General features: G+C 69.4%; 41 protein-coding genes (2 of these 41 only partly in view). 14 read left to right on the forward strand and 27 right to left on the reverse strand.

The features are described 5' to 3' along the window. Nucleotides 1-17, reverse strand: partial view of a protein-S-isoprenylcysteine O-methyltransferase gene (locus V5F61_RS00260; protein WP_393986870.1) — the start only. 574 nt of this gene lie to the left of the window's left edge; the window shows 17 of its 591 coding nt (coding positions 1-17); its start codon is at nucleotides 15-17; its stop codon lies beyond the left edge, outside the window. A gap of 7 nt (nucleotides 18-24) precedes the next feature. Then, the gene (locus tag V5F61_RS00265) at nucleotides 25-1,314 is read right to left on the reverse strand and encodes a hypothetical protein (protein ID WP_394103994.1); all 1,290 of its coding nucleotides are present in this window, start codon (nucleotides 1,312-1,314) and stop codon (nucleotides 25-27) included. Nucleotides 1,315-1,483: 169 nt separating this feature from the next. Here V5F61_RS00265 and V5F61_RS00270 point away from each other — a divergent pair, with 169 nt between their 5' ends. From V5F61_RS00270 to dxs, 4 genes are all read left to right on the forward strand, one after another. Next, nucleotides 1,484-2,371, forward strand: a complete 888-nt coding sequence (locus V5F61_RS00270; RefSeq protein WP_394103995.1) for a glycosyltransferase family 2 protein — start codon at nucleotides 1,484-1,486, stop codon at nucleotides 2,369-2,371. Beyond that, a complete protein-coding gene (locus V5F61_RS00275; protein ID WP_393986873.1) occupies nucleotides 2,368-3,378 on the forward strand; it encodes a hypothetical protein in 1,011 nt (336 codons plus the stop codon). Before V5F61_RS00270 ends, V5F61_RS00275 begins: the two co-directional genes overlap by 4 nt. Nucleotides 3,379-3,661: 283 nt before the next feature. Continuing rightward, complete coding sequence (locus V5F61_RS00280; protein WP_393986874.1) at nucleotides 3,662-5,176, forward strand: hypothetical protein; 1,515 nt, start codon at nucleotides 3,662-3,664, stop codon at nucleotides 5,174-5,176. A gap of 168 nt (nucleotides 5,177-5,344) precedes the next feature. Next, entirely contained in the window at nucleotides 5,345-7,276 is a 1,932-nt protein-coding gene (gene dxs / locus V5F61_RS00285) for a 1-deoxy-D-xylulose-5-phosphate synthase (protein WP_393986875.1), read from the forward strand. A 134-nt stretch (nucleotides 7,277-7,410) separates the two neighbouring features. Here dxs and V5F61_RS00290 read toward each other — a convergent pair whose 3' ends face one another. The 7 genes from V5F61_RS00290 to V5F61_RS00320 all read right to left on the reverse strand — a co-directional run bounded on the left by V5F61_RS00290 (nucleotide 7,411) and on the right by V5F61_RS00320 (nucleotide 18,144). Beyond that, nucleotides 7,411-8,301: an MBL fold metallo-hydrolase gene (locus tag V5F61_RS00290; protein WP_393987120.1), complete on the reverse strand. Its 891-nt coding sequence runs from the start codon at nucleotides 8,299-8,301 to the stop codon at nucleotides 7,411-7,413. A 53-nt stretch (nucleotides 8,302-8,354) separates the two neighbouring features. Continuing rightward, a complete protein-coding gene (gene scpA / locus V5F61_RS00295; RefSeq protein WP_393986876.1) occupies nucleotides 8,355-10,511 on the reverse strand; it encodes a methylmalonyl-CoA mutase in 2,157 nt (718 codons plus the stop codon). Nucleotides 10,512-10,622: 111 nt separating this feature from the next. Next, nucleotides 10,623-10,997 carry a hypothetical protein gene (locus V5F61_RS00300; protein WP_393986877.1) on the reverse strand — a complete coding sequence of 125 codons (375 nt, stop codon included), beginning with the start codon at nucleotides 10,995-10,997 and terminating at the stop codon, nucleotides 10,623-10,625. A gap of 20 nt (nucleotides 10,998-11,017) precedes the next feature. Beyond that, complete coding sequence (locus tag V5F61_RS00305) at nucleotides 11,018-12,850, reverse strand: methylmalonyl-CoA mutase family protein (RefSeq protein ID WP_393986878.1); 1,833 nt, start codon at nucleotides 12,848-12,850, stop codon at nucleotides 11,018-11,020. A gap of 157 nt (nucleotides 12,851-13,007) precedes the next feature. Beyond that, nucleotides 13,008-14,240, reverse strand: coding sequence for a class I SAM-dependent methyltransferase (locus V5F61_RS00310; RefSeq protein WP_393986879.1), 1,233 nt, complete (start codon nucleotides 14,238-14,240; stop codon nucleotides 13,008-13,010). Between the two features lie 159 nt (nucleotides 14,241-14,399). Continuing rightward, nucleotides 14,400-16,427 carry an acetyl-CoA carboxylase biotin carboxylase subunit gene (locus tag V5F61_RS00315; RefSeq protein ID WP_393986880.1) on the reverse strand — a complete coding sequence of 676 codons (2,028 nt, stop codon included), beginning with the start codon at nucleotides 16,425-16,427 and terminating at the stop codon, nucleotides 14,400-14,402. Nucleotides 16,428-16,611: 184 nt separating this feature from the next. Further along, a complete protein-coding gene (locus V5F61_RS00320) occupies nucleotides 16,612-18,144 on the reverse strand; it encodes an acyl-CoA carboxylase subunit beta (RefSeq protein ID WP_393986881.1) in 1,533 nt (510 codons plus the stop codon). Between the two features lie 223 nt (nucleotides 18,145-18,367). On the opposite strand from V5F61_RS00320, the gene V5F61_RS00325 reads away from it, so the two are divergent. The 3 genes from V5F61_RS00325 to V5F61_RS00335 all read left to right on the forward strand — a co-directional run bounded on the left by V5F61_RS00325 (nucleotide 18,368) and on the right by V5F61_RS00335 (nucleotide 22,950). Further along, a complete protein-coding gene (locus V5F61_RS00325; protein WP_393986882.1) occupies nucleotides 18,368-19,792 on the forward strand; it encodes a short-chain fatty acyl-CoA regulator family protein in 1,425 nt (474 codons plus the stop codon). Nucleotides 19,793-19,904: 112 nt separating this feature from the next. Further along, nucleotides 19,905-21,410: an SH3 domain-containing protein gene (locus V5F61_RS00330; RefSeq protein ID WP_393986883.1), complete on the forward strand. Its 1,506-nt coding sequence runs from the start codon at nucleotides 19,905-19,907 to the stop codon at nucleotides 21,408-21,410. Between the two features lie 130 nt (nucleotides 21,411-21,540). Then, the gene (locus tag V5F61_RS00335) at nucleotides 21,541-22,950 is read left to right on the forward strand and encodes a glutamate--tRNA ligase (RefSeq protein ID WP_393986884.1); all 1,410 of its coding nucleotides are present in this window, start codon (nucleotides 21,541-21,543) and stop codon (nucleotides 22,948-22,950) included. Nucleotides 22,951-22,977: 27 nt separating this feature from the next. Here V5F61_RS00335 and V5F61_RS00340 read toward each other — a convergent pair whose 3' ends face one another. Beyond that, nucleotides 22,978-24,090 carry a DUF2865 domain-containing protein gene (locus V5F61_RS00340; protein WP_393986885.1) on the reverse strand — a complete coding sequence of 371 codons (1,113 nt, stop codon included), beginning with the start codon at nucleotides 24,088-24,090 and terminating at the stop codon, nucleotides 22,978-22,980. A 194-nt stretch (nucleotides 24,091-24,284) separates the two neighbouring features. Further along, nucleotides 24,285-25,373, reverse strand: coding sequence for a TRAP transporter substrate-binding protein (locus tag V5F61_RS00345; RefSeq protein WP_393987121.1), 1,089 nt, complete (start codon nucleotides 25,371-25,373; stop codon nucleotides 24,285-24,287). A 244-nt stretch (nucleotides 25,374-25,617) separates the two neighbouring features. On the opposite strand from V5F61_RS00345, the gene V5F61_RS00350 reads away from it, so the two are divergent. Continuing rightward, nucleotides 25,618-26,124: a CreA family protein gene (locus V5F61_RS00350; RefSeq protein ID WP_393986886.1), complete on the forward strand. Its 507-nt coding sequence runs from the start codon at nucleotides 25,618-25,620 to the stop codon at nucleotides 26,122-26,124. An 18-nt stretch (nucleotides 26,125-26,142) separates the two neighbouring features. Here the strand turns inward: V5F61_RS00350 and V5F61_RS00355 are convergent, their stop codons facing one another. After that, complete coding sequence (locus V5F61_RS00355; protein ID WP_393986887.1) at nucleotides 26,143-26,451, reverse strand: hypothetical protein; 309 nt, start codon at nucleotides 26,449-26,451, stop codon at nucleotides 26,143-26,145. Between the two features lie 492 nt (nucleotides 26,452-26,943). Between V5F61_RS00355 and cysS the strand changes: the two genes are divergently transcribed. From cysS to V5F61_RS00375, 4 genes are all read left to right on the forward strand, one after another. After that, the gene (cysS, locus tag V5F61_RS00360; protein WP_393986888.1) at nucleotides 26,944-28,332 is read left to right on the forward strand and encodes a cysteine--tRNA ligase; all 1,389 of its coding nucleotides are present in this window, start codon (nucleotides 26,944-26,946) and stop codon (nucleotides 28,330-28,332) included. Next, nucleotides 28,329-28,823, forward strand: a complete 495-nt coding sequence (locus V5F61_RS00365) for a GNAT family N-acetyltransferase (RefSeq protein WP_393986889.1) — start codon at nucleotides 28,329-28,331, stop codon at nucleotides 28,821-28,823. The genes cysS and V5F61_RS00365 overlap by 4 nt, the downstream gene beginning before the upstream one ends. Further along, on the forward strand, nucleotides 28,820-30,415 hold the full coding sequence (gene cimA, locus V5F61_RS00370; protein ID WP_393986890.1) for a citramalate synthase: 1,596 nt from the start codon (nucleotides 28,820-28,822) through the stop codon (nucleotides 30,413-30,415). Before V5F61_RS00365 ends, cimA begins: the two co-directional genes overlap by 4 nt. 201 nt (nucleotides 30,416-30,616) lie before the next feature. After that, nucleotides 30,617-31,054, forward strand: a complete 438-nt coding sequence (locus V5F61_RS00375) for a DoxX family protein (protein ID WP_393986891.1) — start codon at nucleotides 30,617-30,619, stop codon at nucleotides 31,052-31,054. A gap of 70 nt (nucleotides 31,055-31,124) precedes the next feature. On the opposite strand, the gene V5F61_RS00380 is transcribed toward V5F61_RS00375, so the two are convergent. The 13 genes from V5F61_RS00380 to V5F61_RS00440 form a co-directional block, all read right to left on the reverse strand. Beyond that, nucleotides 31,125-33,188 carry a heavy metal translocating P-type ATPase gene (locus V5F61_RS00380; protein WP_393986892.1) on the reverse strand — a complete coding sequence of 688 codons (2,064 nt, stop codon included), beginning with the start codon at nucleotides 33,186-33,188 and terminating at the stop codon, nucleotides 31,125-31,127. Nucleotides 33,189-33,197: 9 nt separating this feature from the next. Next, nucleotides 33,198-33,740: a hypothetical protein gene (locus V5F61_RS00385; RefSeq protein ID WP_393986893.1), complete on the reverse strand. Its 543-nt coding sequence runs from the start codon at nucleotides 33,738-33,740 to the stop codon at nucleotides 33,198-33,200. Nucleotides 33,741-33,787: 47 nt separating this feature from the next. After that, the gene (locus V5F61_RS00390) at nucleotides 33,788-34,282 is read right to left on the reverse strand and encodes a hypothetical protein (protein WP_393986894.1); all 495 of its coding nucleotides are present in this window, start codon (nucleotides 34,280-34,282) and stop codon (nucleotides 33,788-33,790) included. Nucleotides 34,283-34,338: 56 nt separating this feature from the next. Continuing rightward, the gene (locus V5F61_RS00395) at nucleotides 34,339-34,644 is read right to left on the reverse strand and encodes a hypothetical protein (protein ID WP_393986895.1); all 306 of its coding nucleotides are present in this window, start codon (nucleotides 34,642-34,644) and stop codon (nucleotides 34,339-34,341) included. 356 nt (nucleotides 34,645-35,000) lie between these two features. Continuing rightward, complete coding sequence (locus V5F61_RS00400; RefSeq protein WP_393986896.1) at nucleotides 35,001-35,558, reverse strand: manganese efflux pump MntP; 558 nt, start codon at nucleotides 35,556-35,558, stop codon at nucleotides 35,001-35,003. 218 nt (nucleotides 35,559-35,776) lie between these two features. Beyond that, entirely contained in the window at nucleotides 35,777-36,310 is a 534-nt protein-coding gene (locus V5F61_RS00405; protein WP_393986897.1) for a response regulator, read from the reverse strand. A gap of 586 nt (nucleotides 36,311-36,896) precedes the next feature. Beyond that, nucleotides 36,897-37,478 carry a response regulator transcription factor gene (locus tag V5F61_RS00410; protein WP_393986898.1) on the reverse strand — a complete coding sequence of 194 codons (582 nt, stop codon included), beginning with the start codon at nucleotides 37,476-37,478 and terminating at the stop codon, nucleotides 36,897-36,899. A gap of 617 nt (nucleotides 37,479-38,095) precedes the next feature. Continuing rightward, nucleotides 38,096-39,460, reverse strand: coding sequence for an HlyD family type I secretion periplasmic adaptor subunit (locus V5F61_RS00415; RefSeq protein ID WP_393986899.1), 1,365 nt, complete (start codon nucleotides 39,458-39,460; stop codon nucleotides 38,096-38,098). 38 nt (nucleotides 39,461-39,498) lie between these two features. Then, nucleotides 39,499-41,280, reverse strand: a complete 1,782-nt coding sequence (locus V5F61_RS00420) for a type I secretion system permease/ATPase (RefSeq protein ID WP_393986900.1) — start codon at nucleotides 41,278-41,280, stop codon at nucleotides 39,499-39,501. 31 nt (nucleotides 41,281-41,311) lie between these two features. Then, nucleotides 41,312-44,275 carry a beta strand repeat-containing protein gene (locus tag V5F61_RS00425; protein ID WP_393986901.1) on the reverse strand — a complete coding sequence of 988 codons (2,964 nt, stop codon included), beginning with the start codon at nucleotides 44,273-44,275 and terminating at the stop codon, nucleotides 41,312-41,314. Nucleotides 44,276-44,624: 349 nt separating this feature from the next. Continuing rightward, complete coding sequence (locus V5F61_RS00430) at nucleotides 44,625-44,930, reverse strand: hypothetical protein (RefSeq protein WP_393986902.1); 306 nt, start codon at nucleotides 44,928-44,930, stop codon at nucleotides 44,625-44,627. A 203-nt stretch (nucleotides 44,931-45,133) separates the two neighbouring features. Next, a complete protein-coding gene (locus tag V5F61_RS00435) occupies nucleotides 45,134-45,817 on the reverse strand; it encodes a hypothetical protein (protein ID WP_393986903.1) in 684 nt (227 codons plus the stop codon). Nucleotides 45,818-46,202: 385 nt separating this feature from the next. Then, nucleotides 46,203-47,492 (reverse strand): hypothetical protein, encoded by a 1,290-nt coding sequence (locus V5F61_RS00440; RefSeq protein WP_393986904.1) that lies wholly within the window; start codon nucleotides 47,490-47,492, stop codon nucleotides 46,203-46,205. A 359-nt stretch (nucleotides 47,493-47,851) separates the two neighbouring features. Here V5F61_RS00440 and V5F61_RS00445 point away from each other — a divergent pair, with 359 nt between their 5' ends. Further along, nucleotides 47,852-49,261, forward strand: coding sequence for a glycosyltransferase (locus V5F61_RS00445; RefSeq protein WP_393986905.1), 1,410 nt, complete (start codon nucleotides 47,852-47,854; stop codon nucleotides 49,259-49,261). Beyond that, on the forward strand, nucleotides 49,258-50,448 hold the full coding sequence (locus tag V5F61_RS00450; protein ID WP_393986906.1) for a glycosyltransferase: 1,191 nt from the start codon (nucleotides 49,258-49,260) through the stop codon (nucleotides 50,446-50,448). The genes V5F61_RS00445 and V5F61_RS00450 overlap by 4 nt, the downstream gene beginning before the upstream one ends. A gap of 170 nt (nucleotides 50,449-50,618) precedes the next feature. Here the strand turns inward: V5F61_RS00450 and V5F61_RS00455 are convergent, their stop codons facing one another. Both V5F61_RS00455 and V5F61_RS00460 read right to left on the reverse strand, forming a co-directional pair. Next, on the reverse strand, nucleotides 50,619-51,965 hold the full coding sequence (locus V5F61_RS00455; protein WP_393986907.1) for an aminotransferase class I/II-fold pyridoxal phosphate-dependent enzyme: 1,347 nt from the start codon (nucleotides 51,963-51,965) through the stop codon (nucleotides 50,619-50,621). Continuing rightward, nucleotides 51,962-57,671, reverse strand: the 3' portion of a protein-coding gene (locus V5F61_RS00460; RefSeq protein ID WP_393986908.1) for an SDR family NAD(P)-dependent oxidoreductase. The gene runs 1,568 nt beyond the window's last position; only the last 5,710 of its 7,278 coding nucleotides appear in the window; the start codon falls outside the window, past its right edge; its stop codon occupies nucleotides 51,962-51,964. Before V5F61_RS00460 ends, V5F61_RS00455 begins: the two co-directional genes overlap by 4 nt.

Here is a 57,671-nt window from a genome sequence, read left to right on the forward strand (position 1 = left end):
AATGCGAGGAGGGTCATCACGCTCTCAGTCGTTGGAGGGGGCCTGTGCATCCGCGCCTGACGCGGGCGGGGCGAGCCGCCCGGTCTCGTCGAGGAACGGCAGCAGGCCGCCGGGAGTGGCCGCCAGCGCATCGAACGGCACGGGGCCGCACACATAGGCGTGGAAGTCGTGGTGGGCCCGCTTGTCGCCCGCCAGGAAGCACTGGCAGTGCAGGCGCATCATGTCGAAGCGGAAGCGATTGTAGGTCGCCGGGGTGATCATGTCGCGGATGGCCACGTGGCGTACCAGCGGGCGCAGGGCGTAATCACCGCGCCTCAGCTTGCCATCCACGATCTCCGCCGGGCCGAGGGTCACGGGGTTCACCTTGTAGAAGCTCACGATATCGTCGCGGGACTGGATCTCCAGCCAGCCGATGGCGGGCGTCGCCGCCACGCGGGCCGCTGCCTCGCGCAGCCGTTGGCCCGCCGGATGCAGCGCGAACTTGGCCGTGGTGCTGCCGAGGGTGAGCAGGCGCACCGGCACCGCCCGGCCGAAGGCGGGATCAGCCTCGGCCGCCCCGGCCAGCGCGCAGATGGCGTGCATGGCTCCGAGGCTGTGGCCGGCCACCACCACCTCGTCCAATTCTTCCGCTGCCCCCGGCGCCGCCACCTCGGCGATGCGCCGGGCGAAGGCTGCCACCCTGGCATCCACCTCGGGGTGCCGGCCATGGGCGAAATCCACCGAAAATTCCGAAAGGTCGAGGGATTGCTTGAGGTGCAGCGGCTCTCCCGGCCAGCGCATCAGGATGAGGCCGCAGGCCGCGGTGAGCGCCACTCCCGCCACCGCGGCGCCGAGCGGGCCGATAACGGGCGCGAGCGCGAGCCCAGCCGCGGCGCCGGCAAGCCCGGCCGTACTCCACATGACCGCCAGCGCCACGTAGGAGAGGATGAAGAAGATGCCATACCGCCGGCTGGCGCGGAAATAACGCGCCAGCGTGCCGCTCGCGACCATGTCGGCGATCGCCCTGAGCTGCCCCTTGAAGTGAGACCAGCCGGAGCGCGCCATGTCCGCGCGGGCGATGTCGTCCCAGGCGAGCACCTCGAACGTGGTGTGCGTCTGCCAGCCCTGGCCTTTCGCCTCAATCCGCCAGAGCGCGCCGGTGGGTGTGGGGCGGGGTGCCGCGTCGAGGAGGCGGGTTTCGATCGACCACACCGCGCCGAAGCGTTCGAGCTCGCGCTTGAACACCCGGAAATGGTCCTCGACGGTCATGGGGTGATACCCCGCCGAGAAGAAGACATGGCGACGCATCACGCGTCCGCTGGAGCCGTCCCGCATGGGCGCGCCTTCTAGAGGATTTTCAACTTTTGTTAAGCTGCAAACGTGTCCCGCCTGTCGGCTCCCGGCGGGCGGGAGGGCTTGTCTTCACTGTCCGGGAAGGGCAGGAAGAGCATGGCCGGCGCGTTCCGCGGTGGGGCAAATGCGCCGGCGGGAGCCGAGCCATCCTGTGTCCACCACATCCGCCCTTGCCGCGCCGCGGCTCACCGTGGTGTTCGTGACCTACAACAGCGGCGCCGTGATCGCCCGCGCTGTGGGAAGCGTGCCGGACGACTGCGCGGTCGTGATCGTGGACAACGCCAGCCCCGAGGGTACGCCCTGGCGCGAGAGCCTGCCGCGGCCTGTGGACTTCCTTCCCATGGGGCGCAATGCCGGCTTCGGCACCGCCTGCAACGCGGGTGCCCGGCGCGCGGCGACGCCCTATGTGATGTTCCTCAACCCCGATGCTGTGCTCGCGCCCGGCGCCGTGGACACGCTGCTCGACGCCGCCGGCGCCTATGGGGACAAATCCATCTTCATGCCCGCCATCGTCGGTGACGAGGGAAAGCTGATGCGCAAGGAGGGCACCATTTTCGAGAAGGTGCCGCGCAAGGATCGCCTGAAGGCGGCGGAGATCGCCGGAGATTATTGCACCCGCTTCATCCATGGTGCCGCCTTCATGGTGTCGCGGCAGGCGTTCCTCGATCTCGGCGGCTTCGACGAGGCGATCTTCCTGTATCATGAGGATGACGACCTCTCCCTGCGGGCGCTGGCGGGCGGCATGCCCATCGTGGTGGTGACGGGGGCGAAGGCGGTGCACGCCGGCGGGCGCTCCTCCAGCCCCAGCTTCGCGCAGACCTTCGCCATCAATCGCGCCAAGCAGCAGTCAGAGCGCTACGTGAGAGAGAAATATGCGCGCCCGCGTCCGCTCGCCGTCACGGCGTTGAAGCTCGCCGGGGGGTGTCTCCTGGCGGGGCTGCTGCTCGATTTCCACCGGGTGGCGGTGCGCGCCGGCAAGCTGCGCGGGCTATTCGATCCGCTGTCTAGCCCACGGCGGCAGCAAGGTGAACGCACATGACGCAGGAGAAGGCCGCCAGGCCGGCGCCCGTAAACCCCGCGGTCGATCGGCCGCGAGTGGCGCGCCACCTCGTGACCGCTGCGGGGAAGCTGCTGCTGGGGGGCGATCCGGCGCACAATCTGCGCAAGGCGCTGTCGCTGCTTCACGCCGGCTCTGAAACGGCGGTGGCAGGGCTGGGGCAGGACACGCCGGTGGAGGCGCAGCGCCTTGCGGTGGTGCGCCCCCTGCCGGAGGGCGGGGGGCCGGTGTGCCTGCTCGTGAGCTATACGGCGGATGGGCGCTTCTGGCCCCATGTGCTCTCCTATGCGGGCAGCCTGCGCGCGGCGGGCTGCCGGGTGGTGCTGATCGCGACCACCGACCGGGCCGACCTGCGCTGCCTTGATCCGGGAGCGGAGACAGCCGACGCGCTGGTGGTGCGCGAGAACCACGGCTACGATTTCGCCGCCTGGGCGAGCGTGCTGCGCCTGTGGCCACAGCTGTGGGATTGCGCGGCGCTGTGGTTCGCCAACGACAGCGTCTATCACGCGCCCGCGCGCTTTCCGGCTTTTGCCGCGCGCATCGCCGCCGCGCGCGCGGCGGTGGTGGCGGCCACGGCGTCCGATCTCTTCGCTCCCCATTTCCAGAGCTATTTCTTCGTGCTCAAGCGCGAGGCCTTAGCGCTCGCGGGCACGCGCGCATTCTTTTCCGGCGTGCGTGCGCTCGCGGACAAGAATGACGTGATCCGGGCCTATGAGGTGCCGTTGGAGGAGGCGCTTACGGCGGCGGGGGCGGAAGTCGAGGTGCTGTCGGGCGTCGGCGCAGCGGGAAATGCCACCCTCACCGGCTGGCGGGCCTTGGTGGAGGCGGGGCTTCCGTTCATCAAGGTCCAGCTTCTGCGGGAAAATCCCTACAAGGTGGACCTCGCCGGCTGGCGCCGCATCACCGCGGCGCTGGGCTTCGATGTTGCGGAAATGGAACTGCACCTGGGGTCGTACAGCCTTCCGGCCGCGGCGCTGCTGGTCGATTAAGAATCGCCCTTTACATTTTGATACACCAGATTTGTTCATAAGAATGGTGGCTGGCTGCCGGGCGCGTTTGCATTTGATCTTCCATCGGCTATTTTGTCCGGAGTACGACGGTAGGGTCCCGGTGCCGTCGAAGGTGGGCGGCGTCGCTCGGGATTCGTGGTGGTTCGGCGTGTGTCGCGGGCGGTAGGGGCTGGATGTTCGATCTCCCCGTCGCCAATGCGCGTGTGTCCGGTCCGCATGCCCGGTGCGCGCGCTGCGCCGGGTAGCTCGCAGGGATCAAGTTGTGCAGAACTTCTTCCAGTGGTTCGAGCGTTTCGACGAGCGTGCAGCCAAGCCGTGGCTCATCGTTGGCAAGGGCCGGACCTACGACTGCATCGAGGCCTATGGCCCGGATAATTATCATCTTTTTACGTTGAATCACGTGGTGCGTGACCGCCCGGTGACGCTGACCCATGCGGTGGATATAGAGGTCGTCATCTCATGCGCCGACGTGATCGACGCCAACGCGCGCTTCCTTGTCGTGCCCTGGGTTCCACACACCGACTTCCGGCCGCGTGAGAAGACGCTCGCTGATTACGTTAAGGAAGTGCCGATTCTGTCCAAGCTGGACAAGGAAGGCCGCCTTCTCACCTATGACGCCGAAACCGCGCCGGCCGCGCAGCGCCGTGGCGATGGGCGTGTGGTTCCACTGTCCTATTTCAGTGCCGAGGCCGCCCTCGGCCTGCTCGCCCTTTCGGGCGTGAAGGACATCTATACAATCGGTGTCGATGGTGGCACCGCTTATTCGAAGAATTTCAAGGATCTGGAGGAGAGCACCAAGCTCACCAACGCGCAGCAGAGCTTCGACATCCAGTTCGAGAAGTTCGCTCAGATCCTCTACCGCACCAAGGCGCGCCTGCATCCTCTCGGTATCCAGTCTCCGGTGAAGGTGTTCGTGGGCGCGGAGCCGGAACAGGAGCTCGCCGTCGCGGTGCTGGCCGATTCCATCCAGCGCCATGCTTCCATGGCGGTGGACGTGGTGTCGCTGGCGGATGCCGATATCCCGATTCCGCAGGCGCGGGACCCGAAGAACCGGGGCAAGACCCCCTTCTCCTTCCAGCGCTTCCTCATTCCTCAGCTGTGCGGTTATGAGGGGCTTGGCGTTTATGTCGATTCCGACATGCAGGTGTTCAAGGACATCCGCAGCTTCTGGACGACGGACGACGATGATTTCGACCTGCGCACCGTGAAGCTGCGCCCGGGTTCCAGCCGCCTGCCGCAGAACTCGGTCCTTCTGCTCAACTGCGGCCGGCTGAAGTGGGACATCGGCGACATCGTCGGCCGGCTCGACCGCGAGGAGATGACCTACAAGGCGCTGATGGAGCAGATGGTGGTGAGCAACCGCCCGCCCGAGCGTGTCATTCCCCATGTCTGGAACGATCTTGAGCATTACGAGCCCGGCGTCACCAGCCTCATCCACTACACGGACATGACCCACCAGCCGTGGGTGTCGCACCAGAACCCGCTCGGCTACCTCTGGTTCGAGGCGCTGTTCCGGGCGGTGGACGACGGCGTCATCTCGCCGGAGCTGGTGGAGCGCTCGGTGCGGCTCGGCCATGTCCGGCCCACGGTCGCCATCCAGCTCGAGCGCCGCATCGCGGACGGGCGCCGGCTCAAGGCGTCTGATCTTGCCGCCGACTCGGACTTCATAGCCCCCTGGCAGCATCTCACCGGCTACATGAAGCCTGGGGCCCATCTGCCGACCGGCATCCTCTGGCGGCTCCAGCGTCGCTTCGCGAAGCTCATGCCGGGCGCCTGAGCGTGGCGGCTAGCGCGGGGCGGAGTTTCCCCCGCCTTGAAGCCGCCCCAACGGGGCGCGAGAAGATGCGCACGCCACAGGTCTAATGGTTAAAGCGGTGCGTTGCGCCGTATCATTTCCCTGTGTAAGCCTCGCTTGTCGCCGGCAGGTCCGGCGCGGAGTGGTTCCGTGACGCCTTTGAAGACCCCGTTGCTCGATACCATCAAGGATGCCGCCGACGTGCGGCGCCTGCCCCAGGAAAAGCTGGCCCAGCTCGCCGCCGAACTGCGCGCGGAAACCATCGATGCGGTGTCCGTGACCGGCGGGCATCTGGGCGCCGGCCTCGGGGTGGTCGAGCTGACCGTGGCGCTGCACCACGTCTTCAACACCCCCCACGACCGGCTCATCTGGGACGTGGGGCACCAGTGCTATCCCCACAAGATCCTGACCGGGCGGCGCGACCGGATCCGCACCCTGCGCCAGGGGGGAGGGCTCTCGGGCTTCACCAGGCGTTCGGAGAGCATCTACGACCCCTTCGGCGCGGCCCATTCCTCCACCTCCATTTCCGCCGGCCTCGGCATGGCGGTGGCGCGGGACCTTTCGGGGGTGGACCGCAACGTGGTCTGCGTCATCGGCGACGGCGCCATGTCCGCCGGCATGGCCTACGAGGCCATGAACAACGCCGGGGCCATGGATTCGCGCCTCATCGTCATTCTTAACGACAACGACATGTCGATCGCCCCGCCCACGGGTGCCATGTCGGCCTATCTGGCGCGGCTTATCTCGGGGCAGACCTATCTGTCGCTGCGCGAGATCGGCAAGCAGCTCGCGGGCCGGCTCCCGAAGTTCGTGGAGCGCGGTGCGCAGCGGGCGGAGGAGTTCGCCCGCGGCTTCTGGACCGGCGGCACCCTGTTCGAGGAGCTGGGCTTCTATTACGTGGGCCCCATCGACGGGCACAATCTCGATCACCTGCTCCCCGTGCTCCGGAATGTCCGGGACGCCAAGAGCGGGCCGATCCTGGTGCATGTCGTCACCCAGAAGGGCAAGGGCTACGCCCCCGCCGAGGCGAGCGCCGACAAGTACCACGGCGTGGTCAAGTTCGACGTGCTCACCGGCACCCAGCAGAAGGCGAAGTCCAACGCCCCCTCCTACACCCGCGTGTTCGCCGAGAGCCTGATCGCCGAGGCGGGTCGCGACGAGAAGGTGGTGGCCGTCACCGCCGCCATGCCTTCGGGCACGGGGCTCGACCTGTTCGGGCAGGTCCACCCGGCCCGCACCTTCGATGTCGGCATCGCCGAGCAGCATGCGGTGACGTTTGCCGCCGGGCTCGCTGCGGAGGGCTTCAAGCCTTTCTGCGCCATCTATTCCACCTTCCTTCAGCGGGGCTACGACCAGGTGGTGCATGATGTGGCGCTGCAGGGGCTGCCGGTGCGCTTCATCCTCGATCGCGCCGGCCTCGTGGGGGCGGACGGCGCAACCCATGCCGGCGCGTTCGACATCGCTTTCCTCGCCTGCCTGCCCGGCATGGTGCTGATGGCACCTGCCGATGAGGCCGAGCTGACCCACATGATGGCCACCGCCGTGGCTTATAATGACGGTCCGCTCGCCATCCGCTTCCCGCGCGGCGAAGGCGTCGGCGTGGAGCGGCCGGACCACGGGCAGGTGCTGCCCATCGGCAAGGGGCGGCTGGTTTCGGGCACGGGGGAGGGCGATGTCGCCCTTGTCTCCCTGGGCACCCGCCTCGCCGATTGCCTGAAGGCGGCCGAGCGCCTGGAGGACAAGGGTTTCAAGGTCAGCGTCGCCGATGCACGCTTCGCCAAGCCGCTGGATCGTGATCTGCTCCTGAAGCTGGCCGCCGGGCACCGCGCCCTCATCACCGTGGAGGAGGGAGCCGTTGGCGGCTTCGGCAGCCATGTGCTCCAGCTCCTCACCGATGAAGGGATGCTGGACCGCGGCGGCCTGAAGGTGAGGTCCATGGCGCTGCCCGACCTCTACATCGACCAGGAAAGTCAGCCCCGCCAGCTTGCCCAGGCGGGGCTCGATGCCGACGCCATTCTGGCAAAGGCGGAGGAGTTGCTTGCAGCTGGGCAGGCGGGGCGAGGGCTCTCGAAGGCGGGCTGACGCCGCGCTGCGCGCGTGGCGCCGTATCCCCCGCGATGGATTGCCACACCGGTCCGCCCATCGGCGTTGGCGTTGCCGTAATCAGGCCGTTTCGCAAGCCGAGCCCGTTCTCGGGCAACAGGGCGCGTACGGCCTCAGTCCTGCGCCAGAACGGCGGCCACGTTGCGCTGGTGCACAGCCTCGTAGGGCTCGAAATAGGTGATGGCGCCGGTGGCGAAGGCATCCGCTGCAAAGGCGCGAAGGTCCTGCCGCGCGAGGTCGGGTTCCGCCTTCAGCCGCAGCAGCTTTTCCACATAAAGGCGCGTTGCCGCGATCAGCTCCGGCCCGTAGCCGCCAGCCGCAATCACCTCTTCCGCGCCATGGTTGGGCAGGATGCGGCAGGCGCCGAGGGCAGCGAGAAGGTCGAGGTTTCGCAGGTGGATGGAAAGCCGGCCGGGCTCGTCCACATAGGTGATGGGGTCTTCCAGCGTGTCGCCGGCGAGCAGGATGCCGCCGGGTAGCAGGGCCACCACCCCGTCGCGGCTGTGGATGTCCATAGGGTGGAGCTGCACCGCGAGGCGCCCCACCGTGAGGTCGAGCCGCCCGGCGAAGGCGTGGTTCGGCAGCACGAGGGGCCGGATGGGCGGGTCGCCGCCTTCGAGGCGCGCGCGGTTCTGTTCGAGCAGCGCCGCCGTCTCGGCGCTGGCGATGATCTCGCAATCCGCGAACACCGCATTCCCCGCCACGTGGTCGTCGTGCCAGTGGCTCAGCACCAGCCGCATGCGTCGCACGCCGCGCGCCTCCAGCGCAGCACGGAGGAGGCGGGCGTGGGCGAGGGAGATGTGGGGGTCGTAGACCAGCGCCTCATCGCCATCGAGCAAAGCGTAGGAGGCGATGCCGAGAGCGAAGGCGCCGTCATCCAGCCAGTTCTCGGCGGCGCTGTGGAGCCGCGTGCCGGGGATGCGCCCGTCATAGAAAGCGAGCAGCCGCCCGTGGGGCAGCTGCGTGCCCGGCTCCAGCACCCGCAGGGTGGAGCCGGGGGCTATGAAAGCCACGTGCCCGGCGGCGGATGGGACCTGTTCGCCGGGGGAAGTGCCTGTCACTCCGCCGCTTCCTGGGTGTGGCCGAGGCGCTGGGAGAGGGTGTGCAGCAACTCGGTGGCGGCATCGGCGATGACGGTGCCGGGCGGGAAGATGGCCTCGGCGCCGTCGGCCTTCAGCGCGTCGTAATCCTGCGGGGGGATCACGCCGCCCACCACCACCATGATGTCGCCGCGGCCTTCCGCCTCCAGCGCCTTCTTGAGCGCCGGGACCAGGGTGAGATGGCCGGCGGCGAGGGAGGAGATGCCCACCACGTGCACGTCGTTCTCCACCGCCTGGCGGGCGGCTTCCTCGGGCGTGGCGAACAGGGGGCCGATGTCCACGTCGAAGCCGAGATCGGCGAAGGCGGAGGCGATCACCTTCTGGCCGCGGTCGTGGCCGTCCTGGCCCACCTTGGCGACGAGGATGCGGGGCCGGCGGCCTTCCGCGGCCTCGAACGCTTCCACCTGCTTCTGCACCTTGCCGACCTTGTCCGTCATGGCGGAAGCCTCCCGCTTGTAGACGCCGGAAATGGCGCGGATCTCGGCGCGATGGCGGCCAAACACCTTCTCCAGTGCATCGGAGATCTCACCGACCGTTGCCTTCACGCGGGCGGCGTTGATGGAGAGCTCGAGCAGGTTGCCGTTGCCGGCAGCGCCGTTGGTGAGGGCGGTGAGGGCGGCCTCCACCTCGGCCGGGTTGCGCTCGGCGCGCAGGCGCTTCAGCTTGTCGATCTGGGCGGCGCGCACGGCGGAATTGTCCACCTTCAGCACGTCGATGATCTTGTCCTTCTCCGGCTTGAACTTGTTCACGCCCACCACGGTCTGGGCGCCACCGTCGATGCGGGCCTGTGTGGTGGCGGCCGCCTCCTCGATGCGCAGCTTGGGGATGCCGGCCTCAATGGCCTTGGCCATGCCGCCCAGCGCCTCCACCTCCTGGATATGGGCCCAGGCCTTGGCGGCGAGATCGGCCGTGAGCTTCTCCACGTAGAAGGAGCCGCCCCACAGGTCGATCTGCCGGGTGGTGCCGCTCTCCTGCTGGAGCATGATCTGGGTGTTACGGGCGATGCGGGCCGAGAAATCGGTGGGCAGGGCCAGCGCCTCGTCGAGGGCATTGGTGTGCAGCGACTGGGTCTGGCCCTGGGTCGCGGCCATGGCCTCGATGGCGGTGCGCATCACATTGTTGAACACGTCCTGCGCGGTGAGCGACCAGCCGGAGGTCTGCGAATGGGTGCGCAGCGGCAGCGACTTCGGGTTCTTGGCGCCGAGGTCGGTCATTAGGCGCGTCCACAGGAGGCGGGCGGCGCGCAGCTTGGCCACCTCCATGAAGAAGTTCATACCGATGGCCCAGAAGAAGGACAGGCGCGGGGCGAACTTGTCGATGCCGAGCCCGGCGGCGACACCGGCGCGGCCGTATTCGACACCGTCCGCCAGCGTATACGCCAGCTCCAGGTCCTGGGTCGCGCCGGCCTCCTGCATGTGGTAGCCGGAAATGGAAATGGAGTTGAAGCGCGGCATCTCCTTCGAGGTATAGGCGAAGATGTCCGAGATGATGCGCATGGAAGGCGTAGGCGGATAGATATAAGTGTTCCGCACCATGAATTCTTTGAGAATGTCGTTTTGGATGGTGCCGGAAAGCTGGTCGTGGCGCACGCCCTGCTCTTCCGCCGCCACCACATAGAGCGCGAGAACGGGCAGTACAGCGCCGTTCATGGTCATCGACACGCTCATCTGGTCCAGCGGAATGCCGGAGAACAGGGTGCGCATGTCGTAGATGCTGTCGATGGCGACGCCCGCCATGCCCACGTCGCCAGCGACGCGCGGATGGTCGCTGTCGTAGCCGCGGTGGGTGGCGAGGTCGAACGCCACCGAGAGGCCCTTCTGACCGGCCGCGAGGTTGCGCCGGTAGAAGGCGTTGGAATCCTCTGCCGTGGAGAAGCCGGCATACTGGCGGATGGTCCAGGGCTGGGTGGCGTACATGCCGGCATAGGGCCCGCGCAGGAACGGGGCGATGCCGGGATAGGTGTCGATATAGCCGAGGTCCGCGATATCCGTGGGACCGTAGAGGGGCTTCACGTCGATGCCCTCGGGCGTGGCCCAACTCGGGGCGGCGCTCGCAGGCTGCGCCACGTCGGGGGCGCGCCAGTCGAGGGCGGCGAAGTTCGGGATCTGGCTCATGGTTCTATCCCCTTGAATGCGTCGGCTTGTCCGTGGCCCGCGGCGGCAGCGCCCGGACCGGCCCTCTGATCTCGCTGGGCGCGCCCGGGCGCGCCGTGTTTCTTCCCGCGGTCACGCGCGTTTGGCGAACCACGCGCCGGAGCACTTGGGCTGCGGCGAGGTCCAGTCCCCGGACGCGGTGTCACCCTCCACCAGCCCCTTCGCGATCACGCGCTGGTGGCCGTGTGCGAGCGTCATGCGGATCACTCCGAGCTTGTTGATGCCGCCGGTGGCCTTCACCGGCCAGAAGCCCGCGTAGGTGACCTTGCCATCCCTCACCTTGAGCTTGAAGTCGAAATTGGTGTCGCAGGTTCCGGCTTCGGCGGCGGTGGTGATGCTCCAGGTGCCGTCGTGGCGCGAGGCCGCGGCAGCCGGAACTGCCGGCAGGGCGCCCGCGGCGAGCGCCGCGAGGACCAGAGCGAGCGGTGCCCGTGCAAGGGCCGGCATGGCGGATCTTCTCGCTTTCATTATTTCAGCCCCGCGGCGGCCTGGGCGGCGGCGAGGGTTTCCAGCGCATTGCAGCCGGCGAAAATGAAGCCGGAGACACCCGCCGCCTTCAGCTCCGCCTCGATGGCCGCCGGCTTGCCGGCGAGCCACACCGCGCCGGCGCCGGCAGCCTTGAGCGCCTTGGCGGCGGTGGCCGCATCGGTGCCATAGACCTCGTCGGAGGACACGAGGCAGGCGAAGGGCGTCCCGGCTGCCTTGAAGGCCGCAACCAGAGCGTCAAGGTCGGCGAAGCCGTCGGGCACGGCGGCAGCGATGCCGCCCGCCTCGAAGAAGTTCTTGGCGAAGGTGGCGCGGGCGGTGAAGGCCGCGACCGGGCCGAGGGTGGCGAGGAACGCCTTGGGCGCGGCGCCGGCCGCATCCGCCTTGTCGCGCAGCGCCTCGAAGGCTTCGGAAATGCGGTGGGGCTGCAACGCGCCGTCCGCGGCCGGGGCGGGCTCGGCTGCGAGGGGGGCGAGCACCTCGGGCGCCTCCTGCACCAGGATGGGGAATTCCGAGGTGCCGGTGATGGGCGCCTTGCGGGTGGCCACATCCTTGTCGCGTCGGGCCTTCACCTCCGCGATCTCGCCCTGGAGCCAGCGGTCGGAGAGCACATCCGCGAGGCCGCCGCGGCGCTCGATGGTGCGGAACAGGTCCCAGGCCTTTTCGGCGAGGCCGTCCGTGTGCGCCTCCACCGCGCCGGCCCCGGCGGAGGGATCGGCCACGCGGTGCACGTTGGATTCCTCGATCAGCATCACCTGGGTGTTGCGGGCGAGGCGGCGGGCGAAGGCATCCGGCAGGCCCAGCGCCTGGGTGAATGGCAGCACGGTGACGCTGTCCGCCCCGCCGACGCCGGCCGCGAATGCGGCCACGGTGGCGCGCAGCAGGTTCACATAGGGGTCACGGCGGGTCAGCGAGCGCCAGGCGGTTGTGGCGTGCACCTTCAGTGCCGTGGCGGGCAGGCCGCACTCGCGCAGCACCGCCCCCCAAAGCAGGCGGATGGCGCGGAACTTGGCAATGGTCGCGGTCTGGTTCACGTCCGCCACCAGCGCGGCCTCGATGCGGGTCGCGGCTTCTTCCAGCGGCACGCCGGCCTCGGCATAGGCCTTCAGGTAGGCCACCGCCCCGGCGAGCACCGCGGCCAGCTCCTGGGCATCCGAGGCGCCGGCGGCATGGAAGACGTTGCCGGTGGCGCGGGCGAGCGGGCCCTTGAAGCCCTTGGCCGCCAGGATGGCCGAGGTCTCGGTGAAGCGCTTGGCCAGCAGGCCCCAGGTGATGGGCATGGAGCCTTCCGCTGCGAAATCGCCCAGCGGGTCGAGGCCGAAGGAGACCGCGACGGCCTTGGGATCGTGCCCGCGCTTCTCCACCAGCGTCGCGAAGGCGAGCGCTTCCTCACGCCCTACGAAGCGGCCGCTTTCGATGCGGGTCTCGATGAGGTCCAGCATCACGCCCTTCAGCACGGCGTCGAGGTCGGCGCCCTCCGGCAGGCCGAAACCGCGGGCCTCCGGGGAGGAGGCGAACACCAGCGCGAGGCCGGAGGCGCCGCCGTCAAGATCCTCCAGCGCCTGGGCGTTGGCGGCAGCGGTGTCCGGCTGGTCCACGCGCATGGAGATGGCCCAGGGCGCCGCGGCGGCACGGCCGGCGAGGAGGGGGGCGGCGGGCTTGCGCGGCGGCAGGGCGTCGAGGGCGAGGCCCTCGTAGGTGGCCGTCACCATCCTCTTGTCATAGGGCGCGCCCTTGAGCACGCCGTCCACCAGCTTCAGCCAGTCCTCGCGGGTCACGGTCGGCAGGTCGGTGGCGAAGGGCAGGGTGGTCATGGCTGGGCCTCCGAAGGGCAGGAATGCGGTTTGGCGCGGCGCGCGGCGCGGGCCGCGGCGGCCTCGGGCCGGGCGGCGGGGCACTGTGCGCACCGTGCGTGAGGGCAGGCGCCCGGCCGGCGACGCCGGCGGGCGGGAAGGGCGGCGCACGAAGCGGTCATGCCCGCTCTTCCTGCGCCGCGAGCGCGCGCTCGGCATCGGTCATGTAGTCGCGCAGCACGGGCACGTCGTCGCGTTTTTCCGAGAGCAGGAGCTGGAACACCATGTTGGAGCCGTGCAGGAAGCCCAACTCCACCGCGGCGAGGTAGAATTCCCACATGCGGCCGAAGCGCTCGCCCATCATGGCGTCCGCTTCCGCGCGCCGCGCCATGAAGTTCCGGCGCCACGCGCGGATGGTCCAGTAATAGTGCAGGCGCAGCACCTCGCAATCGTTCACCCACAGGTGCGTGCGCTCGGTGGAGGCGAACACTTCTGAAAGCGCGGGCACGTAGCCGCCGGGGAAGATGTACTTGCGGATGAAGGGCGCTGTGGTGCCGGGCGGAGACATGCGGCCGATGGCGTGCACGAGCGCGAACCCGCCCTTGTCCAGAAGGTTGCGGATGGTTGTGAAGTATTCGTCGAAATGCGCCACGCCCACATGCTCCATCATGCCGATGGAGACCACGCGATCGAACTTGCCCTTCAGCTCGCGATAATCCACCTCGCGGAAATCGATGCTGTCCGCCACGCCCGCCACCTCCGCGAGGCGCCGGCTCTCGGCAAGCTGCTCCGGTGAGACGTTGATGGCGGTCACTTTCGCCCCGCACTCCCTGGCCATGTAGATGGCGAGCGCGCCCCAGCCCGAGCCGATCTCGGCCACGCGCATGCCGGGGGTGATCTTCAGCTTTGCCGCGATGTGGCGGAACTTGTTGCGCTGCGCCTCCGCCAGCGGCTCATCCGGCTCGCGGAAGTAGGCGCAGGAATAGGTCATGGTCTCGTCCAGCCACAGCCGGTAGAAGGCGGCCGGGTGGTCGTAGTGGGAGGAGACGTTCTCCTTGGCCTTGCCGACCGGGTTCGCCTGCTGGAAGCGCCGCACCGATCGCCACGCCTGCCTGAGCGCCTGCTGCACCGGGTGGGCGCCGAGGCCCTTGCGGTTGACGGAGAACAGGTAGAGCAGCTCGAAGGCGCCGGCCCCCTCCTCGAAGGTGAGGCGGCCGTCCATGTAGGCCTCGGCCGCCACCAGCTCCGGATTGAAGAAGAGTTCCTTCTCCAGCTTCCTGTCGTGCATGCGCACGGTGACGGAGGGCCCGCCCTCGCCCGAGCCGAAGACATGGCGTACGCCGTCGGCGGTGAGGACCGTCAGACGGCCCTTTTCCACGAAGCGCTTCAGCAGATGGGAAAGCAGGCGCATTCAGAGGCTCCGGCAGTCTTCCCCTCCCGCGGGCGGGAGGAGAACGGGGAGGGGAGGGACCCCTGAAGAGTTTCACACGCCGGGGCGGATGGCCAGAAGGCCCCCGCCCCGCTTGCCGGTCCTGCGGCGGTTCACCTCACCGGCGTCCCGCCACTGGCGTCAGGCGAATTCCAGGATCACCGCATCCACGGCGAGGCTGTCGCCGGGCTTGGCGTGGACCGCCTTCACGGTGCCGTCACGCTCGGCGCGCAGCACGTTCTCCATCTTCATGGCTTCCACGATCGCCAGAATCTCGCCGTTCTTCACCTCCTGGCCGGGGACCACGGCGATGGAGACCACGAGGCCGGGCATGGGGCACAAAAGCTCCTTGCCGCCGCCGGTCGCTTCCTTCTTCGGCATCAGCGCCGCGAGGGCCGCGGAGAACTCGGTGTAGACCCGCGCCTTGGTGGCCACGCCCCGGTGGGCGAGGGCGACGCCGTTGGAGATGGGCCGCACCTGCATGGTGGCCTGGTCGGCGTCGATGGTACCGGTCCACACGGGGTCGCCGGGCTTCCAATTGGAGCGCAGCACGTGGGCGTGGCCGGGGTTGCCGTCGGCGTCGAAGATCTGAACCTTGAAGCCGCCGTCCACGTCATCCACCTCGCAGGGGGTGGAGGTGACGTGCTCGCCGGTGGTGAGCGTGACGATGCGGTGCTTGGCGAAGCTCACCGGCACGCCGGAGGTCTGGCCCGAGATCTGCCGCTTGCGGGCGTTCTGGATGTGGTCGATCACCGCCGCCACCGCCGTGAGGGTGTGGACGATCTCGCCTTCCGGAACGCGCGGGAAGAAGCCCTCGGGATACTCCTCGGCGATGAAGCCGGTGGAGAGGCGGCCTTCCTGCCAGCGCTTATGCGCCATCAGGGCGGAGAGGAAGGGGATGTTGTGGCCGATGCCGTCGATGGCGAAGGCGTCGAGCGCATCGGCCTGGGCCTCGATGGCCATGGCGCGGGTGGGCGCGTGGGTGACCAGCTTGGCGATCATCGGATCGTAGAACAGCGAGATCTCGCCGCCTTCGTAGACGCCGGTGTCGTTGCGCACGGTGATGGGGCCGGTCTTGCCTTCCTCCGGGGGCCGGTAGCGCACGAGGCGGCCGGTGGAGGGCAGGAAGTTGCGGTAGGGATCTTCCGCGTAGATGCGGCTTTCCACTGCCCAGCCCGTCAGCTTCACGTCGTCCTGGGTGATGGAGAGGGGCTCGCCGGCGGCGACGCGGATCATCTGCTCCACAAGGTCGATGCCGGTGATGAGCTCGGTGACCGGATGCTCCACCTGAAGGCGGGTGTTCATCTCCAGGAAGTAGAAGCTCTTGTCCTGGCCGGCCACGAACTCCACCGTGCCGGCGCTGTCATAGCCCACGGCCTTGGCGAGGGCGACGGCCTGCTCGCCCATCTTCCTGCGGGTGGCCTCGTCCAGCAACGGGGAGGGGGCTTCCTCGACCACCTTCTGGTTGCGGCGCTGGATGGAGCACTCGCGCTCGCCCAGGTAGATCACGTTGCCGTGCTTGTCGCCCAGCACCTGGATCTCGATGTGGCGGGGATCGACGATGAACTTTTCCACGAACACGCGGTCGTCGCCGAAGGAGGACTTGGCCTCCGAGCGGGCGCGGTCGAAGCCGTCCTGCACTTCCGAGCGGGAATGGGCGATGCGCATGCCCTTGCCGCCGCCGCCGGCGGAGGCCTTGATCATCACGGGATAGCCGATCTCGTCGGCGATGCGGGCGGCTTCCTCGCCGTTCTCGATCACGCCGAGATAGCCGGGAACGGTGGAGACCTGGGCCGCCGCCGCTGCCTTCTTGGACTCGATCTTGTCACCCATGGCGTCGATGGCATGGGGATTGGGGCCGATGAAGACGATGCCGTGCTCGGCGAGCAGCTTGGGGAAGGAGGCGCGCTCGGAGAGGAAGCCGTAGCCGGGATGCACCGCCTCGGCGTGGGTGAGCATGCACGCTTCGACGATCTTCTCGGCGATGAGATAGGACTGCGCGGCCGGCGGCGGGCCGATGAAGACGGCCTCGTCGGCCATCTCCACATGCAGGGCGTCCTTGTCCGCCTCGGAATAGACGGCGACCGTCTTGATGCCCATCTTGCGCGCGGTCTTGATGACGCGGCAGGCGATCTCGCCCCGGTTCGCGATCAGGATTTTCGAGAACATAGCGTTCGGTTCCTTGAAGCGCCTGTGGCAACGGCGCTGAAAATCTAGGAGCGGGTTCCCCCTCCCGGTCCTCCCCCCGGCGGGGGAGGGAGCTTTCGCCGCCGGGCTCCGCTTGGCTTTTCCCGATTAAGGAAGAGGCGTGCGGACGGCCCGGCGGGAGGGGCCTTCTATCGTTCCCAGCCGCTCAGAGCGGCATGTTGTCGTGCTTGCGCGGGGGCTGCTCCAGCTTCTTGGTGCGCAGCATGGCGAGCGCGCGGGCAAGGCGCCGGCGGGTCGAGCGGGGCGTGATAACCTCGTCGATGAAGCCGCGCTCGGCCGCCACGAAGGGCGAGAGGAACCGCTGCTCGTAGTTCTTGGTCTGGGCCTGGATCTTCTCCGGGTCGTCCATGTCCTGGCGGAAGATGATCTCCACCGCGCCCTTGGCGCCCATCACCGCGATCTGTGCGGTGGGCCAGGCATAGTTGACGTCGGCACCCACGTGCTTGGAGGCCATCACGTCATAGGCGCCGCCGAAGGCCTTGCGGGTGATGACGGTGACCAGCGGCACGGTGGCCTGCGAATAGGCGAACAGGAGCTTGGCGCCGTGCTTGATGAGGCCGCCGTATTCCTGCGCGGTGCCGGGCAGGAAGCCGGGCACGTCCACGAAGGTCACGATCGGGATCTCGAACGCGTCGCAGAAGCGCACGAAGCGGGCCGCCTTGCGGGAGGCGTCGCTGTCGAGCACGCCGGCCAGCACCATCGGCTGGTTGGCGACGAAGCCCACCGTGCGCCCCTCGATACGGCCGAAGCCGGTGACCATGTTGCGGGCGTAGGCGGCCTGGATCTCGAAGAAATCGCCCTCGTCCACGACCTTCAGGATCAACTCCTTGATGTCGTAGGGCTTGTTCGGATTGTCCGGCACCAGGGTGTCGAGGCTCTCGTCATAGCGGCCGGGCTCGTCGAACGAGGGCCACTGCGGCACGCCTTCCTGGTTGTTGGAGGGCAGGAAGTCGATGAGCCGCCGGCACTCCAGCAGCATCTCCACGTCGTTCTCGAACGAGCCATCGGCAACGGAGGACTTGGTTGTGTGGACCTTGGCGCCGCCCAGCTCCTCGGAGGTGACGGTCTCGTTGGTGACGGTCTTCACCACGTCCGGGCCGGTCACGAACATGTAGCTCGTGTCGCGCACCATGAAGATGAAGTCGGTCATGGCAGGCGAATAGACGTCGCCGCCGGCGCAGGGGCCCATGATGAGCGAGATCTGTGGGATCACGCCCGAAGCCTGCACGTTGCGCTTGAACACCTCGCCATAGCCGCCCAGCGCCGCGACACCTTCCTGGATGCGGGCGCCGCCGGCGTCGAACAGGCCGATGATGGGGGCGCGGGTCTTCAGCGCCATGTCCTGGATCTTGGTGATCTTGCGGGCATGCTCCTCGGAGAGGGAGCCGCCGAACACCGTGAAGTCCTTGGCGAACACGAACACCTTGCGGCCGTTCACCGTGCCCCAGCCCGTCACCACGCCGTCGCCGGGAACCTTCTGGTCCTCCATGCCGAAATCGACGCAGCGGTGCTGCACGAAGGTGTCGTATTCCTCGAACGTCCCGCGGTCGAGAAGCAGCTCGATGCGCTCGCGGGCGGTGAGCTTGCCGCGGGCGTGCTGGGCCTTGATGCGGCGCTCGCCGCCGCCCAGGCGTGCGATTTCGCGCCGGCTCTCCAGCTCTTCGAGGATTTCCTTCATGCGACGCCCCCCAGTTGTGGGTTGTTTGGAGACGGAGTGTGGCTGCCGCAGGAACGAAGGAAAGCACGCTCGCGCGCACCTTCCCTCGAACCCCTGACCGGCATGTTGCCGGCTTGGTGGCTAACAGCACTCCCTAGGGATTTGAATGTGTAAAAGTTTTGTGTTGTAATTTGTGAAACCTTCACAAATCGGATGTGTCGAAGGTCGGGCCGGGGAGAATGGGTTGCGTCAGAAGGTCTATGCAGGCCATGCGGTGCGGCGCCTGCGCGAGAAGCTCGGCCTCAAGCAGGGCGAGCTCGCGCAGCGGCTCGGCGTCTCGCCTTCTTATGTGAACCAGATCGAGAGCAACCAGCGGCCGCTCACCGCCTCCGTGCTCATCGCCATTTCCCGCACCTTCGCCGTGGATATCACCAGCTTCGGAGCGGAGGATCTCGATCGCCTGGTGGCCGACCTGCGGGAGGTGACCGCCGATCCCCTGTTCTCCGATCTCGGCCTGGGCCTGCAGGATGTGAAGGCGGTGGCCAATCTCTCCCCCGCCTTCGCCCATGCCTTCCTGCGCATGCATGTGGCGCTGCGGCGCACGGCGGAATGGCGCGCTTCCCTCGACGACATGCTCGCCGCCGGCGTGCCGCCCCGCGCCGACGAGGCCAAGCTCATCCCCTACGAGGAGGTGCGCGACTTCTTCCATTACATCGACAATTACGTGGACAGCCTGGACAGGGCCGCTGAGACCACCGCCCTCGCCCTCGGCATCCTCGACCGGGCGGACCCGGCGAGCGCGTTCGCGGGGCATCTCGCCCATCGCCACGGGGTGACAGTGGAGGTGGGCCACGCCGATCCCGCCGCGCCGCTCTCCCAGTTCGATCCGCGCCTGCGCCGGCTCACCCTCTCGGGCGTCCTCTCGGCGCCGACGCGCGCGTTCCGCATGGCGGCCACCATCGCCCAGCTGGAGCATGCGGATCTGGTGGCCGAGACGGTGGCCTCCGCCCGCTTCCGCAGCCAGACGGCGGCGGAGATCTGCCGGCTCGCGCTGTTCAACTATTTCGCCGGCGCGGTGATGCTGCCCTACCGCCGCTTCCTCGATCTCGCCCGCACGCTCCGGCACGATCTCGACCGGATGGTGCTGGAGACGGGGGCGAGCCTGGAGCAGGTGTGCCACCGCCTCTCAACGCTGCAGCGGCCGGGCGCAAAGGGCGTGCCCTTCTATTTTTCCAAGGTGGATCGGGCGGGCAACATCACCAAGCGCCACTCGGCCGCCCGCTTCCAGTTCGCCCGCCACGGCGGCGCCTGCGCGGCCTGGAACGTCCACGAGGCGTTCGAGTTGCCGGGTCGCACCCTCGTGCAGCTGGGCGAGATGCCGGACGGCGTGCGCTACATCTGCCTCGCCCGCGCGGTCATGGCGCCGCCCCTGCGCCATGGCGGGCCGGTGCGGGCGTTCGCGCTCGGGCTCGGCTGCGAGGTCTCTTTCGCCCACGACATGGTCTATGCCGACGGGCTGGACCTGAAGGCCGCGCCCGTGGCGCGGCTCGGCGTCTCCTGCCGCATCTGCCCGCGACCGGATTGCGAGCTGCGCGCCTTCCCTCCGCTCGACCGGGACATCCGCATCGACGAGAACGTGCGCGACATCATTCCCTTCACCATATCGTGACGCATTTCGGCCGTGCTCTCGCTCGTGAATGGCCTTGCCTTCGCACATGAAACGCCACGCGGGGCCGTTTAGATTGCCCGCTCGACTCGCCTGAGTCGAAAGGGAGTGGTCCATGAAGATGCTGAGACTGGCCGGCCTTGCAGCCGGCCTGGCGGTGGCGGGCATCGGCGGGGCGGCGCACGCGCAGGCGCCGGGTTTCTCCACCGCGAATGTGAACATCCGCACCGGGCCCGATACGCAATTTCCCTCGCTGGGCATCATCCCCGAGGGCTCGCCGCTCGACATCGACGGCTGCCTGCAGGACGAGTCTTGGTGCGACGTCACCTGGGACGGCTATCGCGGCTGGGTCTACAGCGAATATCTCGGATATGAGACGCCCCAGCGCCGGGTCGAGGTGGTGCCCGATCTTGGGCTCGCCGCTATCGGCATTCCGGTGGTCGCCTTCGCGGCGTCCGACTACTGGAACCGCTATTACGTCAATCGCCCGTGGTATGTGAACCAGCCGTGGTACGCCGACCGTGGCCGCTGGATCGGCTACGCGCCGCCGCCCCGTCCGGGCTGGCGCCCGCCCCCGCCCGGGCCGCGCGTGCCCGGCTGGTGGCGCAGCGATTACGCGCCACCGCCGAACATGCCCCCCCCGCCGCCGCCCGGCGGCTGGCATCGTCCGCCGGCCCCGCCGCAGCCCGCCCCCGGGCCGGGCTTCGTGGGCCCCGGCGGACCGGGTGGTCCCGGCTGGCAGGGTGGACCAGATGGCCCCGGCCGGCCGGTTGGGCCCGGCCATGTGATGCCTCCGGGTGGGCCGGTGGGTCCTGGCGGCGATGGTGGTCCCGGCGGGCCGGGGCGACCGCTGCCCCCCGGCCCGGCGGCAGTGCCTTCTGGGCTTGGTCCGGCAGGCAATGCTGTGGTGCCCGGCGCGCCAGCGCGGCCGGCGCCGCTCGGGCCGCCGGTCATCCCGCCCGGCATGCCCGGCGGCACCGCTCCGGCTGCGCGCCCGGTGCCGCCTCCCGGTGCGCCCGCGATGGCGCCGGGCGTACCCGCCGGCGCGCCTCTGCGCTCCGTGACGCCCGCCGCGCCGCCTGCTGGCGCGCCGCTGCGGGCGGTGACACCGGCCGCGCCTGGGGCTCCGCCTCCCGGCGCCCCCAATCGGGCGGCGCCGCCTCCGGGGGCGCCCAACCGGGCAGTGCCGCCCGGTGGGTCCGGCGCTCCGGCGCGCCCCGGCGGGCCCACCGGCATCTCACCCCAGCAGCAGATGCAGATGCAACAGCAGCAGCGCCAGCAGGATCTTCAAAGGGCGCAGCAGCAGAGACAGCAGCAGCTCCAGCAACACCAGATGCAGGATCAGCAGCGGCTCCAGCAGATGCAGCAGCAGCGCCAGCAGGACCTGATGCAGGGGCAGCAGCAGAGGCAGCAGCAGCTTCAGCAACGCCAGATGCAGGAGCAGCAACGCCTTCAGCAGATGCAGCAGAACCGCCAGCAGGAGATGATGCGCATGCAGCAGCAGCGCCAGCCTCCGCAGCAGGGGCAGCCGCAAGGCCAGCCCCAGGGGCAGCCCCAGGGCAGGAAGCCGCCGCAGCAATGCAACGGCCCCAACTGCCCGCCGCCGCAACAGCCGCGCTGATCTCCGGAACGGGCCGGGCGGAGCCATCCGCCCGGCTCTTTTCTCTTCCAGCCTTTCGGTGGCGCCGCGCGCCCGTTGAAATCGCGAGGGGGCCATCGACGCGCCGCGCGCGGCGGTCTATGCCCCTGCCATGTCCGAACCCGCCCCTTCAGACCGCGCCGCTTCCGAGGCGGCCTCGCCCTCTTCCGCCACGCCCGCCCGGCCGGTGCTGCGCTTCGCGCCCTCGCCCACGGGGCTTTTGCACGTGGGCAACGCCCGCACCGCCCTGCTCAACGCCCTGCTGGCGCGGCGTGGCGGCGGCACCTTCATTCTGCGCTTCGACGATACGGACACCGCCCGCTCGCGCCTGGAATATGCGGAGGCCATTGCGGCGGATCTCGCCTGGCTCGGCATCGCCCCCGATGCGGTCTACCGCCAGTCGGAGCGCCTCGCGCTCTACGCGGATGCGGCCGACCGGCTGCGAGAGTCCGGCCGCCTCTATCCCGCCTACGAGACCGAGGAGGAGCTGGAACTGAAGCGCCGCATGCAGCGCGCGCGCGGCCTGCCGCCGGTCTACGATCGCACGGCGCTCGCCCTCACCGATGGCCAGCGCGCGGCGCTTGAAGCGGAGGGCCGGCGGCCCCACTGGCGCTTCCGCCTCGACCATCGCGTCGTGGCCTGGGACGACGGCGTGCGCGGGCCGCAGCAGGTGGACACGCAGAGCCTTTCCGATCCGGTTCTGGTGCGGGCCGACGGCTCTTTCCTCTACACCCTGCCCTCGGTGGTGGACGACCTCGCTCTGGGGGTGACGCAGGTGGTGCGCGGCGAGGACCACGTGACCAACACGGCGGTGCAGATCGAGATCATGGAGGCGCTGGGCGGCGCTCCACCGCGCTTCGCCCACCACAACCTGCTGACCCTGCCGAGCGGAGAGGGCCTTTCCAAGCGGCTCGGCCACCTCTCCCTGAGTGAGCTGCGGGAGGCGGGCGAGGAGCCGCTGGCGGTGGCCGCCGCCGCCGTTTTGGTGGGCACCGCCCATCCGCTGCAGGCGGTGGAAAGCCTCGATGCCCTCGCCGCGCTGGTGGACCTCGCCCACATCTCGCGCGCGCCGGCGCGGTTCGATCCGAAGGAGGTAACGGGGCTCACTGCCCGCACCCTCCATGGGCTGCCGTTCGCGGCGGTGGCGGCGCGGCTGTCGGCGGCGGGCGTCGTCGGCGGCGAGCCGTTCTGGCTCGCGGTGCGGGGCAATCTCGCCACCTTTGCCGATGCCTCCGCCTGGTGGGCGGCGTGCACGCAGCCGCGGCAGGGCGACGTGGCAGAGGCGGACCGTGCCTTCCTCGCGGAGGCTGCAGCGCTGCTGCCGGTGGAGCCGTGGGATGCCGCCACCTATGGCGACTGGATCAAGGCGGTTAAGGTCGCGAGCGGCCGCGCGGGCAAGGCGCTGTTCCATCCCGTCCGCCGGGCGCTTACGGGCCGCGAGACGGGGCCTGAGCTGGCGAGCCTGCTGCCGCTGATGGGCCGGGCGCGCGTCGCATCGCGCCTGCTTGGCGAGGTGGGATGAGAGGGGCGCGGCCAAGGCCGCGCCGCGTCACTGCTGCTGCGGCGCGTTCTGCGAGCGGGGCAGGGGGATGATGCGCACCGTGCGCTGGCCCGGCTGCTCCGAAGCCGGTGCCAGGGGTGCCGAGAGGTTGGCGGCCGGGCTGCCCGCGGGCGCCGCGGCACTGGCGCCCTTGCCCTTGGCTCCGGCGGCATCGGCCGGCTTCGGCTGGGACATCTCGCGCGCCTGCTCCTCGGTCACGAGGATGTCGCCCTTCTGCAGGGTGGTCTCGTCCTCGACGCCGGCGAGCGCCTGCGCCCACGACTGCCCCGCCGCGCGGCAGGTGCAGGAGGAGACGAACTCCTTGCGGTAGCGCAGCGCATTGGGCGTGGACATGTAGGACTGGCCGGAGACGCTGTAGGCGTTGCGGATGTCCTCGCCCGACATGGTGAACAGCTGGGCGTCCGTGTTGGGGCACAGCTTCTTGCAGAGCTGGTCCTCGCTCACGAGGCGACTGGAGTTGGACGAGCGCGACAGCGGGAAGTAATAGCCGTCGCACATGCGCACGCACACGGTACGCGAGCCGCCGCCCGAGGGCTTGCTCGGCGCCACCGCGTTCACGTCCACGTCGGGCGCCGCCTCCTCGGTGTCGCTCTGAACCGGCCCGCCGAAGATGGATTCGAGGAAGTTGCGCGGACGCTGCGGCTGGGCCGGCGCGTTGGTGGCACGTACCGCGGCCGTGTACTGGGCGCCGCAATTGTTCTGCGCCAGCGCGAGGATGAGCGCCCGGCGCTGGCCCACCTGGTCGGATCCGCCGCCACGCTCCAGCCCGGCGATGGAGGAGCGCAGGCGCGAGATCTGGTCGTCGATCTGGTCGCACTGGGGCGGGCGCGAGGGATTCTGGAAGATGAGGAAGCCGCGTGGCGCGTCGCAGCCCATGGTGCGGGCCTGGGCGGAATAGCGGTCGAGGTCACCCTTCAGCTTCGCAGCCTGCGCCTGGCGGGAGGCCCAGGAATCCGAGCCCCGGTCCAGGGAGCCGAGGGAGGCTTCGAGCTGGGCGCAGGTGGAGTTCTGCTGGGCGAGCGCACCCGCCGCGCCGGCCGGCAGGGCCGCCGCCACCAGGAGCCCGCGGGCGAGGGTGCCGAAGCGTCGCGAAAATCCCATCCTCAGCCTTCTCAAGGTCAGTCGAAGCCGCAGGCAAGCGCCGGTTGGTCGTCTATAGCCCGGCGGGGCTTTCAAATGGTGACCAAAGTGTGGAATCCCGCTCGGCGGTGACGCAAGGGATGCGGCCCGCCGGGCGTTGCCGGGCCTTGCGTCATTGCCGGCGCGATCACGCGGGTTTGAGCGTGCCGCCTGCCTCAGCTCTTGCCGCGGTTGCGGATGTTGAAGCTGTCGAAGGCATATTCGGCGATCTGCCACCACACCAGCTGGTCGGTGCGCACGGCATTCATCGAATCGAGCCCTTCCTTGAAGGCGGGGTTGGTGGCGGCGAGCTCCTTGTAGAGCTCCAGCGCCGCCTTGTGCCCGGCTTCCATGATGGCGGGTGGGAACGGGCGCAGCTCCGCGCCCTGCTGCACCAGCCGGCGCAGGGCGGGCGGGTTCACGTAGTCGTATTTCGCGAGCATCCAGGCGTTGGCCGCCTCGCAGGCGAGCTTCACGATCGACTGGTAGTGCTTCGGCAGGGCCGCCCAGCGCTGGTTGTTGACGATGAGGTGGAGCATGGCGCCCCCCTCCCACCAGCCGGGGTAGTAGTAATATTTCGCCACCTTCACGAGGCCGAGCTTCTCGTCGTCATAGGGGCCGACGAACTCGGTGGCGTCGATGGAGCCGCGCTCTAGCGCCGGGTAGACGTCGCCGGGGGCGATCTGCTGCGGCACCACGCCCAGCTTCGCCAGCACCTGCCCGCCCAGTCCGCCGATGCGGAACTTGAGGCCCTTCAGGTCGTCGAGGGAGGTCAGCTCCTTGCGGAAGAAGCCGCCCATCTGGCAGCCGGAATTGCCGGCCGCGAAGGCGGTGACGTTGTAATCCGCCAGGATGCGGTTGGTGAATTCGGCGCCGCCGCCGAAGTGCCACCAGGAATGCTGCTGGCGCGAATTGAAGCCGAACGGCACGCCGGTGCCGAAGGCGAGGGCGGTGTTCTTGCCGGTGTAGAAATAGGTTGCCGTGTGGGCGCAGTCCACCGAACCGGTGGAGGCGGCATCGAGCGCCTGCATGCCGGGCACGATCTCGCCGGCGGGGAAGGTCTGGATCTGGAACTTGCCGTCGGTGGCCTCGGCCACGTACTGCGCGAGGATCTGGGCGGTGCCGTAGATGGTGTCGAGCGAGCGCGGGAAGGAGGAGGTCAGGCGCCATTTCACTTCGGGCGCGCTCTGGGCCAGGGCCGGCGCGGCGACCGCGGTGCCGGCCGCCACGGCGGCCGAGGCGCCCATGAATTGGCGGCGCTTGATGTCCATCAACGATCTCCTTCGGCCTTCGGGCGCCGTTTCGCCGTGAGTGCGAAGCCGGCGCCGGCCCTCGGGCCGGCGGTGCGGCCCGGTGTTCCCGGTGGGTCCTGCGGTGGCGGGGAACGCAGGGGTGTCACGGGCGGCGCCCGGCGTCAATTGGAATGCGCCGCTTCCGCTCGCGGGCGCGGCGCCCCATATGGGGGGCATCCGTTCCCGAGGGGGCTTTATGATGGCAAAGGCGACTTTCATGCGGCGCGCGGCGATGGCGGCTCTGGTGGGCCTTGCGCTTTCGTCCGGCGCGGCGGCGGCGCAGGAGCCGGACCTCATCTTCAAGAAGTCCACGGTGTGGAAATTCCTGACCCCCGACGACAAGCTCGCGGTCTACGGCATCGACGACCCGCTGGTGGGGGGCGTCGCCTGCCATTACACCACTCCGGAGAAGGGCGGCGTCTCCGGCATGCTGGGCGTGGCCGAACAGGTCTCCGACATCTCCCTGGCCTGCCGGCAGGTGGGGCCCATCTCGTTCAAGGGCAAGTTCGAGCAGGGCGATGTGGTGTTCCGCGAGGGCCGCTCGCTCTTCTTCAAGAAGATGCAGATCGTGCGCGGCTGCGATACCAAGCGCAATGTTCTGGTCTACCTCGTCTATTCAGACAAGCTGATCGACGGCAGCCCGAAGAACTCCACTTCCACCGTGCCCATCATGCCCTGGGGTGGCAATGGCGAGGTGCCGCGCTGCGCCGATTACCTCAAGTAAGGCGGCGCGCCGGCCCTGTCAGCGCGTACAGGTGATGGCCACCGCGCTTTCGCACAGGGGGCTGGAGCAGGCCGTCCGCGCCCCGCCGGCGGTGGAGACCTTCGGCTCGTTCTCCACGCGGCCGAAATCCAGCGCGCGGGAATAGTTGTGGGAGCGGCACCAGGCGGTCGCCACCTGCTCGCCGCAGGGCGCGCCGGAGGCGAGGCAGCCATCCACGCCGTAGCTGTCGGATGCGTCGATAACGAAGATGCGCGTGTCGCCGGAGGCGAGCGCGGCGGTGGACAGAAGGGCGGCGCCGGCCACGGCCAGCGCACGGAAAATCGGCATGGACAGGAGCTTTGCTTCCGGTTGGCGCCGTGCCCGATGCCGGCGGCGCGGCACATGCGCGGGGGCGGCGGCGGGGCAGGATACGGCGACGTGAACGGGCGGTGGCATAGCCGCGCCGCCCGCGGCGGGTCAACCCGCGCCATCCGCGCCGCAGCCTCCCGCTTTCGGCAGGGCCGGGTGTCTTCCACACGGCATTCGGCCGCGCGAAAATCCTTGACGGATGCCTGCCGGCGAACCATTGTCCCGCGCCATGAACGGCCCTTTTTCCATCTTCGGCACCTGCCTGCCGATTATTTGCGGTTAGCCCGAGAAGCTCGCCGCGGCCGTCCCTTGCTGCACCCTTAAAGCCCTTAAGGACCTGGACGCCCCGGCTGGCGGACCGGCATGCGCGCACCTTGTGCGTGCGCTTCACGGTCATGCGCGCACTTCCGTGCGCGTTCCACGGGACATGCGCGCGGTCCTGCGCGCTCTACGAGGGAAGCGGAGCGATCCATGGAGCTGCGGCTTCACAACACCCTGACCCGGTCGAAGGACGGCTTGCGTCCCCTCGATCCCCAGAACGTGCGCATGTATGTGTGCGGCCCCACGGTCTACGACCACGCCCACATCGGCAACGCACGGCCGGTGATCGTGTTCGATGTGCTGTTCCGCCTGCTGCGCCGCCTCTACGGGGTGGAGCACGTGAAGTATGTGCGCAACATCACCGACGTGGACGACAAGATCAACGCGCGCGCGGCCGACCGCGGCATCTCCATCCGCGAGCTGACGGAGGAGACCTACCGCTGGTTCCGGGAGGATACGGCGGCCCTCGGATGCCTGCGGCCCACCGTGGAGCCCCGCGCCACCGAGCACATCACGGAGATGCGCGCGCTCATCGAGCGCCTCGTGGCCTCGGGCCACGCCTACGTGGCGCAGGAGCACGTGCTGTTCAACGTGCCCTCCATGCCCGACTACGGCGAGCTCTCCCGCCGCCCGCTCGACGAGATGATCGCCGGCGCGCGGGTGGATGTCGCCCCCTACAAGCGCGACGCCATGGACTTCGTGCTGTGGAAGCCCTCCGACGCCGGGGTGCCGGGGTGGGAATCGCCGTGCGGCATCAAGACCCCCGGCCGTCCGGGCTGGCACATCGAGTGCTCGGCCATGAGCTGGAAGCACCTGGGCGAGACCTTCGACATCCATGGCGGCGGCATCGACCTGGTGTTCCCCCACCATGAGAACGAGATCGCCCAGTCGCGCTGCGCCTTCCACACCGGCGTGATGGCCCAGATGTGGCTCCACAACGGCTTCCTGATGCTGGAAGGCGAGAAGATGTCGAAGTCGCTCGGCAACTTCGTCACCATCCGCGAGCTGCTGGAGGAGTGGCCGGGGGAGGTGCTGCGCCTCGCCATGCTCTCCACCCACTATCGCCAGCCCATCAACTGGACCCGCCAGGGCCTGGGCTTCGCCGCCAAGACGCTCGACAAATGGTACCGCGTCATCGGCGAGGTGGAGGCCGAGGGCGGCGAAGGCAACCCCTTCGAGCACGAGATCGCCGAGCGGCTGGCCGATGACCTCAACACGCCCTCCGCCATCGCCCACCTGCACCATCTGGCGGAAGTGGCGGACCACGAGGAGGCTTCCTCCGCCCTGCGCCGGCGCTTCAAGGGCGCGGCCAACCTGCTCGGCCTCCTCGGCGAGGCCGAAAGCGGGTGGCGCGCGCGCGCCAAGGCGTCCATCACCCTCGACGAGGGGGTGGTCTCCGGCCTCATCGCGGAGCGCCTCGCCGCCCGCAAGGCCAGGGACTTCAAGCGCGCCGACCAGATCCGCGAGGAACTGGCGGCGAAGGGCATCGTGCTCATGGACAACAAGGACGGCACCACGAGCTGGGAGGTGGCGCGATGAGCGCGCGCGTCTCCCTGCGTCCCTTCCTGCCGGCCGATGCTCCCGCTTTGGCGGCCTTGTTCCGGTCCTCCATCGCGGAGCTGACCGGCGAGGACTACGACACCGACCAGCAGGAGGCCTGGGCCGCCGCCGCCGATGACGAGGAGGCGTTCGCGGCCCGGCTCGGCGCGCTGCTGACCCTGGTGGCGCTGCGCGGTGGCGCGCCGGTGGGCTTCGTGGGGCTGAAGGACGACAGCCATATCGACCTGCTTTATGTGCATCCAGAGGCGGTGGAAAGCGGGGTCGCCGCCGCTCTGTGCGCGGCCGTCGAAACGCTGGCCCGCGGCCGCGGCGCCAAGGCGGTGACGGTGGACGCCAGCGACACCGCGCTCGGCTTCTTCCAGCATCGCGGCTACCAGCCCGAGCGCCGCAACACCGTGTCGCTCGGCGGCGAATGGCTGAGCAACACCACCCTGCGCAAAGTGCTCGGCGAGGGAGGCCGGCTGCAATGACCCGTGAGCGCCTCTACCTCTTCGACACCACCCTCCGCGACGGCGCGCAGACCAACGGGGTGGATTTCACCGTCGCCGACAAGCTGAAGGTGCTCGGGCTCCTCGACCGGCTGGGCGTGGACTATGTGGAGGCCGGCTACCCCGGCGCCAACCCCACCGATACCCAGCTGTTCTCGCAGGAACACCCGGCGAAGGCCCGCATCACCGCCTTCGGCATGACCAAGCGGCCGGGCCGCTCCGCCTCCAACGATCCCGGTATCGCCGCGCTGCTGGAGGCGTGCGCGGATGCCATATGCTTCGTCGCCAAGTCCTCCGCCTATCAGGTGCGGGTGGCGCTGGGCACCACTCCGGAGGAGAACCTCGCTTCCATCCGCGAGAGCGTCGCGGCGGCGGTCGGCGCCGGGCGCGAGGCGCTGGTGGATTGCGAGCACTTCTTCGACGGCTACAAGGAGGACCCCGCCTTCGCCCTCGCCTGCGCCCGCGCGGCTTTCGAGGCCGGCGCGCGCTGGGTGGTGCTGTGCGACACCAACGGCGGCACGCTGCCCCACGAGGTGGAGGCCATTGTCCGCGAGGTGGTGAAGGTGGTGCCGGGCGATCACCTGGGCATCCACGCCCACAACGACACCGAGCAGGCGGTGGCGAACTCGCTGGCGGCGGTGCGGGCCGGCGTGCGGCAGGTGCAGGGCACGCTCAACGGCCTGGGCGAGCGCTGCGGCAACGCCAACCTCTGCTCCATCATCCCGACCCTGCTCCTGAAGCCGGACTATGCGGAGCGGTTCGAGATCGGCGTGTCGCCGCAGGGCCTCGCCGATATTTCCTCCGTCTCCCGCGCCCTGGACGAGATGCTGAACCGGGCCCCGAACCGCCACGCGCCCTATGTGGGCGAGAGCGCGTTCGCCACCAAGGCCGGCATCCACGCCTCCGCCATCCTGAAGGACCCGGCCACCTACGAGCACGTCCCGCCCGAGGCGGTGGGCAACCGGCGCAAGCTGCTGGTGTCTGACCAGGCGGGCAAGTCCAATGTCATCGCCGAGCTGGAGCGGCTCGGGGTTTCCGTGGACAAGGCGGACCCGCGCCTCTCCCGCCTGCTGGACGAGGTGAAGACCCGCGAGGCGCTGGGCTATTCCTACGAGGCGGCGGACGCCTCCTTCGCGCTGCTGGCGCGCCGCGCGCTTGGCTCGGTGCCGGATTTCTTCACGGTGGAGCGCTTCAGCGTGAACGTGGAGCGCCGCTACAACGCCAGGGGCGAGCTTTCTACCGTGGCCGAGGCGATCGTTAAGGTGCACGTGGGCGAAGAAGTGCTCATCTCCGCCGCCGAGGGCAACGGCCCGGTGAACGCGCTGGATGTCGCCCTGCGCAAGGATCTCGGCAAGTACCAGCCGCTGATCGCCGGCCTTCACCTCACCGACTACCGGGTGCGCGTGCTGAACGGCGGTACCGAGGCGGTCACCCGCGTGCTGGTGGAGTGCGCGGACGAGAAAGGCGAGCGCTGGACCACGGTGGGCGTCTCCCCCAACATCATCGACGCCTCGTTCGAGGCTTTGCTCGATTCCATCATCTGGAAGCTGCTGCAGGAAGGCGCCACCGCCTGACCGCACCGCGCGCTTCGGGCTGGGGTCTCCCGGGCCCTGCCCGTCCGGCGCGCGGATGGGAGCGGGGCCGCGGACAGAGAAAGTCAGCGGCCTTGTCCGAAATCAATGCCTACCCTGGTGCCCGGAATGACCATATGGTCATAAAGGCGGCTTTCAGATGTTTGAAAGCCACCGAGCGTGCGTATCGGGAAAGGTGCTGCCATGTCCCAAATCAACTCACGGTTTGATCTGACCAACCCTATGGTTGTGACGCGCATTCTTTGCGGCGTCTTCTACTTCCCACACTCCATCTCCAAGATCATCGGCTTTACGGCCTCGGTCGGTTTCTTCACACGCGCCGGATTTTATCCACCGGAGCTTTTTGTGGTGATGTCCATCACGATGGAGTTGATCTGCGGCATCGGCCTCACGCTGGGCATTGGCACCAAGTATCTGGGTGTGGTTTCAGCGGGGATGATGGCGGTCGCCGCCTATGCCATCATCGCCATCTACGGCCTCGGCTGGTTCTGGGGCGGGCACGGCATCGAATATCTTGTGTTCTGGGCGGTCGCCTCGCTCGCGGTGGCGCTCAATGCCTGGAACGAGAACCCCGGCATCTTCGGCTATTTCGCCTTCCGCCTGCGGCCCGCGAAGGGCTGAGGCGGCGCCGGACAGCAAAAAGGCCCCCGGGCGTCTGCTCGGGGGCCTTTTTCGTGTTTATGGAGCCGGTTCAGGCGTGGCCGTGCCGGCCGCGGCCCGCGAGCAGCGAGCGAATGAGCACGGCGATGGTGGTGCCATTGTGCAGCGCCGCCGTGGCGATGGGCGAGAGATAGCCCAGCACCGCACCCGCCAGGATGGCCGAGTTCGCCCCCACCGCCACGTTGAAGTTGGAGCGGATGAGCCGCATGGTGGACTGCGAGATGTCCACCATGGCGGCGAGCGAATCGAGCCGGTCGTCGGTGAGCACGATATCGGCGGTGGCGCGGGCGATGTCCGCCGCCCGCGGCATGGCGATGCCCACATGGGCGGTCATCAGCGCCGGGCCGTCATTCACCCCGTCGCCCACGAACGCCACCTTGGCGCCGGCGGCCTTCAGGTCCGCGATGATGCGGGCCTTGTCCTCCGGCTGCTTCTCGTAGAACACCTCGTCGAGCCCCAGCGCCTCCCCGAGGGCGAGCGCCTTCACGCGGTCGTCGCCGGTGATCATCACGATGCGCTTGACGCCGAGCGCGCGCAGCCGCGCGAGGGTGGCCGGCGTCTCCTCCCGCAGCCGGTCGCGCAGGGCGAACATGGCGAGCGGCTTGTGGTTGCGCGCCGCGTAGAGCAGCGACTTGCCCTCCGCCTGGAAGGCCGCCACCTGCGCCCGCTGCCGGGCGAAGGAGATGTTCTCGTCATCCTCCAGGTAGTGGCGGCTGCCGAAGCGGATGATGTCGTCGCCCACCTCCGCCTCCACCCCGTGGCCGACGATGAAGTTCACCTCCTCGTGCGGCACGTGGGCGAGGCGGCGCTGGCGGGCCAACTTCACCACCGCGCGGGCGATGGGGTGGTTGGTGTGCTCGCCGAGCGACGCCACCAGCGCCAGCGCGTCTTCCTCGTCCACATGGGGATTGAGGGGGCACACGTCCGTCACCTGGAGCGTGTTGTGGGTGAGGGTGCCGGTCTTGTCGAAGACGACGGTGTCCACGTCGGCCAGAAGCTCTATGGCCTGCCCGCTCTTGACAAGGCAGCCCTGCTTGGCGGCCTGGAACATGGCGGTCTTGAGCGCGATGGGGGTGCCGAGTTTCACGGTGCAGGAATAGTCCACCATGAAGACGGATTCCATGCGCCGCCAGTCCCGTGTCAGCGCGAACACGCCCGCCGCCGAGCCGAGCGTGATGCCCACCCGCTTGTCGGCCAGCGCGTCGGAGACGCATTCGATCTCCGCCGGCCGCTCCAGGGCGTCCTGGATGTAGCGGGCGATGCGCCCCGTGGTGGTGGCCTCGCCCACCCGCTCGGCGCGGATGACGAGGCGGCCCTCGGTGATGATGCCGCCCGCGAGCGCGGTGCCGCCCGGCGCGCGGGGGATGGGCAGGCTCTCGCCGGTCACTGCCGACTGGTCCACATAGGCGTCGCCGCCCACCACGGTGCCATCCACCGGAATGGTCTCGCCGATGCCCACCACCACGTGTTCGCCGCCCTTGAGGCTGTTGAAGGGCACCTGCACCATCTCGCCCGCGGCGGTCTCCACCCACACGTCCTCGGGCGCGCGGTGGAGCAGGGAGCGCAGGAGCTCGTCGGAGCGCTCGATGGTGGTGGATTCGATGTATTCCGCCAGCTCCACCAGCAGGCGGGTGAAGTTGGCGGTGGTGTATTCGCCGCGCGCCGCGGGCAGGCCCATGGCGATGGCGTCGAGCACCTCCACCTTCAGCCCGTGCTGGATGGCGGCGGTGATGCCCCGGGCGAGGGTGGGAGCGATGTTGGCAAAGGTGAGCGCCGCCGCCGCCGGCCGCGGCAGCAGGCGGGCCGCCGCCAGCGTTGCCGCCGAGAGCACCAGCGGCGCGGCGTCGGAGCCCTCCGCCTGCACCATGGGCGGGGCGCTCGCGGGCGGGTTGGCCGCACGGGCGAGGATGTGCGCGCGGACATCCTCGCCGCCGTCGTAGCCGACCACCAGCGCACGGCAGCCGGGATTCATGCGCACCGCGGAGACGCCGCGCACATCGCGCACGGCGGTGGCCGCGCGCGCCAGGGTGTCGGGGTCGGAGCCGAGCCGCAGGCGCAGCCGGCCCGGCACCTCGTGAACGATGCGGACGCTCACAAAACCTCCTCAGCTACCAGTGAAGGGCGCGAGGGGGGCCTCGGCCTCGGGCTCCACCGGCGCGGGCGCCGCGGCGGCGGCCACCTCGGCCTCCGCGTCGTGCAGGCGCTCCTTCAGTTCCTCGACGCCGCCCTGGAGGAAGCTCCAGATCTGCACCGCAGTGCGCAGGATGGTGCGCTGGGCGGTCTCGTTGGTGAGCAGGTAGGCCGCGCCGGCGCCCACCGCGAGGCCCTTGATGAGGGAATCCGCGGCCGGGTGCTGGTGCCAGTTGAGGCCGGAGCCCTGCTGGGCCTGGGCGCCCTGGGGGCCCGCGGCGCCGGGCGCCGCACCGGGGCCGAACGGGAAGCCGGGCGGGGGGAAGCCGGGCGGGAAGGCGCCGGCCGGGCCCTGCTGGGCACTCGCGCCGTAGCCGCCCGCCTGTGCGCCGCCCTGCGGCGCGGGCGCCGCCTCGGGGGCGCCCTGTGGGGCGTAGCCCCCGGCCGCTTCCGGGCCGTAGCCGTAGAAGTGGTAGTGATAGTGCACGCCCTGGCTGGTGCCGTTCTCGTCGGACATGGTTCAGCTCCTGGATTCTGTTTTCGGTGGGAAGGCGCGGCGCCCGGTCAGGGCTTCGGCGGCGTATCGCTCGCGCCGGCCTTGCTGAAGACGGAGGAGAAGACGGCCCGCACGTCCGGGCGGTTCAGAAGAACCACCACGCCGGCGCCGATGGCCGTGCCGATCCAGAAGTTGGAGCCGCTCGCCCGCGCGATGCGGGTGAGGTTGGAAAGGCTGAAGCCGTCTTTCAGCACGCCTTCGAGCACGTCCAGGGCGTCGATGCGCGGCCCACCCTGCTGGGGGCCACCGGGCTGGGGCCCCTGCGGCCCATATCCCGGCTGCGGGCCGAACCCGGCCTGGGGACCATAGCCCGCCTGCTGTCCGTAGCCCTGCTGCCCGTAACCTTGCGCGCCGTAGGACCCCTGGGGTCCATAGCCGCCCTGTGCGCCGCCCGCCGGGCCGGCGTTCCAGCCGGCATAGGAAGACCACTGGCCGCCGGGCTGCGGGCCGCCCTGGGTCGGACCGGATTGCGAACCAGGCCACTGTTGGGACTTCTTCGACATCGGTTCTTCCTCGGATCAAGATTGCGGAAAACGTTGGGTTCTCGCCGGCTGCAGCGTCACCGCACGTGTGCGGCGAGCACGCGCTCGACCTCGGCGGCATCGGCCACCAGCAGCCGCGGCCAGAGCGCGGCGGGGATGAGATGGGGGTCGTACTCCACCACGACCGTGAGGGCGGCGGCATTCGTCCGCGTGGACGTCACGCCGCGGATGCGGCCCACGAGATCGACGAACGGAGTGGGGTCCACCTTCGGCAGGTGCATGAGGGCCGCGAGGTCCAGCTTCAGCCGGATACGGCCGGGCACGTGGTGAGCGATGGAAACGAACCGGCGCAGGTGCAGGAAGGGCGAAAGATCCGGGATCATGCAGCAGTCCCGCCCGCACCGCGCGCCTGGGCGGCTATGTCAGCCGCGTCCTGTCCACATTGCCGTGCGGGGGCATCAGCCGCCGTCACGCCCGGCACTTTCGCATGCGCCATCGACCCGTGTCTCCGTCGAACGTTCGCCTGGGTGCCGGGACATGCCGGCTTCCATACGGCGTTACTACCATCCTAGCCATGATGGTAGAACATAGACTTTGACATAGGTCACGCGAAGTGTTTTCGGCCCAATGGGCCGCTCAACACCGCAATATTGGAAATTGTCTAATCAGAAAATTGGAATTGATCTAATAAAGCGCGTGCACCGACGGATGCCGGCGCGCTGGACGCTTTGACGAGGCCTCAGCCCTGCAGGTGGCGGACGAGGATCGAGGCGCCGATACCGATCAGCGTGACGCCGGCCAGCACTTCGGCGATGCGGCCCCATCGCTCGCTGATGAGCCGGCCCATCAGCATGCCGCCCGAGGACATGAGGAAGGTGGCGAGCCCGATGGCGAGGGCGATGACCAGGATGTTCACATCGAAGAAGGCGAGCGAGACGCCCACCGCCATGGCGTCGAGGCTGGTGCCAACAGCCGTGGCGATGAGCACCGGCAGGGAGGCCCTGGGCGGCTCCGCCTCATCCGAGCGGCGCAGCGCCGCCCACATCATGTGCAGGCCCACGGCGCCCAGCAGGCCGAAGGCAATCCAATGGTCCACCGCTTCCACATAGCGGCTGGCGGCGACGCCGGCGGCCCAGCCGAGAAGCGGCGTCAGCGCCTCCACGAAGCCGAACACGGCGCCGGTGCGCAGCGCCTCCGAATAGCGCGGGCGGCCGAGGGCGGCGCCGCGGCCCACCGAGACGACGAAGGCATCCACGGACATGCTGAAGGCAAGCGCGGCAATAGCGAAAGGAGACATGAATCGAGATCCGGCGGACGTTCTTGACCGCGTGCCGACACACCCCGTCCGGGAGGATGCGCGGTTCACGACGGTCTTGCCGGGCCGAGGGATTTCGGCTGGACGCGCCACGCTCCGGTGCTTCCATTCAGCACCGGTGCGAGTGTGTTGACGCGACCCCGCTCAAGGGCGGTGGCTACTCCCCGATGGCGGGCACATAGCGGTAAGGAAGGCGGGTGTCAAACCTTGCGGCGCTGAAGCTGCCGCGGTGCGGCACCCCCGTGGTGCGGGCCCGGCGCCGCCGCGCAGCGGGTGCCGGGGAGGGCGAGGCTCTCGACCGAACCCTTCGTGCGCGGCCGCCGCCGACCGAACAGCCGCCCCGAGATGCCGGTGCGGCGGGACTGCGCGATGAGCGCACCCGGCGGGAAGAAAGTGCCGCCCCCCATGATGAAGGACAGGGCGTTCATGGCCACCTCGGGCGCGGTACCCGTGTGGATGAAGCCCCGCGCGCCCATCCGCAGGGCGCGCACGGCCTCCCCGTCGTCGTCCCGGTCAGACAGCACCACCAGCGGCGTGTCGGGAAAACGGGAGAGGAGGCTGTTGATCCAGCGCGTCGCGGTGCGCTCATCCATCGCCAGGCCGCCCAGGTTGAGAATGCCCAGGGCCCACCGCTGGCCGGCTCCGGCGCTCATGTCGTGGTCCCCCGTCGCGGCGGGATCGAAGGGGTGAAGCGTCACCCCGCGCGCATCCGCCCATTCGCGCAGGAGACGCAATGTCCCCTCGCGTCTGAGGCAGAGGGCGTCTGCCACGAGGACCGATCTGGGCTCCGCTGGGACGAGAATGGACAAGGCGGCACCTGAGCATTGGATCCTCCTCGCCGCAGCCCCGACATCGCGCGGGGCGCGATGTTCTTCGAGAGTTCCTCTCAAGGGCCGAAGAGAGTTATTGGAATGATATTCAGGGTCTGCCTAATCAACAATTTGGCCTGACGAATGACTCACCTTTACGCGTAGGAAGGTCGAGCCATTCGCGAATTATACTATCAGTGGCCTTGCCGGGCTTACGCACGCCCGCGGGGCCGGGCACAGCGGGCGTGCGACTGTACGGCGCCGCGCGTCAACATCCCGACGGCACGGCAGTGGGTGGCGGATGGCCGATGATCTGGGGAGGGCACCGCATTTGCGGTGGGGCGGGGCGTCGGCCGTGGCGCTCGGGAGTGGCCTGTGCGCGTGCCGGGTGTGCCGGCTCGTGGAGGTTCCGGAAGGTGTCGTTGAGCTTTCGCGGGCCCCGCACGCCCCCGCGCGTGCCGGCATCTGCTTCGCCCAAGGGTGGTTCGGACCCGTGGCGCCCGAGCGGCGCCTAGAGAAGGAGGGGGGAGTGGGCGGCCTCCGCGGCGAGGCGGGTGTCGGTCTGGGCCTCGCCGGTGCTGCTCTGCTCGATGCCGCAGAGGGCGGCCTGGGTGCGGTTGGAGGCCCCGAGCTTCCGCATGATCTGGCGGACATGGACCTTCACCGTGGACTCGCACATGGAGAGCTCCCGTGCGATGTGCTTGTTGGAATAGCCCTTCTGGAGCAGGCGCAGCACCGAATTCTGCCGCGCGGTGAGGTTGGCGCAGTAATTGGGATCGCGCGGGCCACGGGCGCGGGACCAGTCCTCGCCGCGATCGATGTCGTTGGCCCGCAGCAGTGCATTGGCGGGGAAGTAGACGCCGCCGCCCATGATGAAGCGGAGCGCCTGGAACACCACCGGCGGGGCGATGCGGGCGCAGATGAAGCCGCTGGCGCCCGCCTTGAGCACGTCCACCACCTCGTTCACGTCGTCATTGTCGCAGATGACCACGAGGGGCACCTGCGGCAGCACCTGGCGGAGGGTGTCGACCCGCGCCTTGAGCGCCGGGGCCGCGAGGGAGGCGCCGCCGATGTTGAAGACGATGAGCTGCACGTCCGTGTCGGAGAGGTCGGCGCCGACGCTGTCGGGCTCGATGGTCTCCAGCTGCAGCTCGTCCTCCGCAGCCCAGTCTTCCAGAAGTCTCCTGATGCTGGCTCACCGCAAGGGGAGATCATCAATCAGCATCAAACACATGTTCCCCTGATGTTTCCCGATACCCGTGTGCATGACGACCTCCGCCTCATGGGCTCGCGGGTGGTCCGACAGCCTGCGGGACACTCCCCCCGAGGCTCCCATCGCCCACCGAATGTCCATCTTGAGCACTTTGCGCAGAGCCTTCGAAAACTGCCCCCCTCGGCACCGGAAGGTACTTATGTCGCACTAGGCCGGGAAGGCTGGTCTCTAGCTCTTTTTGCTATTATTTGTACTAATACATTCACAAATTCAGTATTCATAAGCATGAAGTTGATTTTTGTGACTGTTTTGGGGGCCTTGCGCGCTACTCAGATACGCGGTATCGCGATGGCGTCGAAGGGCTTACGTTTCGGTATATACGCCATATGTGGCCCACTTTGATGGCAAATACAACCGAATTTTGCGACGTTTGATGAACGTAAGTGGAACTTAGCTATCTATATTTGTCGTCATCGGTTGTATCTGAAAATCTACATTCATACCTCCCTGAAGCTTCTCCTCAGGGTGTCGCGGATCGGCTCGAGGAGGTAATCCACGAATGTCCGCTCCTGGGTCACGATCAGCACTTCCGCCGGCATGCCCGGTTGAAGCTCCACCACGCTCTTCAGCCGGTCGAGCTCTCCGCGATCCACCTCCACGCGGGCGAGGAAGTAGGCCTGGCCGGTGCCCTGGTCCACCAGCCGGTCGGCGGAGACCGAGGTGACGACGCCGTCGATGCGGGGCAGGGCGTAGCGGGAGAATGCGGTGAGGTGAACCTGGGCTGGCAGCCCCTGGTGCACGACGTCGATGTCCACGGGCGAGACGCGGGCCTCGATCAGCAGGCGCTCGCTGTCCGGCACGATGTCGAGGATGGCCTCGCCGGGGCGGATGACGCCGCTGAGGGTCTTGAAGCGCAGGTTCACGATGGTGCCGCTGATGGGCGCGGTGACCACGGTGCGGGCCAGCACGTCGCGGCTCGCCTGCAGGCGCTCCATCACGCCCGCCAGCTCAACGCGCACCTTGTCGAGCTGCTCGGAAACCTCGTTGCCGCGCTCCGCGTCGAGGGAGAGGAGCTGGACCTGGGTTTCGCCGATCTGCTGGCGGGCGCGGGCGATCATGCCGATATATTCTCCCCGCCGGCCCTCAATGTCGGCCCGCGCGCGCTCCAGGGCCAGCAGCTCGGGCTTGCGGATGAGGTTCTTCTCCAGCAGCACGCGCTTGCCCTCCAGTTCCTCGGAGATGAGCAGCAGCTGGACCTGCGCGCTCGCAGCCTGGGCCTCCAGCGCCTTGATCTGCTGCAGGGATTGCTCGATCCGCTGCTGCAGGATCTCCCGCTGCCTCTGGAGCGAGACGCGCCGGGTTTCGAACACCACGCGCTGCCCGCGCACGATGGAGGCGAGGTCGGCGCCTGCCCGCGCGTTCATCAGCTCGTCGGGGAAGGCGACTTCCGGCTGGTCGGCCAGCTCGGCGCGCAGGCGCGCCTGCATGGCGATCAACGTGTAATATTGGTTGAGCAGGGCGTTCAGCGTGGTTTCCGCCTGCACGCGCTCCAGCAGCACCAGGGGCTGACCCGCGTGGACCTGATCGCCGTCGCGCACCTTCAGGTCGGCGATGATGCCCCCTTCGAGATGCTGGATGGTGCGGCGGCTGCCGTCCGGGCTGATGACGCCGGAGGCTACCGCGCCGCCGGCGAGTGGGGCCGACAACCCCCACAGCAGGAACCCGCCCAGGAAGACGATGATCAGAACAACGCCGACCACGGTAGGCGCGTGCAGGGCCTCCCGCAGGGCGCCTTCCGCGCCAGGCGGGGGAGAGGTCCGGCCCTGTTTCGGTTCGTCGAGCACGGTCAGGGACTGGGACATGGGATGTCTCCTCGTGATGCGTGGACGGCGCCGGCGGTTCACGACGCCGGCCCCATGGCCGGCATGTCCGCCTGCGCGATGCGTTCGGCCGGGCTCGGGGCGGGGGCCGCAGCCGGGGCGGGGCCCGATGCCACGAACCGCAGGCGCTTCAGCACTTCGTCGCGGGCCCCGAATGCCTCCACGCGGCCGTCGCGCAGCAGCAGGATCTTGTCCGCCTGCACGATGGTGGAGGGGCGGTGGCCGACGATGAGCAGGGTGGAGCCGCGGCGCTTCATCTCCTCGATGGCGGCCGAGAGCGCGGCTTCGCCCTGCTGGTCCAGGTTGGCGTTGGGCTCGTCCAGCACGATGAGGGGCGGCACGCCGTACACCGCGCGGGCGAGGCCGATGCGCTGGCGCTGGCCGCCGGAGAGGCGGTGCCCGCCGTCGCCCACCGGCGTGTCGTAGCCGTTGGGCAGGCGCTGGATCATCTCGTGGGCGTGGGCGAGCATGGCGGCCTCGATCACCGCCGTCTCGTCGCCGCCCTTCATGCGGGCGATGTTCTCGCGCACCGTGCCCGGGAACAGCTCGGTGTCCTGCGGGAGGTAGCCGAGATAGCGCCCGAGCTGCTCGGGGTCCCAATGGGTGAGGTCGGACCCGTCGAGGCGCACCTCGCCGCCCGAGGGCCGCGCCACGCCCACCAGCAGTCGGCACAGGGTGCTCTTGCCGCTGGCCGAGGGGCCGACGATGGCGATGGCCTCGCCCGGCCGCGCCTGGAAGGAGACCTGGTGGAGCACAGGGCGTCCGCCCGGCGGCGTGTAGGTGACCGCGTTCACCGCGACGATGCCGGTGGGCGTGGGCAGGGCCAGGCGCCGGCGTTCCTGGGGCGTCGTGTGCAGGCGCGACTTCAGCCGGTGGAAGGCCAGCCGCGCGATGGTGAAGTTGCGCCAGCTGCTCATGGCCATCTCCACCGGTGCCAGCGCCCGGCCGAGCAGGATGGAGCAGGCGATCATGGCGCCGCCGGAAAGCTCGCCCTTCAGCACCAGATAGGCGCCGAGGCCGAGCGCCGCCGACTGCATGAACAGCCGCGCGAACTTGGTGATGCCGATGATGAAGCTCGACCGCTCACCCGCCGCCTGGGAGGCGCTCACGCTCGCGTCGTTGGCGGCGCGCCAGCGATCGGTGAGCGCGGGCAGCATGCCCATGGCTCGCACCACCTCGGCGTTGCGGATCACGGTCTCGGCCTGGAGGGTAGCGTTGATCTGGGCCTGGTTCGCCGCCGCCGTAGCGCCGCGGGTGGTCGCCTCGTTGGCGAGGCCGAGCGCCAGCAGGATCACGGCCGACGACACTGCCAGCACCCCCAGTGCCGGATGCAGGATCCAGATGAGCGCCAGGAACACCGGCGACCACGGTGCATCGAAGAAGACGGTGAGGGCGGGCGAGGCGATGAAGTTCTGGATCTGCGTGATGTCACGCAGGGGCTGCGCTCCGCCGCCGTCGCCCATCAGCCGGGCGCGGACGCAGTGGGACAGGTAGACCGGCCCGAGCCGGTCGGAGAGCCAGGAGCTCATGCGCACCGCGAGCACGGAGCGCAGGGCATCCAGCAGCCCCATCAGCAGCATCGCCGCCGCGGTGAGGATGGTGAGCAGCACCAGCGTGTTGACGCTGCCCGTGACCATCACCCGGTCGTAGATCTGGAGCATGTAGAGGGGCGAGGCCAGCATCAGCATATTGATGGCCAGGCTGAAGAGGAGGAGCGTGCCGGCCGAGCGCCGGCACTGCTCCATGGCGAAGTCGAGCTCGGTGGCGCGTCCACCCGGCCCGCTGCGATCCCGTCGCGACATGACCTGTCCTCCCTCTTGCGCAGGCCTTGCTTCAGGCGATGAGGCCGGAGTCCACGAACAGGTCGTTCTGGACGAAGGTATTGGCTGCCGCCTGGGCAGCCGCGAGATCGGTGAGGGAGCCCACCACCACGTAGGTGGTGTGGGTGCTCCCCACGAGGCGCACCGCCAGTGTCGGGTCGGAGCTGCCGTACACCTGGACCAGGCTGGGTGCCTGGGTGAGGCTGTTCACGTAGACGTCCTCGCCCGTCTGGTACCCGGCGATGAGGTTGGTGCCGCCGAGGATCTTGAAGGTGTCCACCCCCGCCGATCCACCGTCGCTGACGCCCTCGCCATAGAGGGTCTTCGAGCCGGCGCCGTTAGCCACCAGCACGTCGGCGCCGCTGCCGCCGCGCAGCACGTCGTTGCCCGCGCCGGAGACCAGCTTGTTGTCGCCGGTGCTGCCGACGAGGGTGTCGTTGAAGGCGGAGCCGATGATGTTCTCGATGGTGTTGAGCTGGTCGCCCTGGGCATCGCCGCCGCTGCCGATGGTGGCCTGGGCGGCGTTGGCCGTGAGCGTGACCGTCACGGCGGCGGAGGAGGTGGAGTAGTCGGCGGTGTCGATGCCGTCGCCGCCCACCAGCACGTCCGCCCCGGCGCCGCCGCGCAGCGTGTCGTTGCCGCCGCCGCCTTCCAGTCGGTTGGCGGCGGTGCTGCCGATAAGGGTGTCGTTGTAGGCCGAGCCGGTGAGGTTCTCGATGCCGGTGAGCTGGTCGCCCTCGGCATCGCCGCCGGCGCCCACGGTGGTGGCCGTGGCGCTGATGGCGACGGTGACCCCGGCCGTGGACGTCGAATAGCTGGCGGTGTCGGTGCCGTCGCCGCCGATCAGGATGTCGGCGCCGCCCTGGCCGCGCAGGGTATCGTTGCCGGCGCCGCCTTCCAGGCGATTCGCCACGGCGCTGCCCTGGAGCGTGTCGTTGAAGGCGGAGCCGATCAGGTTTTCGATCTGGCTGAGCTGGTCGCCCTGGGCATCGCCGCCCGCGCCGGTGGTGACGATGTTGGGGTCGTCGCTGGCGAAGAGGGCAACGCCCACAGCGCTGGCGGAGGCCGAATAGTCGGCGGTGTCGATGCCCGCGCCGCCGATGAGCCGGTCGGCATCGAGGCCGCCGACCAGGCGGTCGTTGCCGGCCCCGCCCTCCAGCCGGTTGGCGCCGGCGGCGCCGATCAGCACGTCATCGAAGGCTGAACCGATGAGGTTCTCGATGCTGGTGAGCTGGTCGCCTTCTGCGTCGCCGCCGATGCCGGTCGTGGTGGCCAGGGCATCCAGCGTCACCGTCACGCCGGTGGCGGACGTGGAGTATTCGGCGGTGTCCGAGCCGCCGTTGCCGTTCAGGATGTCGGCGCCCGCGCCGCCCACGAAGATGTCGGCGCGGGCGCTGCCGATGAAGGTATCGGCGAAGGCACTGCCGATGAGGCGCTCGATGAGGATGAGGGTATCACCCTCCGCATCGCCGCCGAGGCCGGTGCCGGCGGCGGTGGGATCGGCGTCGGTGGCATTGAGCTGGATGGTGACGGCGGCGGCCGAGCCGGAATAATCCGCCGTGTCGAGGCCGCCCTGTCCCACCAGGGTGTCTGCCCCGCCACCGCCGGTGAGGGTGTTGTCGCCCGCATCGCCCGCCAGGATGTCGTTCGCCGCCGAGCCGATGATATTCTCGATGGAAATATAGGTATCGCCGGCCGCCGCGCCCGAGCCGGCGTTGGCGGCGAGGTCCACGCCCACGGCGCCGCCCGCCGAATAATCGGCCGTGTCGATGCCGTCGCCGCCGTCCAGCACGTCGGCACCGCTGCCACCGTCGAGGTTGTCGTTGCCGGTGCCGCCATAGAGCTGGTCGTCGCCGGCCCCGGCCATGAGCTTGTCATTGCCGGCATCACCGAACAACTGGTCGGCTCCGTCGCCTGCGTTGAGGTCGTCGTCGCCATCGCCACCGGAGAGGTAATCGTCGCCGCTCGAGGCGTTGAGCATGTCGTTGCCGGCACCGCCGATCAGGGTGTCGTTGCCGAAGCCGGCCAGGAGCTGGTCGTCGCCGTCACCGCCGTCGAGCAGGTCGTCGCCGTCGCCGGAGCTGAGCAGATCGTCGCCCATGCCGCCGTAGAGGCTGTCGTTGCCGAACCCGCCGAGTACGGTGTCGTTGCCGCCGCCGCCAAACAGACGGTCGTCGCCGGCGCCGCCGTCGAGGGTGTCGTTGCCGCCGGCGACGGTGGTGTTCACCCCGTCGGGGATGCCGTCGCCGTCGTCGTCGTCGGGAACGCCATTGCCGTCCACGTCGATGATGGTGTCGCCGATCAGGGTGTCGTTGCCGTCGTTGCCGCGCAGAACGTCGTTGCCCAGCAGGCCGATCAGCACGTTGTCGAGGCCATTGCCCGAGAGCACGTCGTTGTAGGCGGAGCCGATGAGGTTCTCGATCCCGAGAAGCGTATCGCCGGTGGCGTGGCCGCCGGCCCCGCGCGAGGTGAGCGTGGGGTTGAGGTTGAGCGACATGGTGACGGCGGCGGTGGAGGTGGAATAATCCGCCGTGTCGATGCCGTCTCCGCCGATGAGGGTATCGCCGCCGGCGCCGCCGCGCAGCAGATCGTTGCCCGCCCCGCCGGTGAGCTTGTCGGTGCCGTCGCCGCCGTCGAGCACGTCGTCGCTCTCGGCGCCGGTCAGGGTGTCGTTCCCGGCCCCGCCGTCGAGATAGTCGCCGCCGTCGGTGCCGGCGCGCACGGTGATGATGTCGTTGCCGGCGAGGCCCTGGATCTTGAAGCGCCCGGAGGCGGTGAGCTCATAGGTGTCGTTGCCGGACGTGAGGCCGATGAGCTGGTAGGAGGGCGGAACGGTGGCCGCGGTGAGCGCGAGTGCGCTCGTCGTCGCGGTGACGCTCAGCGGGCTTGCGAGCGTGGATGCCGAGGCCGAATTCGACGTGGAAGTCGTGGACGATGACCCGATTACCAGTCGAGAAATCTTTATCGTTGTCGACATGACCCACTCTCCCGTTTTCCGATCCATTGTTCGGATGGAGTGGGGGAAACCTTAAATGCCGAAGAGTACGCCAAACAACAGCCCACATGGGGCAGCAGCCATTCAGCCGTGTAGGGTGTAGGTTTATAATACTCAAGTGGTAGAATGCAGGTTGATTGCTTCAATGACGAATATGATTTTGCTGCGGTGCGGAAAATCGATTTGTATATTCAACATTATTAATGCTGGAGGCGTTAAAATACCTCCGCGGTAAAAACATAAAACAAAAGTAAAAAGGAGCCCTGAGGGCGGCGGCCCCAGGGCTCCCAGGCAACTGGAAACAGAGTATGTTGCCGTCTTAATGCGGCAATCAGGCCACCGCAGCGTAGCCGGACAGGGCGATGCTGGAGTAGTCGTCCGTGACCACCACGGCGAGGTTCACCTCGGTGGCGCTGTCGTCGCCCACGGCCTGGACGTCGACATTGAAGCCGGCGAAGTTGCCGCTGATGTCGATGCACATGTCGAAGTTCACCGACGGATCGAACGAGCTCTCATAGGTGGTCGTGGTGTCGAAGTTGAGGTCGACATACGACGCGAAGTCGTAGGTCACGTCGAGGTCCCAGTTGAAGTCGCCGTTGTCACCGCCGTGGCCGCCGTTCCAAGGATCGTAGGACATGTTCGTCTCCATTGCGAAGATGTCGAGCGTCTCGCCGACATCGAGAAAGTAGTTTTTCGCTGATCCAAGGTCAAAAGAGCAACCGGATGACTAAACCAACGGAGTATATTTTCTTCACCTGGGGGTATCGTTCTGGTGATGGTTTTGAAGAGGAAGGCGTATGATGGTGCTCTCTGGCGCCCGTATGCTTGCGCCGGCCTGGCTCAGCCGATGGCGGCCGCGACCACGACCGACACGCTCGAGAGCTGGTCCTCTACAGTGATGGCCGAAAAGTCCACAAGGGTGAGGCTGTTGTCGCCGATCGCCGCGGCGGAGATGTCGAACAGGGCGAGGTTCCCGTCCACCGTGATGTCCCAGTTGTCCGGGGCGTCGCAGCCGCACGCTGGCTGTGGCTCGGCGGCGGCCGGCTCCTCCACAGAGGGGGCCGTGCCGGCTGAGGCCGTGTCCTCGAAGGCGATTCCCGGAATGCCATCGATGTCCAGCGCGTACAGCTCTGTGAGGGAGGTCGCCGTCCATTCGGACGAAGCCTGGTCCTGGCTGGAGAAGACCGCGGTGTAGCTGAGGCTGAAGGTGTGGTCGGCATCGCCGGTGATGGCGCCGACGCTCGATGCCGTGGCATAGGCGCCGGCCGTGCCCTGGCCCCAGGCGGTGAACTCGCCGACCGCGTAGGCCGATTGAACCTGGGCGTCGCCGGTGACCACAACGTCCACGGCCGCGGTCGCGAGAGTGTTCTCGCCCGCGGCGAAGGCGTCTCCGGAAAGCTGGAGCGCCATCCCCTCTTCCTGGGTGGAGGTGGCGGGCCCGGTCGCGACCGCGAGGGAGATGGACGTCTGTTCCAGCGAGCTGGTGTCGCCCCCGGACCCGCTCCCGGTCTGTACGACCGACATGTTCTGACTGAACGTCGAAGCATATGCGGCTGACATGGCGCGCCTCTCGGTCTAATGCCTCCAGCATTTTAGCGGATGCACTGTGCAGAGAAACGCGGGATTACGCTTTACTCACCCAAGGAGCCTTTACGGGTCGAAGGAAGTAGAGGGAAGGAGCAACCTGTACATTACTCCATATGCGCTCGACCTGCTTGGGGAATTGCCGCAGCGCCATCCCTCAGGGGGCGGGCCGGGCCTGGCCTTCGGCCCGGCTGGACTTGATGTGGAGGATCTCATGGAGGTTGCCGGAGAGGGACGTGCCGGCATTGCGCCGTGCGGGCGCGGCAGATGTGGAGCCGGTGCGCGGTCCTTCCGCGCGCCGGCTGTCGTTTCCCCTGAAGGGCCGCTAGCTCCAGAAGCTGACATCGATCAGATGGAGGTCGGGCCTCGCGATCGCGTCGCTCCAGTCTTGTGCGGTGGGGCCGCTCGAATCTCCGCCCGCAAGGCGCAGCTCCGGGTGCGCCGCGGCACAGAACCGCGCGGCGAAAGTGGTGAAGAAGGCGTCGGTCCACACCCAGCTCGAAGGCCCGGTGAAATGTGCCTCGGGCAAGCCGGACGTGCCGTTGCCGCCGGAGCCGCCGCCAGCGGATGTTCCACCGCCGGACCCATTATCAACCGTGCCGCCATTGCCGGGCGCTGTGGTCGGGTCGCTCGATCCGCCCTGGGGCTCGCCGTCACCGGGTTCGAAGGGAATACCGGGATCGGCGGGCGGGTCAACGCCGGGATTGACCGGGAATGCGCCGCCGTCGCCGCCCCCAGTATCGCCGGGCGGGTCGCCTTCGTCGCCGCCTCCGTCTCCACCGCCGCCGGGGTCTCCGCCGTCTCCACCGTCTCCACCGCCGCCGGGATCACCGCCGTCGCCGCCATCTCCACCGCCGCCGGGGTCGCCGCCATCGCCTCCGTCTCCGCCGTCGCCGGGATCACCGCAGCCGCAGTCACGCTCGTAGTCGACGGCAGCGGCCAGGGTGGCATAAGTGCTGGAGAGGCGGTCTTCCACGGCGAGGTTGGTCACATCGACGGTGACCAGGCTGTCGTCGCCCTGGGCGACGTTATCGACATTGTATTGCGCCAGATTCCCCGAGATGAGCCCCGGCAGCTCGCACATGGCGGTGTTGTAATCCATCTCCATCACCAGCGGACCGTTCACCGGCGCGAGTCCGGCGATGTCGATGGCGAGGAAGACGACATCGGTGGTGGAAGCGGTCCAGAGGGAGTCTCCGAACGCCCCGCTGCCATACTGCGACTGATTGATGACGAGGATGAAATCGGCACCGCTGAAGTCGAGCGCACAGTCGGTCTGGGCGAGCAGTGCGTCGTCCGCGTTGCCTAGCGCCAGTGCTTGCAGGGAGGCGTGGCCGAGGGCCAGGGCACCCCAGGAATAGGTTTCCAGCTCAAGAGAGATGTCAAGGGATGTGAAAGTATCCGTGCCAACTGCATCGGCTGAAGCGTTGACGCCGATGCCCATCCCATTGTCATTCGGGCTCTGGGTGAAGGCGAGGCTGGCCAGGAGCTGCTCGATGTTCGAGACGCTTATGATGTCCCCGAACGAGGTGCCCAGGATGCTCGATAGATCCAAAGGTGGAGCCAGGACGATATCGTTCTGATCTTCCTGTGTTACAGGGTCCAGTGCCATCATGACCCCCATTCGCATGAAAACTCTTGTGCCATTCATAGCGCGCGGCCCTGCGGTGCTGAACATTGCAAAGGGTGTTCGTTCCACTGGTGGGAGCTAAGGCTTCAGTAGCCCCTCCGATGGGGGAGAAGGGGGGAGGGCGAGGCGGAAGGTGCTCGGCCGGATGGGGGTATTCCCCATGTGTCGCACCGCCGGTCGCGGCGCTTCACCGCGACATGCTGCGCAAGCGAAATGATCTGCTTGAATTACATTGCGTCATCCCGGAAACTGCCGGGGCACTCCACTGGAACAGCGAATCCGGATCGGGGCCGCGAGTTGCCCCGCCGGCGACATTGCCCGGCCGGATCTTTACCCTGGGGCCCATGCGCACGTTTCCCGATCACGACAATGGGCTGAAGGCGGGCCGGGCGCTCCGCATCGCCTTGTTCGTTCACGCCTTTTATCCGGATCACGTCTACGGCACGGAGTTCTACACCCTCGCCCTGGCGCGGGCGTTCGCGGCGCGCGGGCACGAGGTGGTGGTCGTCACAGCGCGGCAAGCGGGCGAACCGCCTCAGGCGCGGGAGGTGGAGAGCTATGTCCACGCTGGCATCCGCGTGCTGCGCATCGACCGCAACCGCCATCCGCCGCGAAACGTGCGCGATGCCTATGACCAGCCCTCGCTCGCCCCGCTGCTCGCGACCCTCCTGCGGAGGATCGCGCCGGACGTGGTGCACGTGTGTCATCTCGCGAACTTCACAGCGGTGCTGCCGCAGGTGGCGGCAGGCCTCGGAATCCCGGTGTTCGCGACCCTTACGGACTTCTTCAACATCTGTCTCACGGGCATGCTGGAGCAGGCCCATGGTGGGGCCTGCGGGGGGCCCGACGCATCGCGGCTCAATTGCATGCGCTGCGGGCTCACCCTGCGCAGCCAGCAGCAGCCATCCTCCCCTGTCTGGCGGGCGCTCAGCCATCCCCTGCTCCGGGATGCGTGCGCGCAGGCGTTCACGCGCTTCGCGCCGTTTCTGCTCTTCTCCGGAGGAGCGGACGCGCGCGCCGTGCTGAGCCGTCCGCAGGTGATGCTCGCGGCCATGGCGCATTACCGCGCCGCCATCGCCCCCACGGCCTTCCTGGAAAGCGTGTTTCGGGCCCAGGGCGCGCCAACCCGGCTCGTGCGCAGCAATTTCGGCATCGAGATCGACCGGCGGCCGAAGCCGGCGCGCCCGGCGGGGCCGCTGCGGCTGGGGTTCATCGGGCAATTGCTCGCCCACAAGGGGCCGCATTTGCTGCTGCAGGCGCTGCGCACGCTGCCGCCGGCTTCGGCCACCCTGGATATCTGGGGCTCCGAGGAGCTTGAACCGGACTATGCGCGTGACCTGCGGGCGGTGGCGGAGCATCTGCCGGTGCGGTTCCGAGGCCTGTTCGACCCAGCCGACACGGCGGCGGTGATGGCCGAGCTCGATGTGCTCGTGCTGCCGTCGCTCTGGTACGAGAACGGGCCGCTCACGCTGCTGAAGGCGCTCGCCACCCACACGCCGGTGGTGGTGGCCGATGTGCCGGGCATGACGGAATTCGTGAACGAGGGCGTGAGCGGCTTCGCATTCCGGCGGGGGGACGCCGATGCGCTGGCCGCCGTCCTGTGCCGTTTCACGGACGATCCCACCCTCGCGCCGCGCATGAGCACCGCCACGCGCTACGTCCGCACTGAGGCCGACATGGCTGACGACGTGCTTGCCCTCTATGGCCCTGCGGCCGCAGGGATGGGCGCGTCGGTGCGGGCGCGGAAGGCATGAGGATCGCAATCCTATCCTCCAGCTACCTGCCGGTGCTGGACGGGGTGGCGGTGAGCGTGCACGAGAGGGCCGCGCGGCTTGCTGCCGCTGGCCATGCGGTGCTTCTGCTGGCGCCGCGGCCGGGTCGCGAGATCCCGCCCGGCCTGGTGCCGCCGGGCGTTGTTCATGTTCCCCTGTCGAGTGCGCCGTTCGGCACCGTTCCGGCGGATCGCAACCCCGTGCGCGCCGCGCAGGGCGAGATCTGGCGCGCGCTCGCGGCGTTCCGACCGGACGTCATTCATGTGGATGAGCCGGACCGGCTTGCGCTCGGCCTGATGCGGGTGCCAGCCCGCGCCTTCGCCCGGCGCCATGGCGTCCCCCTCATCGCCTTCTTCCATACGCCGTTCGTGGACTATGTGGTGGGGGAACGGCATCCGCGCTGGCTTTCGGCCCTGGGGTGGCAAGCGGTGGCCACGCTGTTCAATCGCTATGATGCGACCCTGGTGCCGGGCGCGGCGATGCTGCGGCGCCTGGAAGGGGCGGGGCTGGTCAATGGCGTCTGCGGGCCGTTCAATGGCGCCGACACCTCTCTTTTCACCCCGGGGCTCCGACGTGCGGGCTATTGGCGGCAGGAATGGGGGCTGCCGGCGCTCGACGCGCGCTTCGTGCTGCTCGTCGTGGGCCGGCTTACGCCGGACAAGGGCTGGGCACAGTGGGCGCAGGCCCTGCCGCGCCTCGGCCGCCTGCTCGGCGATGCGCTTGCCGTGGTCGTGGCGGGGGAGGGGGAGCTGCGGCCTCAGGTGGAGGCGATGCTGGCGCAGGGCCTTGCCCACGGCCATCTGCTGGGGGCCGTGCCCCGCGTGCGGATGCCGGCTCTCCTTGCCAATGGCGACGCCTGCGCCACCCTCTCCCGGCATGAGAATGCGAGCCTCGCCGTGCTGGAGGCCCAGGCGAGCGCCCTGCCTGTCCTGGCGCCGCGCGCGGGCGGCCTGCCGGACCAGATCGCGGACGGGGAGACCGGCCTGTTGTTCTCACCACACGACACCGGCGGCCTCGTCGCGGCGGTGGCGCGGCTGGTGCGGGAAGAGACCCTGCGCGCGCGGCTGCGGGAAGGCTTGATGGCCCGCCGCGCGGTCATCGGCTGGGACACGGCGTTCGCGGCATGGCTGGGCGCGGTGGAAGCCGTCGTCGCCCGCGCCCGGCGGTAACCAAGCCGGAGCGCCGCGCGAGCCACGGCGACCCTCGGTGCCGGTCACTAGCCGGGCTCGCTGCCGCCGCGCCAAAGGTCCTCGAGCTTGACACACGGGCCTTCGGCTAAGCCTGCGCATCGCTTGTGCGAAGGCACTTGGCGCCGCTCGAAGACCTGGCCCGGGTGGCTTCACACGCGGCCGAGGCCGAGCTTCGCGCCTTCTTCGGCCAGTGCCGCAACGGCGGTGTCGATGTGGTCCGGCTGGTGCGCGGCGGAGATGAAGAAGCGCAGCCGCGCGGAGTGCTCGGGCACCCCCGGCGGCAGCACCGGGAAGGCATTGGCGCCCCGCTCCAGCAGCCGCTGCGCCAGTGTCACCGTGCGCAGGGCGTCGCCCACCATCACCGGCACGATGCCCGCGCCCCAGGCGGCACCGGTGTCGAAGCCCGCCGCCTCCGCGCGGTCGCGGAACCGCCGGCTGTTGGCCTGGAGCCGGGCCACGCGCTCGGGCTCTGCGCGCATGATGGCGAGCGCGGTGCGTGCCGCCTCGGCGACCGGCACGGGCATGCCGACCGAGTAGACCATGCCCGGCGCCAGCGCCTTCAGATAGGCGGTGAGCACGGCCGGGCCGGCGATGTATCCGCCGCAGCTCACCAGCGTCTTGGAGAGGGTGCCGAACCAGATGTCGACCCGGCCGGGATCGACGCCCGCATGCTCCGCAATGCCGCGTCCGGTGGCGCCGAGCACGCCCAGGCCGTGGGCATCGTCGATCATGAGCCAGCAGCCGAAGCGCTCCTTCAGCGCCACGAGGCGCTCAAGGTCCGGCCCGTCGCCATCCATGGAGAACAGCCCCTCGGAGACGACGAGTACGCGCTCGAAACGGTCGCGGTCGCGCGCCAGCATGGCTTCGAGGGCATCGAGGTCGTTGTGGGGGAAGTTGCGCCGGGCCGCGCCGGAGAGCTGGGCGCCCAGCACTACCGAATTGTGCATGAGGGCGTCGTGGACGATGAGGTCCTTCGGCCCCAGCAGGGTCGGCAGCACCGCGAGCGGGGTGGCGTGGCCGCTCACGAAGACGAGCGCGCTCTCGGCCCCATAGAGGGCGGCCAGCGCCTGCTCCAGCGCATCATGGGCAGGCCGCTCGCCGGCCGAGAGGCGGCTGGCGGAGACGCTGGTGCCCCATTCGGCCGCCGCCTGCGCCACCGCCTGGGTGATGCGGGGGTCTCCATTCAGGCCGAGGTAGTCGTAGGATGCGAAGTTGAGGATCTCGCGCCCGGCGATGCGGGAGAGGGCGCCCGCCCGCACCTCGTGCACGCGGTGATAGGGGTTTTCCAGGCCCAGCACCTGGGCGGCGAGGGCTTGGTCGCGCAGCTCGGCGACCCGGGGCAGGGTCGCGAACGACACGAGCGCGGCCCGCCCGGCTTTGCTTGAAGCCGCAGACCGCGCGGCCGCTGAGGGGCGGGCCGCCGGAGGAGGGCTCACCTGCATGTCGGCCATCAGCCGTGCGAGGTCGTCTTCCGAAAGCGTACCGCGCCCGCTCATGCCCGGTGTGCTCCGACGGCTGCGCGCTCCGGCGCGAGGGCTGGTTCTTCCGCCGTGCCGGAGGCGTCGGCGCCGCGCAGGCTGGCGATGGCCACCCGCGTGAGGTCGCCGAGCGTGCGCCCGCTGCCGATGGAGAGGAGGGGCAGCTCCAGGCTGAACTTCTTTTCCAACGTCAGCCGCAGCTCCAGGGCCATGAGCGAGTCCATGCCGAGGTCGGCGAGCACCGCATCGGCATTCACCGCGTCGAGCGGCAGGCGCAGGATGGCTGCGATCTCGCGCGCGAGCACGGCGTCGAGGATCTCATGGGCCTCCTCCTCGGTCTTGCCGTCGATCCGGTCCCTGAGGTCCTCGCTCTCGCCGATGGCGCTCTGGGCGGCGCCGGGGAACAGGTTGGGGAAGGTGGGCGTCCGCAGCACCGCGACCTGCCGGGCGATGGCGCTGCCGTTCACCTGGGCATAGACGTTCACCGCGGGCGCCGCATCGCCCATGGCGATCAGCCGGCCAAGATAGGCGAGGCCTTCCCGCGAGGTGATGCCGGCGACGCCGGTGGCCCGTGCCAGGCGCTGGCCCAGCGCTTCGTCCTTGGCGATGACGCCGACGTCGGAGATGGCGCCCCAGCCCACGGAGAGCCCCGGCAGCCCGCGCCGACGCCGGTTGCGCACCACGCCTTCCAGGAAGGCGTTGGCGGCCACATAGGCGCCCTGGCCTGGGCTGCCGATCATGGCGGAGGCCGAGGAATACACCACGAACTGGTCCACAGGGTGGCGCTCGGTGATGCGGTCGAGCGCGAGCACGCCGTCCACCTTGGGCGCGAGCACCGTGGCGAGGCTCTGCGGGCCGAGGTTCGCGATCAGCCCGTCCTCCAGCACCATGGCGGTGTGGTAGACGCCGCGCAGCGGGCCGTGCTGCGCCACCAGCTGCTCCACCAGGGCTGAAAGGGCGGCCGGGTCGCGCGCGTCCACCTGCGCGGAAACGATGCGCGCTCCGGCGGCGTTGGCGGCTTCCATGCGCGCGACGAGGTCGGGCTCTCGCACGCCGCCGCGGGAAGCGGCGACCACCATGCCGGAGGTGCGCTGCGCGATCCACATGGCCGTCTCGAAGCCGAAGCCGCCGCCGCCGCCCACCACCAGGTGGACACCCTCGCGCAGAACCGGTGCAGGCGGCTCGGCGGGCCGCAGGCGTCCGCGACGGGCAGGGCGCACCACGATCTTGCCCACGTGGCGGGCGCCCTGCATCTGGCGGTAGGCCTCCTCCACCTCCTCGCCGGTCATCACCCGGTAGGGAATAGGGCCGAGGGCGCCGGAGGCGAACGCCGCGCCGATGTCGCGCATCATCACTTCGGCCTGGCTCGGATCATGCGCCAGGAGCTGGTCGAGATCGACGCCGAAATAGCTGATGTTGCGGGCGAAGGGCCGCAGCCCCAGCGCGGTGTTGGCGAGGAAGTCGCGCTTGCCCAGCTCCACGAAGCGGCCGAACGGCTTCACCAGCCGCAGGCTCGCCGCCATGGCATCGCCGGCCAGCGAGTTGAGCACCACGTCCACCTTGCCGTGGTCGCGGGCGATGTCGGCGGCGAAGGCGAGGTCGCGCGAGTTGTAGACCGCCGAGACGCCCAGGGCCTTCAGCAGCGCCGCCTTCTCGGGCGTTCCCGCGGTGGCGATGACGCGCGCGCCGCGGCTCAGGGCGATGGCCACCGCCGCGAGGCCGACGCCGCCCGCCCCGCCGTGGATCAGCACGCTCTCTCCCGCCGTGAGGCGGGCGCGCTCCACCAGCGCGTACCAGGCGGTGGAAAATGCGACCGGAATGGCCGCCGCCGCCTCGGGTGGCACGCCCTCGGGCACCTTGAAGGCGTACCACGCGGGCACCGTCACGTGGGTTGCGAAGGCATCGGGCGCGAAGCCCATCACCATGTCGCCGACCTTCAGCTGCGTGACGCCCGGCCCCACGCGCGCCACCGTGCCCGCGCACTCGAAGCCGAGGGAGGTGCTGGTGAGGCCGGGGCCGAGGATGTCGTCGTCCAGCGCGCCCAGGGCGAGCATCACGTCGCGGAAGTTGAGGCCGGTGGCCGCCACTTCGATCTCGACCTCGCCCTCCTTGGGCGCGAGGCGCGGCTCTGCGATCCATTCCATGGAGGCAAGCACGCCCTGCTGCGGCACATGCAGGCGCACGCGGCGGGCGTCGTCGGCCGGGGCCTCGGTCCGGGCGGTTCCGCGCAGCACGCGCAGGCCGAAGTCGCGCTCGGGGCGGGCGGCAATCTCCGTCTCCCGGCCGGCGTCCAGGATGCGGGAGCGCAGGCGCGGCGCCGCCTCGGCGGAGAGCGCCTCGGCATCCAGCAGGCGCAGGTCGATGCCGGGATGCTCGTTCATGGCCACGCGGCAGAAGGCGGCGAGCGCCACCGCCACCGGATCGAGCGCTTCGTCCGCCACCGCGCGTGCGCCGGAGGTGAGCACCCAGACCCGCTGGGCGCCGCCCTCCTGCGCCCAGGCGAGGATGCGCTTCAACGCCAGCAGGTGACCGGCCAGTGCCTCGCGGGGGGCTTGGCCCGGCTCTGCCGCGAGCGGCACGACGACGGTGCGTGGCGCCGGCTCGCCGGCGGGCAGCGGGGCATCAGGGCCGATCACCGCGTCGCCTTCGCCTGCGAGGGCGGCGCAGAAGGCGGCAGTGCCGGGCATGGCGAGCACGAGCAGGTGCGCGGCCTCCGCCGGCATGCCGGCGGCGGGCAGGCGGCCCTGGAGGAGGCAGGCGGTGCCGGTGTCGGTGCGCATGGGAGCGTCGCAGCCGGCATCGGCCAGCATCGCCTCGGTCTCGGCCGCGCCGGGGATGCGCCGGTGCGGCGCGTCGGCGACGCCGAGCAGGATGTCCATGGCGCTGTCCGGCGCAGGGCAGGAGACCAGCACTTCGGCTCCCGCCGCCCAGGCGGCGATGCGCTGGCCCTCCTCCGCATTGCCGCCGAACAGGGGCGCGGCCGCAAGGCCGACCACCAGGTCCACTGGCGCCAGGCGCGCCGTGTCGTCGGAGGGATCAAGAAAGGCGAATGTGCCCTCGCCGGCCCCGGCCACGATGCGTTCGAAGGCGGTGGCGTCGGCGCCGGCAAAGGTGACGTGGGCACGGCCCGCGCGCGCGAGCGGCAGCAGCACGCGCACCAGCCCCGCCGTCCACGGCCGCGCCACCAGCAGGTGCGGCCGGCAGGGCGCCGCGGCTTTCGTCCGCGCGTCCAGCGTCTGCGTCAGCGCGTCGAGCGCCGGGCGGAAGGCGAGGGCGTCTTCTTCCGCCAGCTCCGCCAGGGACGGGGGCAAGGCGGTGGGTGTGCCGCGCGTCAAGGCGTCCTTCAGGGTCGCCATGAGATGGGCGGCGACGCGGATTTCTGCGATCGCCTCGGGGCAACGCGCCGCCAGGGTCCGGAATATGGCATCGGCCGCCGGCAGCTCCGCTTCAAGGAGCTGCCAGCCGGCTTCCCCGCCTTCGGCGAGGCCCAGCCCGGCCAGATGCTCCAGCAGGCGGGACAGGAGCGCTTCGGCGCCCCTGTCGATCTCCCCGGTGAGGGCGAGGGCGGCGGGCAGGATGTCGGCGCCGAGGGCCCGCACGGTCTCGTAGACGTGCGAGCGCACGAAGCCGCGCAGCAGGAGCAGGGCGGGGGCATCGGCGCCTTCCGGCACCTCGGGCGCCGGGGCCTCCGCCGCCGCGCGCGAGCCGGCCGGCGGCAGCGGCTCCAGCTCGAGGTGGAACTGGCGCTCCTCGTCATCCTGGCGCGAGAGCAGCACGTCGCGCAGCACGAGGTCCTTGATCTCCGCCACCACGGACTTGTCTTCCGCCATCAGAACCACATCGACGGCGGCGGTGAAGCGGTTCTGGCGCGCGCGGCGCAGGATGGTGTGAACGATCGGCACGCCGGGCTGCCACACCGTCAGGCTGGCGATGCGCACGGGCAGGTGGGTGCGGACTTCGCCATAGATCGGCTCCGAGTCCAGCGAGAGCGGATGGAGCGCGGCATCGAGCCCGGCGGGGTCGATGACGTGCCTGTTCTGGAAATGGCCGAGCGGCAGCGTACCCGGCGCCAGCAGGCCGATGCCGCCGTCGGCGTCGCGCTCGAGCGAGATCATCCGGCGGAAGCTCGGCCCGTAATGGAGGCCGCAGCGCTCGGAGGCGGCGTAGACCTCCGCGCCGGTGACGGGGAAGAGGCGCGTGCGATCAGGCCAGACCGGCTCCGCGGGGGTGCCGGAGGCGGGCGCCACATGCCCCACCGCATGGAGCAGAAAGGCGCCGCCGCCGAGACGCCGCCGCGCCCAGATCTCGCATCGCCGCGTCGCCTCGTCGAAGCGCGTGGACACCTCGCGCATGGCGCCGTCCGAGAGGGTGAGCGGGCGCAGCACGTCGAAGTCCGACAGCTCCAGAGGGCCGTCGCCGAACATCTGGCGCCCCACCGAGAGCACCATCTCGGCGAGCGAGGCGCCGGGCACCACGATGTCGTCCTGGACCTGATGGTCCGCGATATAGGGCACCACCTCGGCGTCCACGAAGCCGCGCCATTCCGGCACTCCCTGGCTCACCTTGCGCCCGAGGATGGGATGGGACGGCGTGGAGCCGAACAGGCTGCCGAATACGTCCAGCGCCTCGCTGGTCTCGGGCAGCACGAAACGCTGGCGCTGGAAGGGGTAGGGCGGCAGCGCCGCCGGTTCCTGCGGCGCCGGGCCGAACACCCGTGTCTCGTCCACCCGCGCGCCGCGCGCGACCGCCCGCGCGGCGGTCACCGCCACGGGGTCGGCGCCGGTCCGCTCGTCCCGCTCCGAGAGGGAGCCGATGCAGGCGGCGGAAACGCCCGCCGCGCGCAGCGTCTCGCTGGTGGCGGCCAGCAGGATGGGCCGCGGGCCGATCTCCAGGAAATGGGTCACGCCCAGGCCGGCGGCGCAGGCGATCGCATCGCTGAAGCGCACGGGCTCGCGGATGTTGCGCCACCAGTAGCCGGCGTCGAGCGTCTCGCCTGCGGCGAGGGCGCCGGTGACGGTGGAGACGAGATCGACCCGCGTCGCGCGCGGCGAGAGCCCCGCGAGGTCGGCGCGGATGCCCTCCTCCGCGTCGTCCAGCAGGTGGGAGTGGAAGGGATAGTTGACGCCGATGGCGACGGTGGCCATGCGCCGGGCGCGCGCCGCTTTCTCCGCCGCCGCGATGGCCTCGCCCGATCCGCTGAGGGTGACGGAGTGGGGCCCGTTGATGGCCGCGAGCTGGAGGTCGGGGTGGGCGAGGGCGTCGAGAAGGGCGCGGGCCTGCTCTTCCGAGGCCGCCAGCGCCAGCATGCGCCCGCGCCCGGCGGCGATCTCCTGCCGCAGGCTGCGGTGGTGGATGAGGTGGACCGCTTCCCGTAGGTCGAGCGCGCCGCTCGCCGCGGCTGCGGCCACCTCGCCGACGCTGTGGCCCAGCACCGCATCCGGCCGCACGCCGAAATCCGCGAGCGCGCTGGTGAGGGCACACTGGATGGCGAAGATCAGGGGCTGGGCCACCGATGTCCGCTCGATGTCCGCCTCCAGGCCCGGCGCCAGGAGCTTCTCCCGCAGCGACCAGCCGCCTTCGGCCAGATAGAGCTGGTCGATCTCCTCGAAGGCGGCGCGGAAGGCGGCGCTGCGCGCCAGCGCCGCGCGGCCCATGCCGGCCCATTGGGCGCCGTTGCCGCTGTAGACGAAAGCGAGCTTGCCCGACCGCGTAGCGGCGGTGCCG

The sequence above is a fragment of the Xanthobacter sediminis genome, assembly GCF_043195015.1.
Taxonomy (GTDB): Bacteria; Pseudomonadota; Alphaproteobacteria; order Rhizobiales; family Xanthobacteraceae; genus Xanthobacter.

Coding starts and splice junctions, on each gene's coding strand:
- V5F61_RS00265 (WP_394103994.1), bottom strand. CDS start 1,314: ATGCGGGACGGCTCCAGCGGACGCGTGATGCGTCGCCATGTCTTCTTC.
- V5F61_RS00275 (WP_393986873.1), top strand. CDS start 2,368: ATGACGCAGGAGAAGGCCGCCAGGCCGGCGCCCGTAAACCCCGCGGTC.
- scpA (WP_393986876.1), bottom strand. CDS start 10,511: ATGAGCCAGATCCCGAACTTCGCCGCCCTCGACTGGCGCGCCCCCGAC.
- V5F61_RS00300 (WP_393986877.1), bottom strand. CDS start 10,997: ATGCCGGCCCTTGCACGGGCACCGCTCGCTCTGGTCCTCGCGGCGCTC.
- V5F61_RS00305 (WP_393986878.1), bottom strand. CDS start 12,850: ATGACCACCCTGCCCTTCGCCACCGACCTGCCGACCGTGACCCGCGAG.
- V5F61_RS00310 (WP_393986879.1), bottom strand. CDS start 14,240: ATGCGCCTGCTTTCCCATCTGCTGAAGCGCTTCGTGGAAAAGGGCCGT.
- V5F61_RS00315 (WP_393986880.1), bottom strand. CDS start 16,427: ATGTTCTCGAAAATCCTGATCGCGAACCGGGGCGAGATCGCCTGCCGC.
- V5F61_RS00320 (WP_393986881.1), bottom strand. CDS start 18,144: ATGAAGGAAATCCTCGAAGAGCTGGAGAGCCGGCGCGAAATCGCACGC.
- V5F61_RS00330 (WP_393986883.1), top strand. CDS start 19,905: ATGAAGATGCTGAGACTGGCCGGCCTTGCAGCCGGCCTGGCGGTGGCG.
- V5F61_RS00335 (WP_393986884.1), top strand. CDS start 21,541: ATGTCCGAACCCGCCCCTTCAGACCGCGCCGCTTCCGAGGCGGCCTCG.
- V5F61_RS00340 (WP_393986885.1), bottom strand. CDS start 24,090: ATGGGATTTTCGCGACGCTTCGGCACCCTCGCCCGCGGGCTCCTGGTG.
- V5F61_RS00350 (WP_393986886.1), top strand. CDS start 25,618: ATGCGGCGCGCGGCGATGGCGGCTCTGGTGGGCCTTGCGCTTTCGTCC.
- V5F61_RS00355 (WP_393986887.1), bottom strand. CDS start 26,451: ATGCCGATTTTCCGTGCGCTGGCCGTGGCCGGCGCCGCCCTTCTGTCC.
- cysS (WP_393986888.1), top strand. CDS start 26,944: ATGGAGCTGCGGCTTCACAACACCCTGACCCGGTCGAAGGACGGCTTG.
- V5F61_RS00365 (WP_393986889.1), top strand. CDS start 28,329: ATGAGCGCGCGCGTCTCCCTGCGTCCCTTCCTGCCGGCCGATGCTCCC.
- cimA (WP_393986890.1), top strand. CDS start 28,820: ATGACCCGTGAGCGCCTCTACCTCTTCGACACCACCCTCCGCGACGGC.
- V5F61_RS00375 (WP_393986891.1), top strand. CDS start 30,617: ATGTCCCAAATCAACTCACGGTTTGATCTGACCAACCCTATGGTTGTG.
- V5F61_RS00385 (WP_393986893.1), bottom strand. CDS start 33,740: ATGTCCGACGAGAACGGCACCAGCCAGGGCGTGCACTATCACTACCAC.
- V5F61_RS00390 (WP_393986894.1), bottom strand. CDS start 34,282: ATGTCGAAGAAGTCCCAACAGTGGCCTGGTTCGCAATCCGGTCCGACC.
- V5F61_RS00395 (WP_393986895.1), bottom strand. CDS start 34,644: ATGATCCCGGATCTTTCGCCCTTCCTGCACCTGCGCCGGTTCGTTTCC.
- V5F61_RS00400 (WP_393986896.1), bottom strand. CDS start 35,558: ATGTCTCCTTTCGCTATTGCCGCGCTTGCCTTCAGCATGTCCGTGGAT.
- V5F61_RS00415 (WP_393986899.1), bottom strand. CDS start 39,460: ATGTCCCAGTCCCTGACCGTGCTCGACGAACCGAAACAGGGCCGGACC.
- V5F61_RS00420 (WP_393986900.1), bottom strand. CDS start 41,280: ATGTCGCGACGGGATCGCAGCGGGCCGGGTGGACGCGCCACCGAGCTC.
- V5F61_RS00425 (WP_393986901.1), bottom strand. CDS start 44,275: ATGTCGACAACGATAAAGATTTCTCGACTGGTAATCGGGTCATCGTCC.
- V5F61_RS00430 (WP_393986902.1), bottom strand. CDS start 44,930: ATGTCCTACGATCCTTGGAACGGCGGCCACGGCGGTGACAACGGCGAC.
- V5F61_RS00435 (WP_393986903.1), bottom strand. CDS start 45,817: ATGTCGGTCGTACAGACCGGGAGCGGGTCCGGGGGCGACACCAGCTCG.
- V5F61_RS00440 (WP_393986904.1), bottom strand. CDS start 47,492: ATGATGGCACTGGACCCTGTAACACAGGAAGATCAGAACGATATCGTC.
- V5F61_RS00445 (WP_393986905.1), top strand. CDS start 47,852: ATGCGCACGTTTCCCGATCACGACAATGGGCTGAAGGCGGGCCGGGCG.
- V5F61_RS00450 (WP_393986906.1), top strand. CDS start 49,258: ATGAGGATCGCAATCCTATCCTCCAGCTACCTGCCGGTGCTGGACGGG.
- V5F61_RS00455 (WP_393986907.1), bottom strand. CDS start 51,965: ATGAGCGGGCGCGGTACGCTTTCGGAAGACGACCTCGCACGGCTGATG.